Source organism: Pseudomonas sp. FSL R10-0399, assembly GCF_009600165.1.
In the GTDB taxonomy this organism is placed as follows: Bacteria; Pseudomonadota; Gammaproteobacteria; order Pseudomonadales; family Pseudomonadaceae; genus Aquipseudomonas; species Aquipseudomonas helleri.
On record NZ_WIWK01000006.1, the window covers coordinates 57,672 to 110,949 of the forward strand.

Below are 53,278 nucleotides of genomic sequence, written 5' to 3' on the forward strand. Positions count from 1 at the left end.
AGGCGCACTTGCTCAGGCGAGGCACCCTTTTGCGGGCCAAAAATGGCTGACGCGCCATGCTCGCCGCACAGCGGATTGTTGACGTCAGCCGCGATTTCAAAACGCACATCATTCAAACGCGGGTCCAGACCGGTCAGATCAATGCGTGCCACGTTGGCCAAGGCCAGGCCGCCATGGGCCAGAGGTTGGTCCTGGTCATCGTACAAACCCAGACCCAACGCTTGCAGGGCACCGGCACCGGCGTCGTTGGTGGCGCTGCCGCCGATGGCCAGGATGATGCGCTGGGCTCCTGCATCCAGCGCGGCCTTGATCAACTCGCCGGTCCCGAACGTGCTGCTGATGCAGGCGTCGCGCTCATTGCGGGCGACCAACTGCAAACCGCTGGCCTCGGCCATTTCAATGATTGCGGTGCGGCTGTCCGGCAGCCAGCCCCAGTTGGCCTCGACCGCAGCACCCAAAGGCCCTTGCACGCGATTACGGCGCAGTTGCCCGTTACCGGCGGCGACAATCGCATCCACCGTCCCTTCGCCACCATCGGCCATGGGGCACGTGATCAACTGCGCATCCGGCAGCACATCGCTGAATCCGGCAGCAATGGCATCGGCGACTTTTTCAGCGCTCAGGCTGTCTTTGAACGAGTCGGGGGCAATCACGATTTTCATGGGGCGAATCTCCAGTTCTTATGCCTTCCATGCTGCCAGTAATCAGCTGCAAACACGCCGGTCTGGTGCACAAGCAATCACAGGGTTTGTTGTTCATTTTTACAACCGCAGCCGTGCAGGCTAGCTGTGTGGCAGCAATTGCACCCCCAGGTACAGCGCCAGCATGCCGTTGAGGCTTAACGGATCAACCCCGCTCAACTCGGCAATACGCTCCATGCGGTAGCGCAGGCTGTTGCGGTGTATGCCCAGCGCATCGGCACATGGCTGGCTCTGGCCGTCGTGTTCGCACCAACTGCGCAGGGTTGAGATCAGTTGGCCGTTACTGTCTTTGGCCACCACTTTGTGCAGCGGCCCTAACAGTTCTTCGAGAGCATCGTCGTTGCGATGGCGCCACAACATCACCGGCAAGCGATAACGGTTAAGCGTCAAAACCCGGGTCTGTGGCAACACATCCCGACCATAAGCCAGCAAGTCACCGACCCGTCGATAACAGCGGCGCAAGCCCTTCAAGCCATCGGCCTGACCGCCTGCGGCAACGCGCAAGACTTTCCAGCCCAGGCCATCAAGGCGTTCAAGCAAGCGCAGGTCGTCAAGCGCGGTGGTCGAGGGCCGACACCACAACAACGAACCGGTGGCCGGGGTGACACACCAGCTGTCCGGGTAGCGAGCCTGCAACCAGGCACTCAAGGCTTCGGCGCTTTGCCCCGCGCCCAACTCAAACAAGAACGGAATGCGTGATAACTGCGGCTTAAGCCCCAACTGTTGGGCTTCATCAATCAACCGGGGCGAGTCGCCCGCATCACTGAGCAATAAAGCCACCAGGTCATCGCAACGCTGCCGCCGCCATTGTTGCTCTGCCTGCTGGTGACGCTGGCCCACCAGCATTTCAGCGGTCATGCGCACCAACTCGGCATAGGTGCGCAATAACTCGGGCTCGCCGGTCAGCCCGAGCACGCCAATCAGGCGCTGGTCGAGCAATAACGGCAGGTTGATACCCGGCTGCACGCCCTTGAGGTGCTTGGCCGTTTGCGTGTCAATCTCGACTACCCGTCCGTTGGCCAGGACCAGTTGTGCACCTTCGTGCCGTGTATTAATACGCTCTGGCTCGCCGCTGCCTAGAATCAGGCCCTGGCTGTCCATCACGTTTACGTTGTACGGCAAAATGGCCATCGCTCGATCAACGATGTCCTGCGCCAGATCATGATCCAGTTCAAACATGGGGTGACAATCCTTGGAAACATTTGTTCATGGGCACAGGCGGCTGGCCAAAAGGCTGTGCATTGGCACAAAGACAGCAACGCCGAGGTGACCGAGACTCATGCAGCGATCAACGTTAACCTCGGATCGTAAAAAAACATAATAAAGAGAGACAAAAGATGTCACAGAGCGCCAACACGACGCTGATCAGCGATGACGACAAAAACGCCATCTACAAGCGCATCACCCTGCGCTTGATCCCCTTTATCTTCATCTGCTACCTGTTCAACTACCTCGACCGGGTTAACGTTGGATTTGCCAAGCTGCAGATGCTCGATGCACTCAAGTTCAGCGAAACCGTATACGGCCTGGGCGCCGGTATTTTCTTTATCGGCTATGTGTTGTGCGGGGTACCGAGCAACCTGGCGCTGACCCGCTTCGGCCCACGGCGCTGGATTGCGGTGATGATGATCACCTGGGGCCTGCTCTCGACCTGCCTGATGTTCGTCACCACACCGACCCAGTTCTACGGTCTGCGCCTGCTCACCGGTGCCGCAGAAGCAGGCTTCTTCCCCGGCGTGGTGCTGTACCTCTCCCAGTGGTTCCCGACCTTCCGCCGTGGTCGCATCATGGCGTTGTTCATGTCGGCCATTCCGGTGTCCGGCTTGCTCGGCGGGCCTTTTTCCGGATGGATTCTCAGCCATTTCGCGGCCGGTCAGGGTGGCCTGGCAGGCTGGCAGTGGATGTTCCTGCTGCAAGGGATTCCGACCGTGCTGCTGGGTGGCCTGGCGATTTTCCTGTTGAGCGATAGCTTCGCCAATGCCAAATGGCTGAGCGCCCACGAGCGTGCGGTACTGGAAGCAGACCATCAACTGGACGCCGCCAACCGGCCCTCCACGGCAACTGATTCGCTGATGGCGGTGTTCAAGAACCCGGCCATCTGGGCGTTTGGCTTGATTTACTTCTGCATTCAGAGTGGCGTGTACGCGATCAACTTCTGGCTGCCGTCGATCATCAAAAACCTGGGCTTCAATGACGCCCTGGTGATTGGCTGGATTAGCGCGATCCCCTACTTGCTGGCGGCAGTATTCATGCTGTTGGTGGGCCGCTCTGCCGACCTGCGCAAAGAGCGGCGCTGGCACTTGGTGGTGCCGATGCTGATGGGCGCAATCGGCTTGATCATTGCGGTCAACTTCGCGACCCAGCCGGCCATTGCGATTTTGGGCCTGACCATCGCGACCATGGGCGCCCTGACCGGCCTGCCGATGTTCTGGCCGGTGCCGACCGCCCTGCTCAGCGCCGGTGCGGCAGCGGGTGGGCTGGCCTTGATTAACTCAATGGGGCAGATGGCGGGCTTCTTGAGCCCTTATCTGGTCGGGTTTGTCAAAGATGCGACCGGCTCTACGGACGTGGCCTTGTACATGCTTGCTGCCGTAATTGTCGGTGGCAGCCTGCTGGCTTTGCGCATGACCCGGGGCATGACCAACGCTTGATGTTCATACCGTTGCCACGCGATCTTTTGGATTTTTAAGATCAAAAGATCGCGAGGCAAGCTCGCTCCTACGGGTTAGAACTCGATATCCAGCTGTTCAACCACGTTGAACTGCTCGTCCACCAGGCAACCGACGCGCCATTTGTCGAAGGTCAGACACGGATGTGAGGTACCAAAGCTGATGATGTCGCCGATGGTCAACTCAATGCCCGGGGCAACAGTCATAAAGGCATGCTGGTCCATCACAGCAGTGACCCGGCATTCGCTGACATCATCGCCCAACGCAGGCACTACGCCTTCACGGTAACGTTTTAGCGGCATCGGCAAGCCCGCATCGTAGGCCACATCACGTTTGCCCAAAGCAACAACGGCAAAGCCCGGCTCGGGCAGCGATTGCACGTGGGCCCAGACTTCCAGCGCCGGACGCAGACCTTCGTGCAGATCGCTGCGCCGATCCAGCACGCAGCATTGCGCCTCTTTGTAAATACCGTGATCGTGAACCACGTAGCTGCCGGGGCGCAGCACGCTGAGGAATCGCCCGCTGGCCGACTCGGCGGCGAACGCTTCGGCAATCAAGTCATACCAGGCAGAACCCGACGCCGTAATGATCGGTTTATCGAGGGCAAAGGCGCCGTCTTTTTGTAGATGCAGGGCCAAACGCACCAGCGACGCTGCGAAAGCACGAATTTCGCTGATCGCTGCGTCACCACGAATCACCCCTTCGTAGCCTTCGATGCCCGTCAACGACAGCGCTGGCTGGGCGTTGATCGCCGCCGCCAGAGCCAGCACTTGCTCCTCTGTGCGACACCCGCAACGCCCGCCAACCACGCCGTACTCGATCATCACGTTGAGACGCTGGCCGCGCTCGGCAAAGAACGTGCCCAATGCTGCGACGTTGTCCGGGTGATCCACCATGCAGTAGAACTCGAACGCGGGGTCCGTTTGCAGCTCGGCTATCAGTGCCATGTTCGGCTGACCCACCAACTGGTTGGCCATCAGCACGCGGCGCACACCGGCGGCATAGGCCGCACGGGTTTGCACCGCAGTGCCCAAGGTCATGCCCCACGCGCCCTGCTCCAGTTGGCGGCGAAACAAGGCCGGGGCCATGCTGGTTTTGCCGTGCGGGGCCAAGACTGCGCCGCTGCGGGTCACGAAGTCTTGCATCCAGCGAATGTTATGTTCCAGCGCTGCACGGTGGATCACCAGTGCAGGCAAGCTGACGTCACGCACCAGATTGTCGGCACGTTTGCCAGCGCCCTTGGGCACCAGCGCAGTGTTGAGTGGCATCGGTATACCTCGTGTGTCAGACCTTGGCTTTGTAGGCGATGCAATCGATCTCGACCTTGCAATCGACCATCATCATGGCTTGAACGCAGGCGCGGGCCGGGGCATGCTCGCTTTTGAAATACGACGCAAAGACCTTGTTGAAGCTCCAGAAATCACGCGGATCTTGCAGCCAGACGCCGGCACGCACCACATCTTCCAGGCCGTAACCGGCTTCTTCAAGAATCGCGATGAGGTTTTGCATGGTCTTGTGGGTTTGCTCAACAATCCCGCCGTTGATGATTTCACCGTTTTCCATGGCCACCTGACCCGACACGTGCAGCCAGCCATCGGCCTCGACAGCGCGGGCGAATGGCAAGGGTTGACCACCGGCGCCCACAGCGCCAGTACCGTAACGTTTGATGCTCATAAGCAGGGCTCGGTTAGTGAACAGGCAGGCAGTGTGGCATACGCCACGCCATCAGCCCAATTGCCACCAACCGGGCAGCAGTTGTTGCACCTTGGGTTCGGCAAAGCGGTCATCAATCAAGAACAGCGTGCCTTGGTCGCTTTGGGTACGGATCACGCGCCCGGCGGCCTGGACGACTTTTTGCAGGCCTGGATAGAGGTATGTGTAGTCATACCCCGCGCCAAACAGCCCGGCCATGCGCAGCTTGATTTGCTCATTGACCGGGTTCAATTGCGCCAGCCCGAGGGTGGCGACAAATGCACCGATCAGCCGCGCGCCCGGCAAGTCGATGCCCTCGCCAAACGCACCGCCCAGCACCGCGAAACCTACCCCTTGGCTGGCCAGGGTGAATTGATCAAGAAAGGCTTGGCGCGCGGCTTCGTCCATGCGTCGTGATTGCAACCACTGCGGCACCTGCGGATGGCGTTCGGCGAGCAACTCTGCAACCTGTTGCAGGTAATCAAAACTGCTGAAAAACGCCAGATAGTTGCCGGGGCGCTGCGCGAACTGGGCCGCGATCAATTCGACTATGGGCACCAGAGACGCTTCGCGGTGCACATAGCGGGTCGAGATCTGGCTAACCACCTGCACCTTCAGTTGCTGTGCACTGAACGGCGATTCGACGTCGATCCAGACCGTATCGACAGGCAGTCCCAGCAGATTGGCGTAGTAAGGGCGCGGGCTCAGCGTGGCCGAAAACAGAACGTTGCTCTGCGCGCTGGCCAGTCGAGGGCCGATGAATCCGGCCGGGACAATGTTGCGCAGGTTGAGTTGTGAGACACGTCGCCGGCCAGCATCGCGCATGCTGACGTCGAACAAAAAGTGCTGGTCAAACAGCTCGGCCACCCGATTGAACTGCAAGGCTTCGAAATAGAAGGCTTGCAGGTTGCCGCTCAGCCCTTGCGGATGATCGTTGAGGTAATCACCGATTGCCGTTATGCAGCCCGACAACGCGCTGAGCCATTTAGCCGGCAGCTGCGAATGTACTTTATAAGGCCCGGTTTGCTCCTTGTGCAGCGCATTCCATTCACGATTGAGGCGCTTGAACGGCTTGTCGAGCGGCGCCGGGGCGTTCTGTCGCACGCTGTTGAGGGTGTGTTGATCGAGGCTGGCGCTGTACATCTGCCGCGCCCGCTCCACCAGGTTATGGGCCTCGTCGACCAGCGTCGCGACCCGCCATTGATTGGCTTGGGCCAAGCCGTAGAGCAAGGCCGTGAAGTCAAAATAGTAGTTGTAATCGGCTATCACCAGATCAGCCCAGCGGGCCATTTCCTGGCTCAGGTAGTACGGACACACCTGATGGTCCAGGGCGACGCTACGTAATGTCTGCTGGTCCATCGGTGACTGGGCAACGGCCGCCTGACGCGCAGCGGGCAGGCGATCATAAAAGCCCTTGGCCAACGGGCAGGCATCGCCATTGCAGGCGTTTTCGGGGTATTCACAGGCCTTGTCCCGAGCCACCAGTTCCAGCACGCGAAACGGGCTCTGCGAACCTGCCGGGTACAGCACTTGTGCAGCCTCCAGCGCCAATTTGCGGCCGGGCGTCTTGGCGGTCAGGAACATCAACGTGTCGAGCTGTTGCTTGGGCATGGCCTTGATCAAGGGGAACAAGGTGCCAATGGTTTTGCCAATGCCGGTGGGCGCCTGGGCCATCAGGCAACGGCCGCCGCTGGCTGTTTTGTACACGGCCTCGGCCAGGCTGCGTTGCCCGGTACGAAACTGCGCATGAGGGAAGGCCAACTGCTGCGCCGCTTCATCGCGAGCCTGACGGTGGCGCATCTCCTGCTCGGCCCACGTGAGGAACAGCGAACATTGCTGATTAAAGAACTGTTCGAGGTCGGCTGCCTTCCAGGTTTCTTCGACGCGTGTTTCTTTCTCGCTAACGATATCGAAGTACACCAGCGCCAGATTCACCTGGGGCAGTTGCAGGCTTTGACACAGCAACCAGCCATACACCCGGGCCTGAGCCCAGTGTAGTTGCCGGTGGTTGACGGGGATCGAGGCAAAGTCGCTGCGAAAGGTTTTCACCTCTTCCAGTACGTTGCCCTGCGGGTCATAACCGTCGGCACGACCGCGCACGGTCAAGCTCTGGTACTGGCCTTCAAGGCTCACTTCGGTTTGATACCCGGCACTGCGCCGTGAGGCTACTGTACGATGCCCGGCAATGCCCTGCTGCGCCGTCGGCGACGGGGTAAAGCGCAAGTCAAGATCGCCGACCTTGGCCGTGAACTCGCACAAGGCGCGCACTGCCACGCGATAACTCAAGGGCGAGCGTCCTGCCATTGCACGTAACACACCGTGACCGGCATCTGATGTTGCTCGCACAGCGCGAGCCAGCGCAGTTGGTTGTCTTGCAAGCGGTCACCGGGGCCTTTGACTTCGATCATGCGGTAAGCCTTTTGCGCTGGCCAGAACTGAATCAGGTCAGGCATGCCGGCACGATTGGTTTTGATATCTTGCAACAAACGCTTGAACCAGACTTTCAGGTGTTCAGGCGGCAAGCACAGCAAGGCATCGTCCAGCAGGCTTTCGCTCACATAGTCCCAGGCCACAAAAGGTGACTGCACGCCGAATTTGGCGGCGTAGGTGGCGCGTATGGTGTGTTGGTATTGCAGGCTATCCAACTGCGCCAGGCAGGCGTCGAACAACTCTGCACGCCTGGAAAAGAAATCTTGATCGAGCAAATCGGCCGGGCCGCTTTGATAAGGGTGAAAAAACGCACCCGGCAGCGGTGCGAAAATCGCCGGCCAGCACAGCAAGCCGAACAGACCGTTGATCAAAGTATTTTCGACGTAGTAAACCGGAGCTTCAGGCGCTTGCAGGTGGTTAACCACTTTGAACTCAACCGACAGGGGTTCATCACGATCGAGGCTCAGGTCCAGGCGCTCGATCGGTTGCGCCTTGGGTCGCTCCAGCGCCGCCAGGCCCAGCTTGCGGCGCAAACGGGGCAGCATGCGCAGCAATTGCTGTTGCTCAGCGTCGGTAAAAGGCGCATCCGCATTGGGCTTGGTCAACGCCATGGCCTGCTCAAACTCACCCAGCAGCTCAAGCACCCTAACCATGCGCAAACGCACCTCAGGGTGCTGGCTGTCACGGTAGACCCGTAAAGCCTGGGGCAACTCCCCTGCCCGCTCGTGGAACTGGCCGATTTGAAACAACAAACGCGCCCGACGACGTTGCAGCCAGCGGTTATCAGTGTGGTAGTCGAGCACCCTGCCCTGTATGTCCTGCACTTCGCCACCCGCTTCAAACGCCTCACGGCAGGCGTGGAGGTGCAGGTAGCCATCAATATCGGCCCGGCAGCGCAAGGCGCGCGATTCCGGGCTGAACGCCACTGTTTCGTAGTTAAACAGCCCCAGATCAGCCAGGACCAGGTCCGGCCAGCCCTGGCTCAGGTTGCCAAAGAACATCAGCCGCAAACGATCGCTCAAGTCCCGGTGATTAAGGGTATAGAGCTGTTCATCCAGTGCGGGATGCCATTTATTGAAGCTTTGTTGATGAGGAAAATCGGCTGCAAGATCCTCCAGCCACGCGGTCTTTTTACCCTTGGGCTGGGTGATGTGCGCACTGAAACAGCTAAGGATCTCGGGCTTGGTCAAGACCTCAAACACCTCGGCCAGTACCAAGGGCGCCTGATCATTCGCCCAGCCGCCCTCCACCAAAGGCCGCGCAGCAGAGCGGATATCACCTATTTCTGCATAACTGAGCTTGCTCGCGCGAAAATGCGCGCCTTTGCGCATCACCATACGCACCCACAGTGCTTGTGAGGGCGTTGGCAACTGGCCAAAACCGGCGATAAATTGCTGTTCTTCAGGGCTCAGGACATCCTCATACCGGGCTGCAACCCAGGCGAGTACATGCTGAAAGTTTTTGAGGTAGTAAAACGGGTCTTGTAGGGGATCAGAAATCACAGGCACAACAAACCACTGGCTTTGGTTACTGGTTATGCATACAGATAGCAGTTCGCCTACCCGGCTGGCAAACCCTATTGGATGAGCGGCCGGGAAGTTCCCGTGTGGTAGCCGCTGACCCAGGACCAGGCAGCGGCTTCAGATTACGGTTGAACCTCAGAGCTGCTTGTCAGGGTCATACATCCACAGTGCGGCAATCAAGGACTTACCGGCTGAGAAGTCTGTTTTTGACATACCGAACAGCACACGAAGTGCTGACACAGGTAGCCCGCTGACCGATTCAAGCCACTTTACATCAACTTCTGACGCGGCATTTTCCTCCATCAGGGTCTGTCGCATGTCATTGCGTACATGGAGTTTTTCGGGATGACGTTGTTGTAAAAACACTTCGAGGCCGCTTGCCTGATCCACAAACGGTGAATACAGAGCGCAGATCAGATGTTCATCGGTCATGCCATGAAGTTCGGCCAGATAGTGAGTAACGGTTTGTCGTAGTCTTTCTATGCGCTTTGGGGTATTAAAACTGCCACCCAGCTTTTTGATCACCTGCCCTTTGTAGCGTTCGTTAGCTTGATTGTCGGCGCTGGCCTTGCGCAAAAAGTCTTGTACTCCAACATGGTACTCATCCCCGCAGTGACAGACACCACGAATGCCCTGTATGTGCGCCGACAATAAAACAACAGCAGCCTGGGGTTCCTCAACATCCAACACCTTTACATTCCAAGAGCCTTCTACAAACATCAGCACTTGCGAATGCAGCATATCGACTTCATAAGAGAGGCAATCAAACACGTTGATAATATTAATTTCGCTGTCTGCGCTGTGCGCCCCCAACAGATTCAACGGCACAGGAAGACGCAACCAGTGTTTAAAGTCATCATCCAGTTTTGAACATAATTTAACTGCACTTTCAAAGTCTTGGGCATACAGAGCATTAGCCGCATGCCCCTGTTTAAGCGCTACCTGCCGTATCCATTGAGTGTATTCACCCAAGTGTTCAGGCGGGCGGCGATCAATTAACGCATCAACGTGCCCACCCCATTCGCAGGCGCGCCGGTAAAGCTTGGCCCGTGACAGCAGATCGGCATAAAAGAACGTCGCTCGGGGCGCAGCTTCCGAGAGATGCCCTGCCATCAGTATTTGTGTGCGATCCATGACCGACGCCAAGCGCTCAAAGGCTACCGGTATGTGTTTGTCCAACCGCCTGACTTGCGTCTCATCCACCAGCAGCAGTTCCACTGTTGGATCGTCATACACAAACAACTCATTGCATTGTGTCTGTATTCGCGCCATGACATTGGTCGTGACACGAGGCTGACGCAATACGGCAATACGCAAAGTAAATGTTTCGGGGGTACGACCGGCAATACTCAGTTGGGCTGCACGTAAAAAAGCCAAGGTGTAAGCGCATTCTTTGCCGCCTTCATGGACCACCATGACCCGATAACTTCCAATCCGTTCCAGCCCTCCTGCGGCGACTAATATGCGTTGAACCAACAGTTGCAACGCAATGCGTTCGGGACGACTAAAAAACCCCAGCAGCCGGTGTAGAACTTGTTGATAAACAAAATGCATGGCTTGTTCATGAAAGTTGCTCATGGGCTATTCCTCCAGTTCGACCGCTGTATTATCGACAGCCCTCAGCGCCAAGCACACCGTTACCTAATGGGTTCACCTCATAACAGATGCGACCCACATATGCATAGGAATTCACCTACACATAAAACACACACAAAAGAATATTTTTCCAGTTTGGAAAAATCTAAACGAATTGATCCCCGACATTAAAAACTGCCAGCATCACTATTCAATAAACAAAAACAGGCCCATGTTTATTCATGCGCAACAAAAATGCCCTTGAACTCAAGGTTCAAGGGCAGGCTGTTTGCAACTGCAGTCAGTCTGTGGGTTTAAAAATTACCCCAGCTCGAGTGCCACACGTCCACGGCATGGGCAATCGTCCATGTAGCGATGGGCTTCAACGAACTTATCGAAGGGGAACACTTTTACGTCCAGAGGCAGCAATACCCTGTCGGCGGTCAACTGGTTGATTTCACGCAGGGCGCGCTGGATGGCCTCTACGTCCTGGTCAATGCCCAACTCCGGCTTGCCAGTAAAGTTACCGATACAGTGCACAAAAAACTGAATATTCTTCTGAAAACAGGCACAGGCTGGCAGACGCGTCTGGTTGCCGCCTTGCAGACCGTAGAGCACCAGGCTGCCGCGAGGCGCAAGCACGTCACCCAGCACTGACATTTGCGGACCACCCAGACCATCGAAAACGGCGTCCACGCCTCGGCTGTCAGTAATCTTGTTGATCTGCATCAGCAGATCCTGCTCCTCGGTCACGATCACGTGATCGGCACCCAGGCCCAGCAGGTATTGGCGCTCCTCACCTTCTTTGGTCGCGGCGATGACTTTCGCCCCCAACGCTTTGCCCAACTGCACAAATGAAGGGCCAGCGCAGTGGCTGGCATCGGTGATCAATACCGATTGACCCGGCTTGATACGCGCCAGATCGACATAAGCGAAATAAGCAATCAACAGCGGGGTGTAATGGGTGCTGGCCTGTACCGGGGTCAGAATATCCGGATAACGGGTGAGTGCTGAGCGCGGCATCAGGATCAGCTCGCCGTAGGTTGGATACGCGTTGGCGCTCTCGGCCGGGAAGCTCGCCACCTTGTCGCCTACCGCCAAATCATCAACGCCAGCACCCACAGCGGTGACAATGCCAGCCATTTCATGGCCAATGCCCGCCGGCAAATGCGCCGGGCTTGGTGCCAGGTTCTGGCGCCATAGAACGTCATACCAACTGATACCTATCGCCTCGACACGCACCTGCACTTCGCCAGGCGCAGGCGCAGCGACCTCGTGCTCTTCGCACTTGAGCACCTCGGCTGACCCAAACTTGTGAAAACGGATCGTGCGCGACATCACAAACCTCGCCTTATTAATCGCTAATACCACGGGACTTTATCCGGGCTTTGTGCGCAAGACTAACAGACAGCATTAATAGTCGACATGCCTGACATTGATCCGGCGCGTTTTTTTAGCCGTGAAAAGCCGTGAACTGCGCCGCAAAAAATCTTGAAATTGCCGCCTACAAGCCCTGAAACACGCCTTCTCAATCCAAGAAAGGCAATCTACCGAGTGACGATTTATGACCTTTGCCAGTAAGATCCATTACCTGACTTTCCGTTGACCCTTCAGTGAATCCCGCCAGATGAACCGTAACGACTTGCGTCGCGTCGATCTGAACTTGCTGATCGTCTTCGAAACCCTGATGCATGAACGCAGTGTGACCCGTGCCGCCGAAAAACTTTTTCTGGGGCAGCCGGCCATCAATGCGGCTTTGTCACGCCTGCGCAATTTGTTTGACGACCCCTTGTTCGTGCGTACCGGCCGCAGCATGGAGCCCACAGCGCGGGCGATAGAGATTTTCGCGCTGCTGTCACCGGCACTCGACTCCATCTCCACCGCCGTCAGCCGTGCTTCAGAATTCGACCCGGCCACTAGCACCTCGGTGTTTCGTATTGGCTTGTCGGATGACGTTGAATTTGCCCTGCTGCCGATGCTGCTAAAGCGCTTGCGCGCTGAAGCCCCGGGCATCGTCCTCGTGGTGCGGCGAGTCAACTACATCCTCATGCCACCGCTGTTGGCGTCGGGAGAGATATCGGTAGGCGTCAGCTACACCACCGACCTGCCCGCCAATGCCAAGCGCAAAGTCTTGCGCCGCAGCCGGTCCAAACTACTGCGTGCCGACACCATGCCCGGCGCCATGAGCCTGGACGACTTCTGCGCGCGACCCCACGCACTGGTCTCATTCGCCGGCGACTTGAGCGGCTACATCGACACCGAACTCGAAAAAACCGGACGCAAGCGCCATGTGGTACTCGCGGTGCCGCAATTCAATGGTTTAAGCACACTGCTGGCGGGCACCGACATCGTCGCCATGGTCCCCGACTACACCGCCGAAGCCCTAACCGCCGCCGGCGGCGTGCGCGCCGAAGACCCGCCACTTGAAATCGAAAGCTTTGAACTGCACATGGCCTGGCGCGGGGCACAGGACAACGATCCGGGAGAAAGGTGGTTGCGGTCGAGGATTCAGATGTTTTTTGGGGATCCGGAGAGTCTTTAGGCGTTGTCGGGCAGGCTGTTTAGCTGATCATTTCCGCCTTACCACAAACCATGGAGCTCCATTCTCTTCCGGTGGATTGCTACATTGGGGGCATATCTTAGGGCATACACTGCATCAGGGCGCCCCTACGCCATCCCGTAGCACCCACGCCCCTGCAGGGGGCTACGGCAAATTCGCTCAAGCGCTGGAAATAGTTCGCCAATGCCGGCAACCACGGATGCTCGAACGGCGTGTCGAACCAGCGAGTCACCGAAAGTCCCACAGTAATATCCGCCTGGGTATGTGGTCCGTATCTATTAACGGGGGCGGAAGGCTCCGTTAGACTCAAGTCGTTGTCAGACAGGCCTCATTACTGATGTTTGAAATTACTGAGGATGGCTCACGTAAACGCCGCGACGCTCATATGAAATGCCCTAAGCATTAAATCTATAGCTGAAATGGCATCTCCACCCAAGATCGTTCAACTTTCCGATCATCTGCTCAGCCAAGCCATTGGCTCAAGCGTTAGGAATATTGGATACTGCCATAGCGCCAGTACCCATCTTTCAAGGTTGAAATGACACATGGCAAGGAAGAAAGCCAAAAACTCCGGTGGCACCGGCATACTTATCATTTTTGCTCTGGCATTCAGTGCTCTCGCTACTATCCCCAAAAAAGCCTGGATAGCGATCGGTGTCATAGCGGGTATCGGCACCATTATGTGGCTGCTGGCCGAACGCGGAAAACGCCGGCTCAATCAGCTTCAAGCATCAGCTGCAAAGAATGTGCGCCCGCAAAAGCCACAAAGCTTGGGCGTAACGTTTTCCATGCGTGAAGTCTCGACGAGCAATAGGAACAATGAGCAAGGCCCCGAGTTTTATACGGTGCAACTCGGCTCTCCCCCTGCCAATACCTTTAAAATTCCAAGTATCAGCTCACAGAAGGTCGACGCCCGCTGGGTGCCTGCTGGCGAAGTCATCGAAGTTGCCGGCCTCTCACTGCCTAGCGGCATGTTTTATATCGGAAGCACACTTGATAGCAGACATGATGCTCAAGAGCCTTCACTGATCAACCCAAAGCTTCGGATTGCCAAGAACTACGTCGACCTCAACGAGCGACTGATGTCTTATTGGCCGAGTTTCCACTCTATTACACCGCAAGCGCGACGCGGATACCTGCAATGGCTCGCAGGTGGGCGTAGTGATCCGTTGGCGGATACCGGCTATGTATTTTTGTTTTTCTACGGTTTGGAACGTCGAGCCCTCATTGATCCCATTTACGACTCAAAGGTCATTAATGAGGTTCCTTTAATAGTCGACGAGGTCCGGCGCCTACTGAGTATTTATAGAGGAAATGGGTCATTCCGAAGCTATGCAGAAAGCTTCCTTGAATACTTGAGCAACCGCGCCGTTGACGCGAATCTCTACCTTGGCCTGCCGCCCAACATGGCCGAGCACAGCTACGTAATGCCTCTGCCGCTGCGCATTGGTTTAGGTCAGCACGCGTCCAATAAGCAACCGCTGAATGCCGATTGGGCACTTGCATGGGCGTTGGCCGACCCCAACATCAGTAAACGTACGCCAGTCATACGCTGCAAAGATGTGTTTTCACGCTTGTTCAAGCTCAAATACGAAAACGCTTATCCTGCGGGCCTGATACTGGCGCAGAACAAAACCAAGCTCAAGGCCAGCTATCGCCCTGCCTCTGCCGTAATAAAGGCCCCCACCCTTACCCTGGGGGATCTGCCTGACGTCATGGCAACCTCGGGCACACGTAAAATTTTGCAACTGCTGGTCGAGCAATGCACTAGCGAAGTTGAGCCCTACAGCCGTTATTTGGGAAGAAACCCTGAAAGCGCAGAAGCACTTGAGGGGCTCCTGCAGCTTCCTGTCGCGCTCTGGCCGAAGGTAGCCCACGACGAATTGGATGAGTTGCAGTCCAGGATTGGTAACGACCTGGTCGTCATGAGTTTTGGAGAGCTCGCAGGGCGCTTTAAAAGCGCGGGCGCATTGTCTCGGGACAAAGTACTCGCTCTGGCCCGCGCATTGGAGTCGCTGCATATTGGAATGGAACCCGACGTACTGGGTGGTAGCAAGACGCCAAAAGCCGAGGACAGAATCGCGTTGTTTGTAACCCAGCCTGAAGATGGATCACTCCGTGCGTCTGCTGCATACAACGCTGCATCGGTAACCCTTGATTTGGCCAGTGCGGTGGCTTCGGCAGACGGTGATACCTCCAACGAAGAAATCACACTGCTTGCTCAGCATATCGATTCATGGAGTCACTTGAGCGGTGCCCATCGCAAACGCCTCAAAGCACATCTGCAAATCCAACTCCAACAACCGCCCACGCTTGCCAGCCTTAAGAAAAAGCTCGACCCCTTGGCTGTCGATGCAAAACGCACCATTGCCGGCTTCCTCGCTCATCTGGCGCAGGCTGATGGCATCGTCAGCCCTGCGGAGGTGAAGTTGCTGGAGCGTGTGTATAAGGCACTGCAATTGGATAGCCAATTGCTTTACAGCGACCTCCATGGGGCGGCAGCCGGTGTGGGTATTGCCGTGACGCCTGCCACCACTTACCCATCCGCCGAACCCGGCGCGCAGCCTGCCTCATCTTCGAAACAAGGTTTCGTCCTTGATCATGATCGGATTGCACAACTCCAGCGGGAGACGGCGGAGGTCACCGCCCTCCTCGCCAAGGTGTTCACTGAGGATCAGGTTGAGGAGGCGGACCGGCCGACTGAAAGCGCTGAACCGAATTCGGAGTCGAGCGCGGACGTACCTGGGCTTGACCAGGAACACTCGGCCTTCCTCCGCCTGTTGATCTCTCGCCCGGAATGGAGCCGCGCAGAACTGGAAACCGCTGCCAGCGACATGGAGCTGATGCTCGATGGCGCTCTGGAACAAATCAACGACATGGCTTTTGAAAGATTCGACATGCCCTTCACAGAAGGCGACGACCCGGTCGAGATAAACACAGACATCTTGGAAGAATTAGCCCTATGAGCATTATCAGAGCCAAGGATCGCGACGCGGTCATTCAATCGTTACGCGCGGGCGTAGTGCCACGTGTTGGTCAGCACCTGATTCAGGTTGGCCGTGTAGGCGAGCTTGATGCTTTGATCAAGGATGTCGAACGTCTGGTGGAGAGCGGATCAGCGTTTCGGGTGGTGATAGGCGAGTACGGCGCAGGTAAAACGTTCTTTCTGAACCTGGTTCGTGCTATCGCCATGGAACGAAAACTCGTGACCATGCATGCCGACTTGAACCCTGACCGCCGGTTGCACGCCACTGGGGGGCAAGCTCGCTCGCTTTACTCCGAACTAGCCAAGAACATGTCGACGCGCACAAAGCCGGACGGTGGTGCCATGCAAGGCATTGTGGAGAAATTTATCTCCCAGGCCAAAACAGAAGCCAAGGCAGCGGGTACCGATAGCGAGACAGTTATTCGTAAGCACTTGGCCGAGTTGACCGAGATGGTCAATGGGTACGACTTTGCCGAGGTGATCGCTGCCTATTGCCGCGGTTTTGAGGAAGGCAATGAGCAACTGAAGGTCGACGCGATTCGTTGGCTGCGCGGAGAATTCACCACCAAAACCGATGCCCGCGCTGCCTTGGGCGTGCGGACCATCATTGACGACGCCTCCGTCTACGACCAGCTCAAATTGCTTTCCAGATTCGTCAGGCTCGCAGGGTTCGGTGGCCTGATGATCTGCCTCGACGAACTGGTTAACCTCTACAAACTGGCGAATACGCAGGCTCGTAATGCCAACTACGAACAGATCCTCCGCATCCTCAACGACTCATTGCAAGGGTCATCCGAAGGGTTGGGGTTCTTGCTGGGCGGCACGCCCGAGTTTTTGATGGATACTCGTCGAGGGTTATTCAGCTACCCTGCCCTGCAGTCGCGATTGGCTGAGAACTCGTTTGCCAAAACCGGACTGGTGGATCTCTCAGGGCCGGTCATTCGCCTTACCAGTCTCACCCCTGAAGACTTCTACGTACTGCTTCAAAAACTCCGGCACGTATATGCCGGCGGCGATGCTGAAAAGTATTTGCTGCCTGACGAGGCGCTTCCTCTGTTTATGGCTCACTGCAACCAACGCCTAGGGGAAGCCTACTTCCGCACACCGCGTACCACGATCACAGCGTTCATCAATCTACTGGCCATCCTTGAGCAAAACCCAGGGGCCGATTGGCGAACACTGCTAGGGGCGGTCGAGGTCGCCAAGGATTCCGGCGGTGAAGATGATATGAAGGTCGATGCAGACGATGAACTTGCCACCTTCACACTCTGATTCATCAGGCTTCGAACAGCTAGAGCCCCGAATCCAGCGCTGGATTTGGGCTGAAGGTTGGACCTCCCTTCGCGATGCCCAGGAATGGGCCGTGCCTGTTCTGGTACACGCCGATCAGGACGTCATCATCGCCGCAGCAACAGCCGCTGGCAAAACCGAAGCCGCCTTCTTGCCCATCCTGACGAATCTGCTCAATAACGATGATCCGCCTGGTGCGGTGCTGTATATCAGTCCGCTTAAGGCCTTGATTAACGATCAATGGGACAGGTTAAGCCGACTCTGTGAACAGCTTGAGATCCCTGTTGTCGCTTGGCACGGAGATGTTTCATCCAGCAAAAAGCACCGTTTTCTCAAATCATCTGAGGGCGTGCTGCTAATCACTCCCGAATCTCTTGAAGCATTTTTTGTCAACCGTGGTTCAAGTCTCGGCGGCGTATTCCAACACCTGCGCTATATCGTCGTGGACGAGCTACACGCTTTCATCGGTAGTGAGCGAGGCAAACAACTTCAGTCATTGATGCACAGGGTTGAACTTGCTGCGGGAAGGCGCCTTCCCAGGGTTGGGCTTTCAGCCACCCTCGGCGATATGAAGATAGCGTCAGCGTTTTTGCGACCGGCCAATGCCGATAACGTTACCGTTATTGAATCGAAAAGCGCTAACCAGACACTTCAGGTGCAAGTTCGCGGCTACATTCAGCCGCCAATGAGCGAGCTTAAAAAGGAACCTGGTCAACCCAATGAGCAGGAGAGGAATGAAGACGAAACGGAAAATGAGGCAAGCCCTGACTTCGCGATTGCTGAGCATCTCTACCAGGTACTACGCGGCAGCAATAACCTGATATTTCCGAATAGTCGGTCTCAGGTTGAATGGTACGCAGACCAACTGCGCCGACGATGCGAGAAAGACGGCGTGCCCAACGAGTTCTGGCCTCATCACGGCAGTCTCTCGAAAGACCTGCGGGAGCAGGCTGAACATGCATTGAAAGCTGGCGACCGGCCAGCATCTGCGATTTGCACTACAACACTTGAACTCGGAATAGACATCGGCAGTATCAAAACGGTAGTACAAATTGGTGCTCCACCTTCCGTGGCAAGTCTGCGTCAACGTTTAGGGCGTTCCGGCAGACGCCCAGGAGAGAAAGCAACGCTACGCGTTTACTGTAAAGAATCACCGCTCACGGATAAATCTGGCTTATCTGATCAATTACGCCAAGTGTTGGTACAAACCATTGCTATGGTTCGACTGCTGACCAGAGGTTGGTTTGAACCTCCCAGAGCGCAGGGCATTCATGGCTCCACCTTGGTGCAGCAATGCCTTTCCATCATTGCTCAATGCGGCGGCGCTTCGGCTGCTGACCTATGGAAAAACTTGATTGCTGAAGGCGCATTTCAAGGTATTGAAAAGCCAGACTTTGTGAAACTACTCAAATCTCTGGGTGAGCACGAATTGATTGTCCAGGACAGCTCAGGGTTGCTGCTACCTGGAACAGTTGGCGAGCGAATGATCAATCACCATGAGTTCTACAGCGCATTCACCAGCGATGAAGAATTCCGTCTGGTATGCGACGGTAAAGCCTTGGGCTCGGTCCCCGTTAGCCGTCCGCTGACCAAAGACCAACGTATTATCTTCGGTGGCCGTCGATGGCAGGTACGTGATGTTGACCTGCAGGCCAAGGTCATCATCGTGTCAGCCGCACGAGGGGGGGCGCCTCCTCAGTTCGATGGCTTGGGCGCAATGGTGCATGACGCCGTACGTGAGGAGATGCGCGCAGTCTTGGCGGACTCCAGCCCCTGCCCTTTTATCGATCAAGGTGCCAAAGCTTTACTCGACGAGGCCCGAAAAACTTTTGCCTTATTGGGGCTTGGCGAGCGGTATCTTATCGAGTCTGGAGGGAAATGTTATTTGATTAGTTGGTTGGGGGATTACGCTAATGATGCTCTGCGTCTGCTGCTCAATCATGTGGGCCTATCCTGTGATAATTCGGGCTTGGCTATAGAGATCTATGCAAACATCGATCAGGCAAGAGAGGCACTCAAGACTGTGGGCACGTTGGACCCTAGCGATATCAATTCGCTTTTGGAGGAGGTGCAAAATATGTTGCGCGAAAAGTGGGATTGGGCGTTGCCGGAGTCGTTACTCGTGAAGTCTTTTACCTCGATATCGCTCGACATTTCCACCGCTATTTCCTTTGCCCAGATACAGTGGGCAAGCTGAATCTGAACAAGGTCAAGGTAAAAGTTATACGTGAAACGCATGCGAACATACCCAATCACAAAAGTTGTCCTTTACCGTGGAATGTAAATCAGCAGACCACTCTGATCGATCTCAGTTGAAATCAACTCTTGCTGCACTTGAATATCGTTGTCGTTCATAAATGCCAGCTGCAACGCGTTACCTTTGAGGATCTGATGTGTTTGCACAGCCTGCTGGCCAAACAACGTCAACGCATCTCCTCCCTCGTAATTGCCTGGGGCAAAACGGTGCAGTGGAGCAGCTAGGAGGCTGGCGACTTCTTTACCGAAGTCGGCGTGCTCCGACTGAAGGCGTACTGCCGCATCAACCGCCGCGACTGACTCTCCCAATTGATAGAGCGATTGCACCTTGCCCTGCGCGGCGATGATCCAGGAACGGTAATTCATCGCAAACTCGATATTCCGGGCGTAGTGCTTACGCTCGCTCATTAGCTCTTGAGTGACCCGCTTGAAGTAATATTCCGCTGTGTCAAACTGGCGCTCGGCGTGCATCAGTTTGTTCTGAGCAAAATCGGCAGACTTGTATGAACACAGTGACGACAGCGCGCCTGTCGCACTCATCACAGGCGCCAGATGGCTGATAAATGCCTTCCTGTCCTGCCATTTCTGGCCGTCCTGAAGCTGCTCGACACCAGACTGAATACCCTCCAATTTACGTTCGATGCCCTGAAGCTTGCGATAAATCATCGCAAAGCCGATTGTGCTTACAGCTAGGTTGGCCATTTGCAACCCCATCAACACTTGGCCCTGCATCATCAGTTGCGAGAGCTGCCCGTTAAGCACTTCTGATGGCGGTTCAGTGCTTATGGTGTCGCCTTCCTTCAGCCAGGCAACGACCTTTTTAGTGACTTTATCCCGAATGACCCCACCCACTCGCTCAAGCTCGCCAGATTCCAAACCGGCGGCCAGCCACTCAGGCACCTTAAACACCACACTCAAATCAATCATTGAAAGCTTCCTTCATACCCGCTGTTGCGTGTGCGCAAATCACGCGTTGCCTCAGCATGGCAATGTGCAGAACACAAGGAACAGTCACGCGAAAGGCCGGGCCCGCGAGGTCAATCGCAGTCCATACGCCGGTGATGGCCCAGCCAATTGGCCCCGCCAATGCTGCTATTCCCCTGCCTAATACAGCGCTGCCTGCGACTCTGGCACCCACTCCGAGTAACTGTTTGGCCACCGCTCCGGCAATTATGCTGGACAACTCGTAGGTCAGATAACTCGCTGCCTTGGCGCCCAGTAGGGTGACCAATGAGGATCCCGATAGCAGCGCGCTCAGGTCCGCCCGACCTAAGCCGGCCTCCTTGAGGATTGCTTCCATATCTTCACGCGCCTGGCCATCGGCTTTTTTCAAAGCATCGCGAAGTATCTTTTGAATCAGCTCTTCTTCCAGAGCCGTAACGGAAGTGAATTTGCTGGCCTTGAGTACACCGAATTTACTCGCGACATCTTGCACGACTTCAAGGTACTCAGGACCTTCCTTGCGAAACAGATTAACGAAGGAATTACCCCCGAACAGGCGTATCTCCTGGAGTATCTGCGCTGCATATTGGTGATGATCCGGCGCGTGCGATTTGTACAGTTCGTTACTGGAAAGACTTTCTGTACTGGCCTCCAGGATGTACTTGACCAACGGCGCAAGATCCTCATTTGAGCATTGCGCCAATAGATCTGCTGTCGAAACGTCCATCAATACCTTTCTCCCTTAGCTAAACAGCTACAGATGCCGCAACCTAACCCAATCACCTTGCTTAACTGCAAAATGAGCGGGATTAATTCGTGTGGAGCCAGCGCCGGCCCGACGACAGCCAAAAATATGTAATAGCCACGCAAAGGCGCTACCGCCTGACTTCTACCTTGTAGAACAAATTCTCAACCATTAGCCGCCGTCGATCAGACGTCACGGCATCCTGAATCAGACTCGCCAAGCGCACGTAGTACTTGCACTCTTTCTGCGTACCCAAATCCGATACCGGTTTAGCCGCTTGAATAAAGCTCTCATAGGTACGAGTGGTATTAGCCATCAGCTCGCCAATACCTGGCAGCGCCATTGCATCCTCCTGGCGCGCGGGCGGCCAGGCAGGTTCGAACGTGAGATTATTCTCACTGAGTTTGACGGTGAGGAACATCTCCGGCTTGCCCGTAACCTCATTCACCCAACACGGTGGAAGGTCGCCGCCGCGCCCCTTGTTTAAGCGGTTTTGCAGGAACTGAACTTGGCCCCGTAAGTCTTTATTCGCTTTCTGCAACTCAACCGGATTTACGCCGCTTTTTTCTGCCTGAACCAAGGCCACAGCATGCTTGATCGTTTGCTGGAGTTGATCATTTGTTGTCCCGAAAGCTGCCTCGAGCATGTCTTCTTGGGCCTTTAACGCCGCGACACGCTTCACCACATCGGTAGGCTGCGCGTCGCTTTCTTCATCAGGATCGACAACCAGCTTTTTCAACTGCTCAAACGACATCATGGTTTCTAGTATCAGTTGCTTGGCGTCATCGCCTTTCTTCTGGCCGGCCACTTCCATCAACGCTTTTTCGATGGCCGCAAGAGCAGTCAGCTCTTGATCTTTTTGGGTCAAGAGCACTTTCAAGCGATCCAGCTCTGCATTGGCTTTCGAGGCATCTATCAATTTGCTGATGATCTCATCAGGCTTACGCACACCTAATGCGGTCATACGTGCCTTCAACGCCTCGGCTACTGTACTGATCGCCTTTTCACGCATATCCAAATCCTGGAAGGCGGCCACTTTCTCGTTCAGCGCCTGATTTTTATGGGTTAACTTAAAAATCTGGTACCCCATTAACAACAACAAAATAAAGCAGACGATGATAAAGATTTCGGTAAGCGAGAGCTGAAAAACCTGATCGTTCTTTCCGCTCATTAGGCGGTTCTCGCATCAGCCGGGCGGGCAGGCTCGGCATGTTGATTGGCCGCCTCCCCAATCGATACATCGCCGATCTTAGTGATCAGAGCATCCATCTGGCTGTGAGTGGTTTCGATCGCACGATTGTGCTGCTCCATGCGTGCGGCGATCCCCTGATGCTTTTCATTACTATCAACCAGTGCCTGAATCAGCGGCGCCAAGCTGAACTCAAGACGCTCAGCCATAACGTCTCGGTTGGTCTGAGTGACCTCACGTACACCTTTCAGGGCATCGGTGACTTCAGTGCTCAGTCGCTCTACCGTATCGGCGTTTTCGATTCGAATGCTCAGGGCCTCCAGCTTGTCTGCAATGCGTTCAACCGATTGCTGGCGAGTCTTGATTTCGTTGAGGTACTCCTCTTGTTGGTCGTCCAACGAATCCAGATACTCTTTCTGCACACGCTCAACGCTGTCCATGACTTCTTTGCTCTGCTGTTTCATCGCATCCACCAAACGCTCCTGGCTCGTCACAATGGCACCGACCGCGACTAGGTTTTCATCCAGAGTCTGAGTTTTGGCGTTCAGGTTGCGTATGGCCGTGGTGACTTGGCGGGTGGCAGTTTTGACATCTTCGGCGAGGGATGAAACACCTTCACTGACGCTGTCCGTTGTGCTTGCCAAGGTATCGATTGAACCACCTAACTTGCGGGTGAACAGGTCATCTGGAAAGATCATTTGCTCTACACGATCACGCGCCATCGTGCCGAAATCCAACGCGTTATCTTCCATCTGGCGCAACGTGATGGCACTCTTTTCGGCCAGTTCATTAATAGTGATCAACAATTGGTCACTGGCTAGCCGAGTGTTTTCCAGGATGAGCGAAAAGGCTTCATTGCTCTGCTGCGTAGCATTGGCAAAGTAAGCATCGGTGACGTTGATGTTGTGCTCATACAGCGCCTTGACCTGCTCCTTCACACTCTGCACAGCCTCTCGGGAAGCGACATCAACTTTATCCCGGAACACTTCGAGCTGCTGGAAGCTATTGTCAAAGGAGATAGCGAGGTTTTCGGCTGCATGAATCGCCCGTTCTTCGACACTTCTGACCGCGTCGTTGGCATCGATACGAAATCCGGTATGAATAACTCGCGCTAACATACCCAGCGCGGTACTGACCATTGCGGCGCCAAACCGAGTAGCCATTCCATTCAGGTTATCGCCTAGGCTCTCAATATCCAGCAGGCAGATGATGATGCTGGCGACAGTGAACAGAAAACCCAGGTAGTAAACGGAGTCGGCAAACTTTGCCAGGGTGAGTTGCTTATCCCATTTTTGTCGAACCGTATAGCCAATGGTCCAATAGCCCACCATCACCGAAAGAGGAAAAACAAACCCTAACCACTTAGGGTCTTTTAGCAACAGGCTGGCAATCGACAGGCTAATTTTCAGTACTACGGCGATCGCAAAGTAGGTGCTGACGCGCCTGATCCATTTATTGACGTCCATTTACAGCCCCTCAACCCGGGAAAACCCCTCCACGGATACGCCGTTATCTTGAAAATATTGCTCCCAGAACACTGCCAACTTGTTGCTCTGCAGCACTTTTTGATCAGCCGCCAACAAATTGATCGCCACACTGCTACCGTTCAGCCCCGGCGCTGCAGCATTTTGTCCATAAGCAGTTTTGCGAAACTCCGCATAATGCGGCAGGGAGGCCTTATACATGCTGAACTCTGGCATGTTTGCCAGCATGTCCGAGTAAATCACCAGCCTGCGTTCACCTGACACATGGGCTCGCTCAAATCCATTGATGCCTACCAGCTGCAGCATCTGGAAAATTGGCGAGTTTTTGCTGCGCTCTTCCAGCGAGATCTTGTGCACGATGTCATCGAACGGTTTTACGAATTTTTGGTTAAAGTCGCGATCAACAAACTTTTTGTTACTGGTCTGTTGGTTTCTATCCTTCCACTGCCCGGGATTGCAGCGCTCAAATAGCGGTTTTTCATTGCTTTTGAAGTCTTCACCGAGTAGAAACACCGAGAGTAGGTAGCCTTTAGGCAGCTCCTCAGTAACCATCGTTTTCAGCCGTTGGCCCAAGGCAACTTTCTGAGTAAACGGGAACGGCGACGTGTTGTCGATCAACACTACGTATTGCCCTTTAGGCCCCGTAGACGGGCAAAGAGTCTCCTTATCGAAGGTTTCACGGGTGAAGTTGATATAAATCATAGCGCTGGCCGCAATCAGGGCGACACCACCGAACATTACTCCGACAGCTTTACCGGAAAGCCCTTTTTTTTGGGCATAAATTGCCATCCTGACCTCCTTAAAATAGCTGCTGCAGCGGCTGTACTTGATCGTATTTCTGGTTAAAGGACGACTGGATTCGCGCTCTGATCGTCTCGAGACTGGAGATCATTTCGTGCATCAAGCGTTCTTGTTCCGCCAGTTTTAGCTCGTCCTTTTCGGTGCAAAAATTGGGCATCTCGGCCTCAACAAAAGTCACCGGCTCGTCGAAATAGGCCGGCGGCGGATTATCGCGAGGTCGGGCCATTTCGTTTTCAATTCGGTATGTGCGAACCAGACTGGTCAGTGTTTCGTCGGCCAGCACCATACGCTCATCCACAACTTTCTTGATGACCGCTTTTTGGCTCATGCTTCGCTTGAAGTTTTGGATGGCTGATGAGGCACGATCAACGTTCTGGTCGATCAGCAGCAATGATTCGACCTTGCGCTGTTCAAGCACTTGTCGTAAGGCCTCAATTGCAAAAACATACCTGCGTTGCGAGTCTTCGTAAGCTAGGTAAGCCCTCGCGTACCCTGGATAACGATCTGTCCAGGTATAACCTTTATAAACAGCTATCAGCCCGAAAATAACCGTCAGGGCAAATAGCGCGCAAGAGCTGATGTCCTGGAATGGAAGGACCGACGTGTGGATATAGCCGAGAATCAGAGCAATCGATGATTGCGATTCATCTTCCAGTTGAGGCAGCACAAAACGGAAATACGCAGTTCCTAGACCAACAATGACCATGCTTAGCAAGGAGGCAGCGAACGCGAAATATCCTGCAAAAGCCAGAGAGGGTTTTACATGGTGTTTATAAGTACCGGCCCTGCCGAGAAAAAAGCATACAAGCACGTTGAATGCCGAAAGCATCAGTGCAGTGACAAATCCGCCCACATATCCGCTGGCCATGCCCTCTGAAAACAAAAAGGCGTTTCCCGCCCCCTCAATGACAATCATCGCGATCAGCAGGCCACCATTCCTCCATTTCGCATCGCCATCAGATGCCTCTGCAAGCCGACCTTGCAACTTGTGCTGCTCGCGAAACGCCTCCAGCGAACGAGCCTTGTCCTCAGCTATCTGCTGAAGCTCCGATAGCTCGCCGTCCATTTTTGAAATGTCTTGATCAGCGTTTCGCTCAAACTCATCACCTAATGCAATCGTGCGCTTGATATCCCGGGTCACGTCAATCGAGTCCAAGCGATCATCCAGAATTTTGAGCGACCGCTCGCCGTACTTGAGTATCTGCTCGCGCATTCTGCCGAGCACCCCTCGAATACTGTGCTCAACATCTGACAACTGGGTGGCTGTGCTGGACGGCACACCCGCTGCTCCACGCAGCTTTGCCAACTCAACGACCCGTAGTTCCCGTTGGATTTTCTCAGGATCAATTTTTGGCAGTACATCGCTATCCGGCTCATCCTTCCGACTGAATAGCTGGACGATGAAAGCCAGGAGCTTTCGAAAAAAACTCATTTATAGAACCACAAAAAATCAGAAATGGAGGGGATGCAGAGATAGGAGAGCACTAGGCTTACGTCCAATAGGACGCATAGAAACACGCGAGTGTCGCGGCCATCCCTGCGCCAGTGTCGAGTAGTGGCTAAATAATGCCAAGCGCTACAGATAAGGGCAACAAATCAGTACAAAAATATTTGATTCTGGACAAATGATCAGTGCTGTTCTGGGAATACCAGCCGCCCTGTTCTAGCGAGCCTCATTTAACAGGCGATCCGCTGGATATTTCCGCATTAACCCCATACTGTCCGCCGCAGGAGCCTTCAGCCAAAGTCCAGACAGCCCTTTAGGCAGGACCACGACTATGCGTGTCCCATCCTCGGGCCGATGAAAACTGCGCATCAGCGCGTTTGCGTATGCCTTTCTGAAGGACGTCCTCACTCGCCTGCCGATGCAGCGGGCGAGTGCGCAAGAAGTTGATTTATAAACAAGACGGGATGCTCGTCTGCTTACAAGGTGCCTAGAGAATCCGAGGCGATTCAATCTGGTGCCCGGCACCTACTGGCTTTTAATCGGGTTTAAAGACCTTCAGAATGGCGTTTTCTGATCGGCGGGCAATGGAATGAGTGACCGGTTCTTGCTGTATATCGACATCCTCGGTTTTTCAAACATGGTGCGAGACGAGCCGAGGAAGGTGGTTCGTGTTTACGAGATCCTCGATACCTTGAATGTTCATACCCGATCCGACTTCAAGGTGATCGTTTTCTCTGACACCATCCTTATCTATAACAGTCAACCAGCATCTGCCACCACTGAAAGCAAGTTTTGCGTGCAAACACTGGTAGATTGCGCTGAAGATCTCCATCACCGCCTAGTGGGCCAGGATATTTTTTTTCGAGGAGTCATCGTTAAAGGTGACTTTGAGCATTACAAGCGTAGCCACGTCGAACGTTTTTTTGGCGGGGCACTTATAACTGCATACCATGCAGAAAAGGACATTCCCTCTTTGGGTCTGTTCATCACCGACGAATGTAAAGCGTTTGGTCTGTTTCAGCCCACAGTGGCTTTTTCCCCAGACTTGTCGTTCGTGTTTTTGTGCCATGGGCTGCAGTCCTTGAGCACGCTCGCAACGAGAGCATGGCCTATCAATCTTGGAGGTAGTCCTGGAGAGGACTTTGGGTTTCACGTCCCCTGGGATGTCCGCTTTTTGAAAGACATCTACTCACAGATGCGGGCGCATTCATCACCTGCGGTCCGAACAAAGTTTCTAACTGCGTGGGACCTCTATTTGCAACGGTATCCAAGGGCTCTAGCGGCCTTGGTGCAACACGACTTCAGTGTCAGGGCACTTGCGACCAGCGACTGGGACCAAGCGACCAAGGCGCTGGAGGACAAAATTAAGTACTTTAAACGCATAGGAAGCGGAACAGATCTATCGAAATCAATTCAGGAAACCTCCAAGAGTCTTCAAGGAAAACGAATCTGGAGATCAAAACGTCCCGCTCCGAAGGGACCATCAATGTGAGTGGTTGCTAGAGTTCCAACGACAACCGGGCAGTATGTCAGCGGAGACGATGAATGAAGTACCCAGGCGACCCCACTGATGACACTTCGCCTTCGTGGTACCACGACCGGATGCAGTCCTACATCGAGCAGGAGTTCCAGAACGCGACTGAGGATCTCGCGAGTGCCATCGAGAGCGAACCCTACTCGACGATGGTTCGCGAGTTTCTACAGGGCTTTGAGGCGCGCCTGGTTACCGCTCCCTAGGCTGGATCAACACATTTTCAACACCTGGGCAATCTCGATCGCCAGTGAATCACATGTGAGTGGGGGCAAACCAAAACTTTCTTGGCCTGAAAATACCGTGCTAGCGCCATGTCAAAATGTTTTTTGGGGACCCGGAGAGTCTGTAAAGAATGACAACAACTGCGGTGAATATGCAGGAGTGAGATTACCTCGCGATCGTTTGACCCTCCCCCCAACCAAAATCTGGCGGCCCCTGCCGCCAGACCTTTTCCCCTACTAGCTCAAAAATCCACTGAAGCCGAAAGCTCAACCGTCCGTGGCGCGCCCAGCCCCAGGCTGGACAGTAGTGGCGTCCCCCAATAGGCCTTATTGGTGACGTTGGTCACGCTGCCGCGCAAGGTGATCGGGCGGCTGGCCAGGTGGGTGGTGTAGCGGGTGCCAACGTCAAAGATGGTGTAGCCAGGGATCGATTGCGAGTTGTCAGCATTGATGTATTGCTTGGACACTGAGGTTGCGTTGGCGGTGAGGGTCAGGCCGTCGATCACCGGGGTGTCCCACTCCACGCCCAGCTTGCCTTGTAATTTAGGCAAGCCGGTGGCTGTTTTGCCCTGATTGATGCCGCCAGCAGTCTTGGTGAGTTTGGGATCAACATGGGCCACGCCGCCCATGAGCCGCACGTCGTTCAGCGGCGCGCCGAAGAAGCCCCATTCAATCCCGCGGTTGCGTTGTTCGCCGCCAAAGGAGAAGACGTTGGTGTCCGGGTCGGTATAGCTGCTGGGCCGCTTGATTTCATAGAGGCTCAGGGTATGGGTGAAGTCGCCTAAGTCCAGTTTGAGGCCGACTTCTTTTTGCTTGGACTTGTAGGGCGCGAACACATCCCCGGCATTCGCGGCTGTCATCGGCGCGGTGGCGCCTTTGCTCAGGCCTTCTATGTAGTTGGCATACACGGACACATTGTCGGTGAGCTTGACCAATAATGCCGCTGCGGGTGTGGTAGCGGCTTCGTCATAGCGGCCGGTTCGTGCGCCGGTGCTCACGCTGAAGGTATCGGTCAGGACTTGCTGACGACGTACCCCCAGGGTTAATTGCACCTGGTCTTCAAGCACCGATAAGGTGTCTGCCACGCCGTAACTGGTCAGGCGGGTTTCGCTGTGAGCAATGTACGGGAAGCTTTTATCCGCTGCCGGGCCCCACACCGGGTTGTAGATGTTGGTTATCCAGTCCGCTCCGGGTACCTGTCTGCGGCCGTAGTCCTTCTGGGTGTCGCCGTAGTGCGTGGCGTTGATCGACCATTGGTGCTTGATCGCCGCTGTCTGGAAGTTGCCCTTCAAGCCCGCTTCGCCTGAGGTTTTTTCGAGCTCCATTTTCAGTTGGCCCATGCTGGTCTTGAAGTCGCCCGCCTCGTTAAAGACCGTGGCCAACATGGTGCCGCTGTAAACGTAGCGGGTTTCGCTGGTGCCAAACGCCGCATAAGCCATCAGATCGTCAGTCAGGTCGTACTCGGCGCGCACGATGGCACCGTGATCCTTGGTCTGCACATAGGCCCAGTCAGGGTTGAGCAAGGTATCGGACTTGGGTAGCTTGGGCACCGACACTCCGGAGGCCAGGTTGATACCGCGGTTTTGCCCGCGAACACGGTCTTCACTCTCATACAGGTCGGCCGACAGACGCGCGCGCTCGCCTCGCCAGTCCAGACCGAGCGAGGTCAATTCGGCTTTGAGCTTTTGATGATCCACTGCACCGTCGCCATCCCGGTACACCCCGTTAAAGCGCACGCCGAACTGCTGGTCTTCGCCAAAGCGCCGACCCACGTCCAGGTGACCGCCAAACTGCGCATCGGACATATAAGTGCCGGTGAAGCGCGTCAACGGCTCGTTCCCTGCACGCTTGGGCACCAGGTTGACGGCACCTCCGACCGAACCTCCCGGCGGCATGCCGTTGAGCAGCGCAGACGGGCCTTTGAGCACCTCGATGCGCTCGTACATTTCCGGCGAAATCCGGTAGTAAGGGGCGACGCCATACAACCCGCCGATGGTCACGTCGCTGATGTTGCTGGCAAAACCGCGAATGGAGTAATTCTCGCTGAAGGTGCCGGTCAACCCGTTGCTGAACACCGCCGGATCTGTGGCGGCGATCACTTGGGTGATGTTTTGCGCCTGGCGGTCGGCAATGTATTTTTCGGTGTAACTGACGGTGCTGAATGGCGTTTCCATAAAGTCTTTATTGCCCAGCAGGCCAACCCGGCTGCCATAGGCAACCTGCCCTCCCGCGTAGCTGGGGGGCAATTCAGAAGGCAAGTCCATTTCACCCTCCACCCTCGTTTCAGGCAGTGTCGAGACGGCCTTTTCTTCGGTGTTCAAGGTGTCGGCATAGGCTGGCAAGCCGGCCACGGCCAAGGTCATGCCCAGCAGCACACGCTGTACGGCAATGGCGGTGCGGTTCAAGGCAAAGTCTGCGCGAGGTGGCGCAATGCGGGTTGAAAAGTGTTTTTTACGCACGCTAAGGCTCCATTCAACTGGGAAGTTGCTGGTTGTTGTTTATCTAAATAAAAAGGGTGTTTTTAATGAGAATCGTTAGATAGCCAATAAATGACTGGCCAGACTTGGCGCGGCTTAGCGCTGATAGCCTTTTTCAACGTCCTCAATCATCAATTTCAGCGAGGTCGGACTCGCGCCGGTCACGTACCAGGCCTGAGCATCGGCAAAAATCACCTTGCCGTTCTTCCAAGCTTTGGTCTGCTGCAGCAACGGGTTGCCCATGCTTTGGGCGTCCATCACCGGGCGACGCTCCATCACCGCCGTGCGGTCCACCACATAAATGATGTCGGGGTTGGCCTGCTGAATGAATTCGCTGGAAATCGGCTGACCATGCAGACCCGCTTCGGCGGTCGCGCTAGCGGGTTTCACCCCCAGCGCATTGAAGATAAAGCCATAGCGCGACTGCACGCCGAATGAACTGAAAGCGCCATTGTTGTGAAGCACCACCAGGGCTTTTTCGGGCCTTCCTTCTGTGAGATGCCTGACCTCTTCGACTTTGGCATCCAGCTCATCAACCTTCTGGCGGGCCAGCGCCTGCTTATCGAAAATCTGCCCCAAGGTCAGCAAGTGATCTTTGATGACGTCGATATGCCGCGCTTCGCTGTCGCGGTAGTCGACATCGAAATGGACGGTCGGGGCCATTTCGCTCAGCTCTTGATAGTGATTGGCCTGCAACGAGGTGATGAGGATCAGGTCCGGCCTGGCCGCATACACGCGCTCAAGATTGGGCTGCACAATGGCGCCGACGTCCCCGACACTCGCGGCATCCTTGTAGCGGGCGAGAAAATGCGGGACAAAATCCTTTGGCATCCCCACCACCGGCACGCCGAGCTGGTCAAGAAAATCGACCTCATTCATGTCCAGGGCCACCACCCGTTGCGGGGCGTGCTCGATCACCGTTGTGCCCAATTGATGCTGCACGCTGACCGGTGCGTGAGCGCCCTGCCCCGCTTGCGCGGCAGGGCTGGCCTTGGTCGGTGTTGCCGGTTTGTCGTTGCAGCCCTGCACCGCAAAAGCTGCGGCTATCAGCAGGGCCAACGGCCACAAACGCTGGGTGTGATGCGCCATGTTCAAGGTTCTCTCTAGGGGTTGAAGTAGTTGCACAGAAGCCCGCGCGGGCCCTGGCTGATGTCGAAATCCAGCCCGTACAGCTCGCTGAGCCGGGTTTGAGTAATCACCTGCTCAACGCGCCCGGCGCACTGCACCGCACCCGCCTTCATCGCCACGATGTGATCGGAATAGCTGGCGGCAAAGTTGATGTCATGCACCACCAGAATCACCGTGCGGCCGAACTCGTCGCAGAGTCGGCGCAGCGCGCGCATGATCTGCACGGCGTGCTTGATATCGAGGTTGTTGAGCGGTTCATCGAGCAACAGGTAGTCAGTTTGCTGAGCAATCGTCATCGCCAAAAAGGCCATTTGCCGCTGCCCGCCGCTGAGCTCGTCGAGGTAGGCATGGCGCAGCGGTTGCAGAGACAGAAAATCGATTGCCTCGCCGATCAGCCGCCGGTCTTCGGCGGTCAACGCCCCGCGGCTGAACGGAAAGCGCCCAAACGCGATCAACTCCTCCACCGTCAAGCGCAAATTGAAGTCTGGCGACTGGCGCAACGTCGCCACCCGCTTGGCGTACTCATTGATTGGCAAGCCCGTGACCGGGCGGCCTTCGAGGCGTACTTCGCCACGCCCCGGCGCCATCAGCCGCGCGATCATCATCAGCAACGTGGTCTTGCCAGCCCCATTTGGGCCGATCAGCGAGGTCAGCCCGCCTCTTGGGAAACACGCATTAACATTGTTCAGTACGGTCTTGGCGCCATAGGCCTTATGAATGTCATGGACAGTAATCATGGGGCTCCTCGGGTACGCACCATCAACACCAGGAAGTACCCGCCGCACACCAGATTGACGAGGATGCCGACAGTGGTCTTGTAGTTGAAAACATGCTCGACCAAGAGTTGGGCGGCGATAAACATACCAACGGCAATCGCGCTGCCCAGCGCCAGGGTGACCCGGTGCCTGAAGGTACGGGCCAGGGCATACGTGATGTTTGCGACAAATACGCCCATAAAGGCTGTGGGCCCGAGCAAGCTGGTGGAAATCGCCACCAGCGCCGCAATCAAGCCCAGATGCAGGCGCACGTTGCGCTGGTAATCAACCCCTAGCGAAATGGCCTGATCGCGCCCAATGGCGAGTACATCCAGGGTGGGTAAGGCCTTCAGACCCACCAGGCAAACCGCCGCCACCAGCGCCCCGCAGAAGAGCAACTGCGCAGGCTGTGCCCGATTAAAAGAAGCCTGGCTAAAGCCCTGCAACACAGAGAACTCACCGGGGCTGACCTTGAGCTGGACGAACTGGGTAAAGGTACTGATCACCATGGTCAGTACCAGGCCGACCAACAGCAGGAAATACACGTTGTTCTTGCCGACTCGGAACAACCCGCGATGGATGCACCACGAATAGGCAAGCATCAGCAGCACGGACAGCAAAAAGTTACCGGACACACCCAGCAGAACCGCGCTGTAAGTGCCGAGAAACAACACCAGCAAGGCCTGCAAGAGCAGATACACCGCCTCATAGCCCATGATTGCTGGGGTCAATATGCGGTTGCCGGTAATGGTCTGAAAGGTAATCGACGACCAGGCAATCGCCACCCCGCCGATCACCATGGCTGCGAGCCGGGCGAGCCGCTTGGGAATCACATAGTCAACGTCCAGGCCCGAGCGCAGGAACACAAACACCAGCGCCAACACAACGACCACGCCCCACACGGCATATCGGGGCAGCACGCGGTTCATCGGTGCCTCCAGAGGATCAGCGCGAGGAACAACACCCCGCCTACGCTGCCCGCAGTCAGACCGATGGGCACTTCGAACGGATAAATAATCAGGCGCCCAAGAATGTCGCAGACCAACAGCAAGCACGCGCCACCCAGTGCCACGATGGGCAGCGTGCGCGCCAGGTTGTCGCCATAACGCAGCGCGACCAGATTGGGGATGACCAGGCCGACAAAGGGGATCGCGCCGACCGTAATCACCGTGGCGGATACCGTCACCGCCACCAGCAGCAAGCCCAGCACCACGGTTGCCGGGTAGTTGAGACCCAGGCTGGTGGCCATGCCTTCGCCCATGCCCACCACAGTGAAACGGTGGGCATACAGGTAGGTCAGAACAACAATCGGCAGAATCAAATAGATGATTTCGTAGCTGCCCTGCACCACCCGGGAAAAGTCCCCCAGCAGCCAGCCCTGCATGCTTTGCATGATGTTATTGCGATAGGCATAAAACTCGGCAAAGGCGCTCAGTACGCCGCCATACATCAGGCCGATAACCGGGACCAATACCGTGCTTTTGAACTGGATGCGGCGGATCAGCAAGACAAAGATCAGGCCGGCAGCGAAACAAAACACCAAGGCGAACAGCATTCGCGCAGGCGCTCCGGCAGCGGGCGCCAGCGCCAATGACACGAGGATGCCGAGCTTGGCCGCATCCAGCCCGCCCGTGGTGCCCGGCTCGACGAATTTGTTGCGCACAATATGCTGCAGAATCACCCCGCACACCGCCAGGCCAACCCCGGTCAGCACCAACGCGGCAAGACGCGGCAGGCGACTGGCTGTGATCGTCAGCCAGGCATCGCCCGACGCAGAGAACAACTGCGACCACTGCAACTGCCGCGCCCCGACCAACAGCGACGCCAGGCAGAGCAAGGCAAACAGCACAGTCCATCGTGCACGCATCAGGCTTGCTCGCCGTTCGTGGGCACAGCAATACGCCAGCCCTTGGCCGCCCGGCGTTGCGCCAGGAACTGCGCATAACGGCCGTTGCTGGCGCGCAATGCTGCCGGGGAGCCTTGCTCAACCAATTGGCCCTTATCGAGCACCAGAATCTGGTCCGCCATGGCCACCGTAGACAACTGGTGCGCGATCACCACCAGGGTGTGCCGACCGCGCAGCCTGGCGAGTGTCTGGGCGATCACCTGTTGGTTCTCGGCATCCAGGGCGGCGGTGGCTTCATCGACCAGCAGGATGGGGGCGTTTTTGATCAGCGCCCGGGCAATCGCGATGCGTTGACGCTCACCGCCGGACAATTGCGCACCACCCTCACCCACCGGCGTATCGATGCCCTGAGGCAAACGTTCGATCAGTTCGCTGACCCCTGCCTGCTGCGCCGCATCGAGAATCTCGGCCAGGTTGGCGGCAGGTCTGCCGATACGAATGTTGTCGGCAATGCTGCCCTGAAACAGATAAGTGTCCTGAAAAATCTGACTGATCTGGCTGGTCAGTTGCGCGCTGGACATTTGCCGCACGTCCACCCCACCAATCAGCACGCTGCCCTGGCTGGCATCGAAAAACCGCGCGAGCAAGCACACCAGCGTGGTCTTGCCGGAGCCGGAAGCACCAATCAGTGCCGTCATGCTGCCCGGCGCAATGCGCAGGCTGACGCCGTGCAACACTTCCGGCTGGTCGGGCGCATAGCGCATGCTGACCCCGCGCAACTCGATCGAAGCATCTGCCGGGGTCTGTGGCTGAGCGGGTTCAGGCAATGGCGCAACGGCAAAAATGCTTTGCACTTGCTCAAGCTGACCGTAGGCACCACGCACAGTTTCGGCGTAGCTGGCCACGTCGAGTAGCGGGTCGATGTAGCGGCTGGCCAATACCAGCGCGACCACAACAGCAATCACCGAGCCGGTGTCCTGGGCGATGCCCACTTGAGCGTTGAGCCAGCCCACAGCCGCTATCAGCAATAGCGCAAAGATGGCCTGCACCACCCAGGCGTTGAGCACCACCGAGAGCGTGGACTGCAAGATCAGGCGCATGCCGGAGCGGCGCTGCCGGTCGATGGCGTGCTCCAGCAACTGCGTTCCGCCGCCTTCGCCGTTAAAGGCGCGCAGCACCGACTGTGCCTGGGCGAACTCAACCATGCGCTGGCTGGCATCGGCAAAGTGTTGCTGGTAAGCCCGGCCGGAGTGTCGCCCGAGCCGCCCTGTTAAACGCATCGCGAGCACCAGCAGCGGCAGCCCCAGCAGTGCAATCAGGCCCAGCGGCCAGTGCAGCGCAAACAGCGCAGCGACCATCACCAGCGGCGTGACGGCGCCGGTGATAAGCGGCGTAAAGACATGCGCCGGTAATTGCGCAACCGCCATCACGCCGTGGGTAATCACATGCCCAAGGCGACTGGTATTTTGCGCGGTGAACCAGCCCAGCGGCAGGCTCGCGACATGATCACCGATACGTTGCCGGGCGCCCTGCAAGATCGCCACACCCACCGCCACGCCTGCCTTGTCTACCTGGCGTCGCCAGGCCCAGCACACCACCACGCCCGCCAGCGTCAGGCCCAGCCATAACCCGGCGCCCCGCACATCGTTGGCCAATAAATGCTGTAACACGGGGACCAGGGTGATAAGGGTCAGCCCGCTGAGCAGGCCATAGGCTACGGCCATGCACAGGTAGCGACGCAAGACGGGCGTGTCATCGCCCAATAATTGAGCAAGAGGTTTTAGCATGAGGGCACCGCCTGTTGTTCTGAATGCGTGTAACCACCCTGCGCCCACAAGCGCGCATAGAGCCCCTTGCGTGCCAGCAGTTGCTGATGCGAGCCCTGTTCAAGCACCGTGCCGTTGTCGAGCACGATGATCTGGTCGGCATGCATCACCGTGTCGAGGCGATGGGCAATCACCAGCAGCGTGCGGCCTACGGCAAAACGTGACAGCGCTTCCTGGATCGCCACTTCGCTTTCGGCGTCGGCGGCGGCCGTGGCTTCGTCGAGCACCAACACGGGCGGATCAAGCAACACGGCCCGGGCGATGCTCAAACGCTGCTGCTCGCCGCCAGAGAGCTGTGCGTCTTCGCCGATCACGGCGTCATAGCCACGTGGCAACGCGAGGATTCGTTCGTGGATATTCGCGGTTCGCGCTGCCTCCTCGACCTCTTGCCGGGTGGCCGACGGCCTGCCCAGGGCAATGTTGTCGCGCACGCTGGCGTGGATCAGGCGCACCTCCTGCAAGACAAAACCGATGTGCCGGTACAGGCTGGAGGACTCGATGTGGCGAATGTCCACACCGCCCAGCGTGATGCGCCCCTCGGTGGGGTCAAAGAAGCGCAGCAGCAGTCGCGCCAGCGTCGATTTGCCCGCACCGGAGTAACCGACGATGGCCGTGGTGGAGCCCGGTTTCAGCGTCAAGTTGACGTCTGCAAGCACACGGCGCTCAGCGTCATAGGCGTAACCCACACGCTCAAAGCGGATCTCGTTGCCGTTGGGCGATGCCTGTTCGCTTGGGTTTGGCTGCTCCAGCACCGGTGTATCCAGCAAGGTCTGCACACGCCGGGCGGCGCCAGTCGCGTGATTCAGGTCATGGGTGATGTAGTGCAACAACAGCAAGGGGCCGCAAAGCCCCGGGGCCACCAGGGCAAACGGCAGTACATCGAGAGGTTCCATCCAGCCCAGGCCAACGAATACGGTGCCAAACACCAGCACCATGCCCAGTACCGTGACCGGCGCAATCAGCGCATTGGCATTGGCCATCGGCGCCACCAGTGGCCGGGTGAAACCGACAAAAGCCTCGGCGAAGGCATCCACCGCATCGCGGTAGCTGCGGGGGGCCCTGGCGCTGCCACTAAACGACTTGACCACGGCAATACCGTTGACGAATTCCACGACCGCGTTGTCGATACGCCCCATGCCGGCCGCGAACGCCTGCATGTTCGCTTCACTGGCTTTCATGGCCTTGGCGAAGAACAAAAAGAACCCCCCAAGTGGCAGAAGCGAGACAATTGCCAGCCGCCAATCCAGCGCAAACAGGTAGCTCAGCGCGATCAGAATGGCCCCGCCTGCACGGCCCAGTGTCGTGTAGAAATGCGCCGTCAGGCTGTGCAGCGTATTGATGTCGTCCTGCATCGCCTGCTTGACCTCGCCCGAGGCCCGACTGGTGAACCAGCCCAACGGTACCCGGCTCAGGCGTTGCGCAATCGCCACTCGCAAATGATGGGTGAGGCGGTTGTCAGCCAAATGCGCGAGCAGCTCAGAGGCGGCGATCAACAACAAACCTGCACACAGGCTCGCCAGCCCGACCGTCACGGCCCACCCCACCTGGTTTTGCGCCATGTCGGCCCCGCTCAGGGCAAGCCGGGCGATGTGCGCAATCACCGCCAGTGGCACCAGCGTCAACATCGCACCTAAAGCCGCAAGCATGGCGGCAAGGATCAATCGCCCGCGAACTGGCTTCAGTAGCTGGCTGATCGGGCCACGCACCTTTGGTTTGGCCGAGGCCGGGTCAGGAGTTTCCATGGAATTCAAACGTCCGGAATTTCAGGAGAGCTGGAAAGCTCGCGCTTTCCTTCGCAGGGATACAAGCGTCGTCAGGGCATTAGAAACGCCACTGTAAACGCCAATCTTAATTAGTTGCATGACTATAAACTAATTTGCGAAATCCTGACAAGACGGCTACAAGACTGTCACCCACGTTCAAGGATTTGTTATGACACCGCCACAATCGCCCGCAACCCGAGGGCGCCCTCGTACCATCACCCGGGAACGCATCGTCGAAGCAGGCATCAAGATGGGCTTGCCGAGCATTACCTTTGTCGGCGTAGCTGCGGCGCTGGGCGTCAGCCATATGGCGCTTTATAAGCACGTGGCGAATCTGGAAGCCCTCAAGAGCATGGTCGCCGAAGAGATCTTCACCCGTTGGCAGATACCCCAGGCCGAGGCTGATCAATACAGCGGGCTGAAGGACTACATGATGGTGTTTGCCACCTCGGTGCGGGTGTTCGTCAAGGCGCATCCCGGGCTGACGCCTTACGTCATCCGCAGGCTGGCGGCGACCCAGCCGATGCTCGCCAAAATCGACGACCATCAGAGCCATATCGCCCAGGCCTATGGCCTTTCAAAAGAGCGCGCGCGCTGGCTGCTGGCGACCGTCGCGTTTCACGGTATCGCCGTGGCCGACACGGTGTATTCGGTGACCGGTCGGGAACCGGTGCTGGAGGCGGAAAGCGCGGCAGAAGAAGCCGAGATGGAAGCCGAGCTTGAACAAGGCATGCATGCGCTGATCGTCGGTGCACTGGTGCTGCTGGAGCAAGACGCTGAAAAAGAGGATGTGGCTAAACCTGCAATGCCCTAAACCCGACGGGCAAGCAGGTTGTGAGGCAACAGCGACTCGCCGCGTTTGACATCGATCAAATTGATCCAGATGTCTTCCTTTCTCAGCCCGGCGTTCCAGGTGAATTGGCTCATTCCATAACCGCCTGCTACCGTTTAAATTCAAGCGGCTTCTACAACTGAGTCCGTGGCTGATACGTTGAGAATTGCTTATGCCAAGCTCCCTGCATCAGCACACGCCTTTGCTGACTGTCACCGATCCACGTGGTTTGGTTGTACGCAGCATTGCTCACCATCGACAGGAAGTTGAGGAGCCCATTGCTGAGCGGGTCCAGCGTCAGGTATTCAATGCCAACGGGCACCTGTGCCAGCAATGGGACCCGCGTTTATTTGTGCTGAGCGATCTTGCAAACCAGTCCACGCGCTATAGCCTCAGCGGCCAAGTGCTGCTGACCACGAGCGTGGATGCCGGCTGGCGGCTTGCCTGTCATGACGCTGCCGGGCAGTTGCGTGATAGCTGGGACGGACGCGACACCCATCGGCGCTTTACCTACGATGAACTGATGCGGCCAGTGAATGTGTTCGAACACGAGCCGCCGCTGTGCGTGGAGCGTTTTACCTACGCGGGTGCCGACGAAGAAGACGCCCACCACAACCGCTGCGGGCAATTGCTCCGCCACGATGATCAGGCGGGCAGTCTGTGGCATGACGCATTTGCCCTCACCGGGCAGCCGCTGAGCGAAGCGCGGCAATTCTGCACCGCACTGACGCAGCCCCAGTGGCCCGCATCTGAAGCCGATCTTGAAGACGCGGTTTACACCACACGCTGGCGACACGATGCGCTGGGTGCTGTTATCGAGCAGACCGACGCGCTTGGGCATGTGCAGCGTTTTGAATTTGATGTGGCCGGGCAACCTTTTGCGTCCTGGCTGAACAACGTTGCCTTGCTCAAAATCACGACCTACAACGCCTTGGGCCAGGTAGAAATTGAGCAGGCAGGCAACGATGTGACGACCACGGCCTATTACTCGGCGCGGGACGGCCTGCTGTCCAGTCTGAAGGCCAAAAGGTCAGACGGTAAAACGCTACAGGACCTGCACTACCAATACGATCCGGTAGGCAACATCACCCGTATCGAAGACCTTGCCCAGCCGGTGCAATGGTTTGCCAGACAGCGAATTCAGGCAGTCAGTACCTTCACCTATGACACGCTCTATCAATTGATCAGCGCTACCGGTCGCGAAAACGCCAGCCAAACCATCGGCCCGAGCCTGCCGCGGCTGGAGATCTTCGGACCGGTAGATGACAGCCGTTGGCGCACTTACAGCCAGACCTACAGCTACGACAGCGGCGGCAACCTGACCCGGCTCAAGCACGCTGCCGGGGCTGGCAACAGCTATACCCGCGAAATGGTCGTCGACGCACTCAGCAACCGCAGCCTGTTCAAGGACGGTTCGCCGATAGATTTTGCCAAGGCGTTTGATGCCAACGGCAATCAACAGGCCCTGGCACCGGGCCAGGTCATGCAGTGGGACAGCCGCAATCAGTTGCAGCTCGTAACGCAGGTGCAGCGCGAAGATCCAGATGGCCAGGACGACGACACAGAAACCTACGTCTATGACGGCGGCGGCCAGCGCGTGCGTAAAGTGCGCCGCGCCAAAACCCGGGGTGGCGAGCATATCAGCGAAGTGCGCTACTTGCCGGGGCTGGAGATTCGCAGCCGAACGACAGGCGAGCAATTGCACGTGGTGCTTGCCCAAGCGGGGCGTAATGCCGTGCGTTTGTTGAACCGGGAAAATGGCCAGCATCAACACCGTTACAGCGTGAACGACCACTTGGGCAGCAGCACGCTGGAGCTGGATCAAAGCGGAGAAGTCTTAAGCCAGGAAAGTTACTACCCCTACGGCGGGACGGCCTGGTGGGGGGCTAAAAGTGCACTGGAAGCCCGCTACAAAGTGATTCGTTATTCGGGTAAAGAACGGGATGCAACCGGGTTGTATTACTACGGCTTCCGTTATTACGCACCGTGGTTACAGCGCTGGATAAATCCGGACCCGGCGGGGGATGTGGATGGGTTGAACCTGTTTCGAATGGTCAGGAATAACCCAGTGCGCTTTTACGATGGCGATGGCAGACAGCCTTAAGAGAATGATGATAACTACTCAGACAATTCCCCCAGCGCACACTTTCCGGGCGATCAACAAGATCTGAAAACATTCTGGCGTCGGGACGTGACTGAACAAGAGTCGGCGGCTCGCCGAACGGCTGTTGAGACTGACCTGACTCATAAGGCATCTGGCATAAATACGATTAGATCGACCTACTCGGACTCTTCCATATCCGAAAGTTACCGTTTCAAAAACGAGTATTTACCGGGGCGTTGGAAAATGATCGAAAACTTCCGTGCACCCGGCGATGGACCGTACGCAACTGATGTGACGTGGCATCAATATGAACTGGTTTCAAAGCAGAACAATTTCTACGGTGTATTACCGAAAGTCATTGTGCGCTGGGAAGTCATCAATAAAGAGGCGTTAAGCGCTACCGATAAGAACGAAGGAATGCTTGTGAATTTCCTCAACAGTGCAGGTAATGGCCGCTCTACCCAAAGAATCATGGATGCATTCGGTCTGCTGCCAACGGCGATCGACAGGCAAGTAGTTCGTGATGCCTTCAAAGGGGTGGATATCGACGTCATTGCTATACATGTCAAACCTGATCCCGCAATACAGAAAAGATTGCGCATAGCGAAGGAATTCGAGTGGACCGTAAAGCAGGGCATGCGTAATCCTGTTTCGCGTGCAGCGCACAGTGCCTGGCGAATAGTCAAACGGGGCATGCTGCCGAACGCTTCCCGACGTGCATTACGCTAATCCGTGGCAGAGGCCAGTATTGGCCTTTGCCACGGGGTGTTTGCCAGCCTGCCTTTCGTACCAGGCCTAACGCCTGATTTGCTGGTGCTTAACTGCCCACGCGATAAACAGCGCTGGCAGTAACAACCCCAGCACCAGCCACGGTATGACTTGCGGCCCCTTCCTTATCGAGCGTTTCAGTCGGGCAACCCATGATTTGTTGCTCGATACCAAGGATGCAGCGCACTAAATAGCGGGTTATTCACTCTCCTGCCATCCCTGTGAACACACTGGGCCCGGTACTGGCAGATTGCATCCCTCCAGCGCCCACGCTAAAGTTGAGAATACTTATCAATCACTAACTGATTTTCATCATCATGACCAACCACCGCAGTTTCGAACAGGATGTCGAGCACCTCTACCTGCAACACAGTGGTTGGCTGAAGAACTGGTTGCGCAAACGCTTGCAGGAAAACGCCGATGCCGATGACCTGACGCAGGATACGTTTGTACGCATCATGCGGTCGCGGCGCCCGGTCGATGACTTGCGCCAGCCCTTGGCCTATCTGGCGACAATTGCCAATAGCCTGCTGATCAATCGCTGGCGCCGTCAGGCGGTGGAGCGCGCTTACCTGCAAGCGTTGGCCGAGCAGCCACAAGCACTGCAAATGTCCCCGGAAGACAAATCCCTGCTGATTGAAACCCTGGTAGAGATCGATGAATTGCTCAACGGCATGTCGCCGTCCATGCGAGAAATTTTCTTGCTCTCGCAACTCGACGGCCTGACCTACAAACAGATCGGCAGCCAACTGGGGATGAGTGTCGATAAAGTCCAAAAGTCCATGAGCAAAGCGTTCGCCATGTGCTACGCCAGCCAGTTCGAGTGAGTCGCGTGTCAGTGTCCGAAAACCCGTCCACGCCTCTGCCCGAAGCCATCCGTGACCAGGCCCTGGCATGGTTTACCCTGGCGCAATCGGGCGAAATGAATTCGGCGCAAGCCTTGGCGCTCCAACAATGGCGCAACGCACATGTGCAACACGAGCAGGCATGGCAACGCTTCAACAGCATTCGCCAACAGTTGCAGCGTCGTTCCAGCCAACTGGCCAATCCCTTGGCCCGGCAGACCTTAAAGAACACCCCTGCACAGGAACGCGATCGTCGCCAAGTGCTCAAGATTCTGCTCGGTGCCGGGCTTCTGGGCGGCACTGCCTGGCAAGCCAGCGACAGCTTCTGGCTGCAAAGCACGCTTGCCGATTATCACACCGGCACCGGCGAACGCAGCCACTACACCTTGGCAGACGGTACGCAGATCTGGCTTAACACGCGCACCCTGCTGGATGTGCACTACGACGCTCAGGTACGGCGTCTGACCTTGCGTCAGGGTGAAATAGATGTGCTTACCGCCACCGACCCTGGCGGGCGACCTCTGCTGGTCTATACCGCCGAGGCGCGCTTGCAACCGCTGGGTACGCGTTTTAGCGTGCGCCGCGAGGAGGATGGGCGCGGCACCCTGCTGGCGGTCAGTAGCGGCAAAGTGGCTGCCAGCCTGAAGAGCGGTGGCGACTCACGGGTGGTGCAAGCCCACACCCAAGCCTGGATAAGCAGTCGCCAGGTGTACTCTGCACAACCCGCCAATCTCGCCGATACAGCCTGGATCGACGGATTTATTGTCGCCGAGCGCATGCGCCTGGGGGACTTCATACAGGAACTGTCGCGCCATGTGCCCGGCCTGTTGCGCTGCGATCCCGCTGTCGCGGACCTGCGGCTGACAGGGTCGTACCCGTTGCAAGACCCCGAACAGATTTTCTCGATGTTGGAGCAAAGTTTGCCGGTGACAGTGCAGCGTCGCACCCGTTATTGGACAACCCTCACCTCGCGCTGAACACGTCTTCAAAATAAATCAGAAAAATCGGCAGGTTTTTGATTCTCATTTGGCTTATGGGCAAATCCCGCTGATTGCGATAGCGGCCCCCCCCTCTCCTGACGTCGGAAACCCGCCATGAAAGACCGCTCTATCCCTCGACCGCCTCTACGTAAACGCAGCTGTGTATCAGCCGTCAGCATGCTGCTGCTCGGCGGGCTGGTCGTTACCGAAGGCTTGCTGATACCCCAGGTTCAGGCACAGGCAGCGGATCGGCAGATTCAGTTTTCAGTCAATCCCGGCCCTCTGGATCAAGCGCTCAGCCAGTTTGGCCGCCAAGCCGCCATTGCCCTGTCGACCAATGCCAGCCTGACCGCAGGCAAAACCAGCCAGGGCCTTAAGGGTCAGTACAGCGTGGCCGAAGGGCTGGCACACATTCTGGCAGGCAGCGGTTACTCCGCCGTGCAGCAGGCCAATGGCGCCTATTTGCTGGTGCCGCAGGTCGCCGGTGCGCTGGAGCTTGGCGCCACCAGTATCAACGCTTCGGCATTGGGCAGCACCACAGAGAACACCGGATCCTACGCCACCGGTGCCATGCAGACAGCGACCAAACTGTCGATGAGCCAGCGCGAGACCCCGCAAGCGGTCACCGTCATCACCCGCCAGCGCATGGACGACCAAGACATGCGCAATCTGGATGACGTGGTGCAAGCCACTCCGGGCTTGCGCATGGCGGCTGCACGTCCCGCCAACAGCGAATATTTTTCCCGGGGCTTTCCCATAACCAACCTGATGTTCGATGGCTTGCCCACCACCTACAACGCCGACTGGGTAGCCGCTGCAGACATGGCGCCGTACGACCGCGTAGAAATCGTGCGTGGCGCCACCGGCTTGATGCAAGGCGCCGGCAACCCGTCTGCCGCCATCAACATGGTGCGCAAACGCCCAACCCTTGACTTTCAAGGCAGCATTAGCGCAGGGGCCGGAAGCTGGGACAACTACCGTTCCGAACTGGACGTATCGGGCCCATTGAACGACTCGGGCAGCCTGCGCGGACGCTTTGTCGGTGCCTACCAGGACAAGGACGGTTTCCAGGACTATGCCGGACGTGAGCGCGGGGTGTTTTACGGCATCAGCGAGTTCGATCTGAACGACTCCACCACCCTGACCGTCGGGGCCTCGGATCAAAACGATAACAACAACATCAACTGGGGCGGCTTGCCGGTCAACCCGGACGGCAGCCACGTCAACTTCTCCCGCTCCAAGACCTTCGGTTACACCTGGAGCCACCAGGACATTGACAACAAGACCGTGTTTGCCGAGCTGGACCATCGCTTCGCCAATGACTGGCGCGGCCATGTCTCGGCCTCTAAAAACTGGTCGGACTTCAAGCTGACCGGCGCTGTGCTGGAGCATTACGCCACCTACCAACAGCGGGTCTTCAACCAGAAGCGCAACTACGACCAGTCCACCTACGACGCCTATGTCAGCGGGCCTTTCAACCTGTTTGACCGCCAGCACGAACTGGTAATCGGTGCCAGCAAGCGCCAGCTGAAGACCTCCGGCAAGGGCGGAAATATGTTTATTCCGGTGGCCGACATCATCAACTTCGACCCCCACAGCGTGCCCAAACCCTATGTGCCTGACAGTTACAACCTGAGCGAAAACATCGACCAGGAAGGCCTCTACGTGACCACCCGCTGGAGTATCAGCGACCCGTTAAAAGTGATCCTCGGCGCTCGTCTGGACTGGTACGACACCACGTCGATCTACGATCAGTTGAACGACGATTACTACACCAACAGCAATTACAAGGTCACGCGCAACCTGACCCGCTATGCCGGAGTGATCTATGAACTGGACGCCAACCATTCGGTCTACGCCAGCTACACCGACATCTTCATGCCGCAAAGCGAAGTGGCCAATGACAACTCTGTCATCAAGCCTATCGTTGGCAAGAACTACGAAATCGGGATCAAGGGCGAATACTTCGATGGTGCTCTGAACGTCAGCGCGGCCTTCTTCCAGATTGATCAGGAGAACCGGGCGGCCTTGCTCGACAACCAGTCCCAATGCGCCCGCAGCGATGACGGCGTGTATTGCTACGAAGCCGCAGGCAAAGTCCGCAGCCAGGGCATTGACCTGGAGTTGATCGGCGCCTTGACCCCGGACTGGCAAATCGGCGCAGGCTACACCTTTGCCCAGGCCAAGTACCGCAAGGATGCTGATCACAACAAGGAAGGCCGACTGTTCGATACCGACGTGCCGCGCCACCTGTTCAAGCTCAATACGGTTTACACCCTGCCGGGTGAGCTCAACCAATGGCGCGTCGGGGCCAACCTGTATAGCCAGAGCAGCATTTTCAACAAAGGCAGCAACTCAACGTTCGGCCAATATCACATCGAGCAAAGAACCTATGCATTGGTTGGGCTGATGGCGGGCTACAAGGTGAACCAGCACCTGGATACCCGCTTGAACATCAACAACCTGTTCGACAAAAAGTACTACCAGGGTATCGCCAGCAACAGCACCTGGAGCCCCTACGACGTTTACGGCGACCCGCGTAACTTCAGCATCACGGCAAAGTACAGCTTCTAAATACCGTGGGAATTGTTCCTTGGATCAACAGCCACAGGGTTGCCTGGTTCTTGTAGCAGTTGACGAGTCTTGCGAGGCTACGTCCGGCTGCGCGGCAGCCGTAGAGCCTGGCGGCAAAGATCAAAAGATCGCGAGCAAGCTCGCTCCTACAGGACCTTTTAATCAATCACTTATTTTGTGTTTGATAGGAGTTGCCGCCCCGTCTACGACGCCGCGCTGTCGCGCAGCAAACAGGACACTGTAGTCGCTGACGAGGTACGAAGGCTGCGATCGGCTGCGTGCAGCCGTGAAACCATCCACCTCGGTATTCTTGGGTACATATCCATTGCTGCGGCTTAGCAACTGCGCAACACCTGCGATCGGCCAGCGTGGTTTAACGGGGCCTCTTAGATCAAGGTCACAAGCCAGATCAAGTTCAAAAGATCGCGAGCAAACTCGCTCCTACAGGGCCTTAGGAATCAATCATTTATTTTATGTTTGAAAAGATGGAGCCCGGGTTTCGTATCAATCCCACCAACCACAGTGATTTGGCTTGAAGCAATCGGGCCAATGTGGAATATACCGAAGTGTCGACACCAATAGCCTCCAACGAGAAGGGCCTGGAATGATACGCATAATGGGTAGGGCATCATCGATCAATGTACGCAAAGTACTCTGGGCCTGCGCCGAGATGGAAATACCCTTTGAACGGGAGGATTGGGGCGCTGGCTTCAAATCGACGCGCACCCCTGAGTTTTTGGCACTGAACCCCAATGCCATGGTGCCGGTCATTCAGGATGACGATTTCATTCTGTGGGAATCAAACTCGATCATTCGCTACCTGGCTGCCCGCTACAACGCCAGCAACCTTTACCCGCACGAAGCGAGAGCCCGAGCCTGCGTGGACCAATGGATCGATTGGCAAGCGTCGGATCTCAACAAATCGTGGAGTTATGCCTTTATGTCGCTGGTCCGGCATTCGCCAGAGCATCAGGACAGCCTGGCGCTGGCTGCCGCGTGCAATGACTGGTCCAGGCACATGGAGATTCTCAACAGGCAGCTTGAATCAACCGGGGCCTACGTTGCAGGCAACGAATTTTCCCTTGCAGACATCCCCATCGGCCTGTCGGTTAATCGTTGGTTCGAAACGCCGCTTGCACACCCGGACCTCCCGGCCGTCAGCGACTATTACGAACGTTTGAGTCAGCGACCGAGCTACCTCCTGCACGGAAGAAATGGCACGCCATGAACCAGCAAGGCATGAATAGCATCAGTTCCTGTCCATGTATCAAGTGGCACCTTGATGTGGGAGCGGGATTGCTCGCGATGCGGACAAGCCCGCTCCCATGGGGTTTAAGCCAAGTGCTTAGTTGCCCCAGCCCACCACGCCCTTGATTTCAAGGAAGTCGTGGATGCCCCAGCCCGCATATTCGCGGCCATTACCCGACTGTTTGTAGCCACCAAACGGCGCAAAGGTGTCCCAGTCCGGGTAGTTCAGGTACACCGAACCTGCACGCATGCGCCCGGCCACGGCGCGGGCGTGTTCGAGATGGGTGGATTGCACATAGGCAGCCAGGCCGTAAACGGTATCGTTGGCGATTTCGATGGCTTGCTCTTCGCTGTCGTAAGGCAGAATCGACAGCACCGGCCCGAATATCTCTTCGCGGGCAATGGTCATGCTCGGCTGTACGTTACCGAACACCGTGGGACGCACGTAATAGCCCTTGTCCAACCCTTCCGGACGGCCCAGGCCACCCGTCACCAGGGTGGCGCCCTCCTCGATCCCGGCCTGGATCAAACCCTGAATCTTGTCGAACTGCGCCGCGCTGATCACCGGGCCCAGGTTGGTGTTGGCATCACGCGGGCTGCCGGTGACCAGTTGCTGCGCTGTACGTTTGGCAATTTCCAGCGCCCGGGCATGCTGCGCCGCCGGGACCAGCATGCGCGTCGGCGCGTCGCATGATTGCCCCGAGTTGGAGAAACAGCCCTGCACGCCCTTGGCAACAGCGACCTCAAAGTCAGCGTCTTCCAGCAGGATATTCGCCGACTTGCCGCCCAGTTCCTGAGCCACACGCTTGACCGTATCGGCTGCCGACTTGGCGACCATGATGCCTGCACGCGTAGAGCCGGTGAACGAAACCATGTCGACCTGCGGATGGCTGCTCATGGGTTGGCCGACGTCCGGCCCGGTGCCATTGACCAGGTTGAAGACCCCGGCCGGCACGCCCGCTTCATGCAAAATTTCGGCAAAGATGATGCCGGTCAATGGTGCGATTTCACTCGGCTTGAGCACCACGGTGCAACCCGCGGCAATGGCCGGCGCGACTTTGCAGACGATTTGGTTGAGCGGCCAGTTCCACGGCGTGATCAACGCACACACGCCGATGGCTTCACGCACCACACGGGTGGTGCCGTGCTGTTCGCTGAACGTGAACGACTTCAGCGCGCTGATGGTCGATTCAAGGTGCGCACGACCGCTCCAGACCTGCGCGTCGCGGGCAAAATGCAGCGGCGCGCCCATTTCCTGGCTGACGGCCTGGACCAGGTCGTCATAGCGCAGGTTGTAGACCCGCAAAATCTCTTCCAGCAGTGCCAGACGCTCACCCACGCTGGTCACCGAAAACGCCGGGAAAGCCCTGCGGGCCGCTGCCACAGCTTTGTTCACATCCTCGGCATTGCCCACGGCGATCTTGATAAAGGCCTGTTCGGTTGAGGGATCAACCACCTCAAGCGTCTCTCCAGACTCGGCCTCAAGCCATTGACCCTCGATATAAAACTTCAGTGCATTGTTCATTGTGTTCACTCGGCTCAATGGTTACTGGGGAAGGCAAACTGCGCCGCTTCGTGGCTGGCACGGCGCGGCCAACGTTGGGTAATGGCTTTTTTCCGGGTATAGAAACGCACCCCGTCCGGGCCATAGGCGTGCAGATCGCCAAACAGTGAGCGCTTCCAGCCGCCAAAGCTGTGGTAGCTCACAGGCACGGGCAGCGGGACGTTAACTCCGACCATGCCCACTTCGATTTCATCGCAGAACAACCGGGCCGCTTCACCGTCGCGGGTGAAGATGCACGTGCCGTTACCGTATTCGTGTTCATTGATCAATTGCATGGCCGCTTCGAGGCTGCCCACGCGAACGATACACAATACCGGGCCGAAGATTTCATCGGTATAGATGCTCATCTGCGCGGTTACCCGGTCGAACAGCGTACCGCCGACAAAGAAGCCGTTTTCGTGCCCTTGCACCTGCAAGTCACGGCCATCCACCACCAGCTCAGCACCTTGGGCAACGCCCGCATCAATGTAGCCCTTGACCTTGTCCCGCGCCGCAGCGGTGACCAACGGCCCCATGTCGAGGCCGCTGGAAGTGCCCGCACCAATTTTCAGTCCACGGATCTGAGGCAGCAGTTTTGCTACCAGCGCATCGGCAACCGCGTCGCCCACACACACCGCCACCGACAGGGCCATGCAGCGTTCACCGCAAGAGCCATAGGCTGCGCCCATCAAGGCGCCGACGGTATTGTCCAGATCCGCGTCGGGCATCACCACGCAATGGTTTTTTGCCCCGCCCAATGCCTGGACGCGTTTGCCGCGCTGGGTACCCTCGCTGTAGATGTATTGCGCAATCGGCGTGGACCCGACAAAACTCAGGGCTTTGACATGCACAGACTCGATCAGGCCATCTACTGCTTCCTTGTCGCCATGCACCACGCTCAGCACGCCGTTGGGCAAACCCGCCTGAATCAGCAATTCAGCGATATACAAGGTCGAACTCGGATCGCGCTCCGAGGGTTTGAGGATGAAGCAGTTCCCGCAGACGATCGCCAGCGGGTACATCCACAACGGCACCATGGCCGGGAAGTTGAACGGCGTAATACCCGCCACCACCCCTAGCGGTTGCAAGTCGCTCCAGGCATCGATGCCAGGGCCAACGTTGCGGCTGTAATCGCCCTTTAGCAGTTGCGGCGCGCCACAGGCGAATTCGACGTTTTCAATCCCGCGTTTGAGTTCACCCGCCGCGTCTTCGAGGGTTTTGCCGTGCTCTTCGCTGATCATCAGGGCAATCGCCGCTTCGTGTTCCTCAAGCAACTGCTTGAAGCGGTACATCACCTGCGCGCGTTTGGCCGGTGGCGTGTTGCGCCAGGCCGGAAACGCCGCCTTGGCGGCCTCGATGGCCTGCTGCAAGGTTGCCGCGTCGGCCAGGGCCACTTGCTTGCTCACCGCGCCCGTGGACGGGTTGTAAACGTCGGCGGTGCGGCCAGTGCCCTGAACCCGCACACCGTTGATCAAATGAGGAACGATACTGCCCATTACGACTCTCCCATGCCGGGCAAGCAGCCCTTGCCCGGCCGTATTAAATGGCTCAGGCCTTGACGGCTGCCTGCAAGGCGATTTCAACCAAAATGTTGTCGGCAGCCATATTGGCCTCGACTGTGGCGCGTGCCGGCAATGCATCCTGCGGAATCCACTCACGCCAGACGGCATTCATGGCAGCAAAATCCTGAACCGCATGCTTGAGCCAGATCTGTGCGAACAGAATGTGTGACTTGTCCGAGCCTGCTTCGGCGAGCAAGGCGTCGATCCGCGCCAGAACTTGCGCGGTCTGCCCGGCGACGTCTTGCGTGCGGTCGGCCGGGACCTGGCCGGTGATGTAGACAATGCCGTTGTGTACCAGCGCATGGCTGAGCAGGCCCGGATTGGGTTGCAGGCGAGTAATGGTCATGGGTGCTAACTCCTGTTGAGGATTAAAGGTTCAGGTCAGGCGATTTTCAGGACCGTGCGCCCGACCAGTTGGCCCCGGCGCATGCGTTCAAAGATGTCGTTGATGTCTTCCAGGCGCTCAAGGCTGATCTGTGCCTTGACCTGGCCACGGGCGGCAAACGCCACCGCCTCGTTAAGGTCCTGGCGGGTGCCGATATTGGAGCCGGTGATCGACAGCTCCCAGCCGCTGATGCTGGAAATGGAAGCGCGAACCGTGTCGGCATCGCCGCCTGGCAAGCCAATAAACACCGCTGTACCACCGGGGCGCAGCATCTTGATCGACTGCTCAAAAGCGGCATTGGCCGTGGCGGTCACCAATACCGCGTGCACGCCACCGGGGATCTGTTGCTTAAGTGTTGCCACCGGGTTGTCGAGGGCATTGATCAGGCACTCGGCGCCATAACTGCGGGCCAGTTCGAGCTTGTCGGCCGACACATCAATGGCCGCCACACGCAAGCCCATGGCGATGGCGTACTGCACAGCAACGTGGCCCAGGCCACCGATGCCCATGACAGCCACCCATTGCCCCGGCCGGGCCCGCGAGCGCATCAGGCCGCGATAAGTGGTGACACCCGCGCACAGAATCGGCGCCAGGGCGTACAGGTCGGCACCGGAGGGGATGCTGGCGACGAATGCCGCCGGGGCAATCATGTATTCGGCATATCCGCCCTGCTTGCTGTAGCCCGTGGATTCCCGCTGCTCACAGATGGTTTCCATGCCGCCCAGGCAAAACTCGCAGGTACCGCAGGCGCTGTACATCCAGGGCATGCCGACCGCTGTGCCGATGGCGGGCTCAGTCACGCCGGCGCCGTGGGCGGCGACATGGCCGGTGATTTCATGGCCCGGGATCAGCGGCAAGGTGGGCAAATCCGACCAGTCACCGTCCATGGCATGCAGGTCGCTGTGGCAGACGCCACAGGCAACGATGCGAATCAGGATTTCACCGGGCCCCGGGGTCGGGATTGTCACCTGTTCGATCCGCAGTGGCTCACCCACGGCGTGCAGTACGGCAGCCTTCATGGTTTGACTCATCGCTGTCTCCTTGTAGTTGGGCCCTAAAGCCGGGCAAAGCGGCACCTATACCGCGGGCCAGGCCCGCAGCAGTGCGTGTCAGGTAAAAGGATTGCCCTGGGGGTTAGCCCGCCGGGCGCAAACTGCGTGTCGCGCTGGCGATGGACCGGGCGGTGTTGATCACTTTGGGGGCCAGTTGTTTTCGGGCGTCGTCCAGGTTCCAGCGGCTGAACGGCACCGAAATGTTCACGGCCCCCAGCGGGTAACCATCGGCATTGACCACCGCCGCGGCCACGCTGATATCCCCGGCGTAATACTCTTCGAGGGCGTAGGCGTAGCCGTCGTGACGGGCCTCGGCGACGATGGCGCGCAGTTGATCAAGGTCGGTGACAGTGTTGGGGGTGTAGCCCTTGCGTTCGGAGGCGACCAGGATCGCGTCAGCCTCATGCTCCGGCAGCGCCGCCAGATAAGCCCGGCCTGCCGAGGTGCAGTACATGGGCAGGTGGCGACCCAGCGGGATGTGAATGGCAATCTGTTTGTGGCTGGGAAAACGCGCCACATAGAGCATGTCCAGGCCGCAGGGTTCGAGCAGGTTGCAGCTCTCTTCGACATACCGGTTGAGCTCATGCAGGTACGGGTTGGCGCGTTCGATCAGCTCACTGGTTTGCAGGTAGCCGGTGCCCAGGTCAAGGGATTTGGGGGCCAGGCGAAAGCGCTTGGTGACCGGGTCCTTGTACAGATAGCCCAGCGCCTCAAGGGTGAACGCCGAACGCTGCACGGCGCTTTTGTTCAGCCCGGTCGCTTCTGCCAGTTCAATCAGGCTCATGCTGGGGCGCCCGGCGCGAAAGGCCGTCAGCAAAGACAGACCTTTGGACAAGGCGGTAATGAAGAGTGGCGAGTCTTCCAGAGAACTCATGGTTGTTTCCTTGTGTGCCGCGAGGCATGTCGATCACGGTGCGTAAATTCGAGAGCCGGCTTGGGGCTCAAGCACGGTTGGTTATTCAAAATGACTCAATACAATACCGGGCTCTACCACGGCTTGGTTACGCTCAAAACGGTCGACGGCAAACGGGCGCATACGCTCATCCACCACGCCCTTGACGATGGCCTTGGCCAGAAATTCACCGGCGGCCGGTGCGCCGGCGTGACCGTAGCACCAGCCAGCGCTGATAAACAAACCCGGCAAGGCATTGTGCGCGCCCAGTAGCGGGCCAAAATCTTTGGATATATGCACCAGCCCGGCCCATTGCCGCAAGATACGGGCATGCCCCAGTTGAGGAAACATCTCCAGATACGCTTTGGCAGTCGCGGCCATCACCGGCACGTCGGCATTCAAGGTGTTTTGCGGGCGTTCGGCAACTTCTGCGCCGCCCACCACTTCGCCGCGTGCGGTCTGGTGCATGTAACAAAGCCGGTCCAGCAATGCCACGGCAGGGCCTATCAAGGGCCGCATCGGCTCCAGCGCCATGGCTTCCAGGCGCATCGGGTAGCCGTCCAGCGGCACCCCGGCCAATTGCGCCAACCGGTTGCTTTCGGCACCGCCAGCCAGCACCAGGGTGTCGGTGGCAATGCGCTGTTCACCCACAC

41 protein-coding genes (1 of these 41 running past the window's edge) are annotated in these 53,278 nt (G+C 57.1%); 14 read left to right on the forward strand and 27 right to left on the reverse strand.

All coding sequences use genetic code 11. The annotated features are described in order from the left end of the window. A protein-coding gene (locus GHO41_RS03120) for a glycerate kinase (protein ID WP_153432931.1) crosses the window boundary here: on the reverse strand, positions 1 to 662 show its 5' portion. It extends 475 nt beyond the left edge of the window; only the first 662 of its 1,137 coding nucleotides appear in the window; it begins with the start codon at positions 660 to 662; its stop codon lies off the left edge, out of view. 120 nt (positions 663 to 782) lie between these two features. Further along, on the reverse strand, positions 783 to 1,880 hold the full coding sequence (locus GHO41_RS03125; RefSeq protein WP_153428463.1) for a sugar diacid recognition domain-containing protein: 1,098 nt from the start codon (positions 1,878 to 1,880) through the stop codon (positions 783 to 785). Between the two features lie 158 nt (positions 1,881 to 2,038). On the opposite strand from GHO41_RS03125, the gene GHO41_RS03130 reads away from it, so the two are divergent. Further along, positions 2,039 to 3,352: an MFS transporter gene (locus GHO41_RS03130; protein ID WP_153432932.1), complete on the forward strand. Its 1,314-nt coding sequence runs from the start codon at positions 2,039 to 2,041 to the stop codon at positions 3,350 to 3,352. Between the two features lie 74 nt (positions 3,353 to 3,426). Here the strand turns inward: GHO41_RS03130 and GHO41_RS03135 are convergent, their stop codons facing one another. The 6 genes from GHO41_RS03135 to GHO41_RS03160 form a co-directional block, all read right to left on the reverse strand. Next, entirely contained in the window at positions 3,427 to 4,638 is a 1,212-nt protein-coding gene (locus GHO41_RS03135) for an amino acid deaminase (RefSeq protein WP_153432933.1), read from the reverse strand. A 16-nt stretch (positions 4,639 to 4,654) separates the two neighbouring features. Then, complete coding sequence (locus GHO41_RS03140) at positions 4,655 to 5,044, reverse strand: RidA family protein (RefSeq protein WP_048372043.1); 390 nt, start codon at positions 5,042 to 5,044, stop codon at positions 4,655 to 4,657. 51 nt (positions 5,045 to 5,095) lie between these two features. Continuing rightward, the gene (locus GHO41_RS03145) at positions 5,096 to 7,348 is read right to left on the reverse strand and encodes an ATP-dependent DNA helicase (RefSeq protein ID WP_153432934.1); all 2,253 of its coding nucleotides are present in this window, start codon (positions 7,346 to 7,348) and stop codon (positions 5,096 to 5,098) included. Then, positions 7,345 to 8,994, reverse strand: a complete 1,650-nt coding sequence (locus GHO41_RS03150) for a VRR-NUC domain-containing protein (protein WP_371928826.1) — start codon at positions 8,992 to 8,994, stop codon at positions 7,345 to 7,347. Before GHO41_RS03150 ends, GHO41_RS03145 begins: the two co-directional genes overlap by 4 nt. 156 nt (positions 8,995 to 9,150) lie before the next feature. Further along, positions 9,151 to 10,593, reverse strand: a complete 1,443-nt coding sequence (locus GHO41_RS03155) for a hypothetical protein (protein ID WP_153432936.1) — start codon at positions 10,591 to 10,593, stop codon at positions 9,151 to 9,153. A gap of 318 nt (positions 10,594 to 10,911) precedes the next feature. Further along, positions 10,912 to 11,928: a zinc-dependent alcohol dehydrogenase family protein gene (locus GHO41_RS03160; RefSeq protein WP_153432937.1), complete on the reverse strand. Its 1,017-nt coding sequence runs from the start codon at positions 11,926 to 11,928 to the stop codon at positions 10,912 to 10,914. A 289-nt stretch (positions 11,929 to 12,217) separates the two neighbouring features. On the opposite strand from GHO41_RS03160, the gene GHO41_RS03165 reads away from it, so the two are divergent. The 4 genes from GHO41_RS03165 (at position 12,218) to GHO41_RS03180 (ending at position 19,623) form a co-directional block, all read left to right on the forward strand. Continuing rightward, a complete protein-coding gene (locus tag GHO41_RS03165) occupies positions 12,218 to 13,132 on the forward strand; it encodes a LysR family transcriptional regulator (protein ID WP_153432938.1) in 915 nt (304 codons plus the stop codon). A gap of 563 nt (positions 13,133 to 13,695) precedes the next feature. Then, on the forward strand, positions 13,696 to 16,116 hold the full coding sequence (locus tag GHO41_RS03170; RefSeq protein ID WP_153432939.1) for a TerB N-terminal domain-containing protein: 2,421 nt from the start codon (positions 13,696 to 13,698) through the stop codon (positions 16,114 to 16,116). Then, positions 16,113 to 17,408 carry an ATP-binding protein gene (locus GHO41_RS03175; protein WP_153432940.1) on the forward strand — a complete coding sequence of 432 codons (1,296 nt, stop codon included), beginning with the start codon at positions 16,113 to 16,115 and terminating at the stop codon, positions 17,406 to 17,408. Before GHO41_RS03170 ends, GHO41_RS03175 begins: the two co-directional genes overlap by 4 nt. A gap of 43 nt (positions 17,409 to 17,451) precedes the next feature. Continuing rightward, on the forward strand, positions 17,452 to 19,623 hold the full coding sequence (locus GHO41_RS03180; RefSeq protein ID WP_371928827.1) for a DEAD/DEAH box helicase: 2,172 nt from the start codon (positions 17,452 to 17,454) through the stop codon (positions 19,621 to 19,623). A gap of 71 nt (positions 19,624 to 19,694) precedes the next feature. On the opposite strand, the gene GHO41_RS03185 is transcribed toward GHO41_RS03180, so the two are convergent. The 6 genes from GHO41_RS03185 to GHO41_RS03210 form a co-directional block, all read right to left on the reverse strand. Then, positions 19,695 to 20,609 carry a hypothetical protein gene (locus tag GHO41_RS03185; protein WP_153432941.1) on the reverse strand — a complete coding sequence of 305 codons (915 nt, stop codon included), beginning with the start codon at positions 20,607 to 20,609 and terminating at the stop codon, positions 19,695 to 19,697. Next, positions 20,602 to 21,351: a YaaW family protein gene (locus GHO41_RS03190; RefSeq protein ID WP_178126462.1), complete on the reverse strand. Its 750-nt coding sequence runs from the start codon at positions 21,349 to 21,351 to the stop codon at positions 20,602 to 20,604. The genes GHO41_RS03185 and GHO41_RS03190 overlap by 8 nt, the downstream gene beginning before the upstream one ends. 148 nt (positions 21,352 to 21,499) lie before the next feature. Beyond that, positions 21,500 to 22,540 carry a hypothetical protein gene (locus tag GHO41_RS03195; protein WP_153432943.1) on the reverse strand — a complete coding sequence of 347 codons (1,041 nt, stop codon included), beginning with the start codon at positions 22,538 to 22,540 and terminating at the stop codon, positions 21,500 to 21,502. After that, entirely contained in the window at positions 22,540 to 24,024 is a 1,485-nt protein-coding gene (locus GHO41_RS03200; protein ID WP_153432944.1) for a hypothetical protein, read from the reverse strand. The genes GHO41_RS03195 and GHO41_RS03200 overlap by 1 nt, the downstream gene beginning before the upstream one ends. Next, on the reverse strand, positions 24,025 to 24,831 hold the full coding sequence (locus GHO41_RS03205) for a hypothetical protein (RefSeq protein ID WP_153432945.1): 807 nt from the start codon (positions 24,829 to 24,831) through the stop codon (positions 24,025 to 24,027). Between the two features lie 10 nt (positions 24,832 to 24,841). Beyond that, positions 24,842 to 26,275 carry a hypothetical protein gene (locus GHO41_RS03210; RefSeq protein WP_153432946.1) on the reverse strand — a complete coding sequence of 478 codons (1,434 nt, stop codon included), beginning with the start codon at positions 26,273 to 26,275 and terminating at the stop codon, positions 24,842 to 24,844. A 604-nt stretch (positions 26,276 to 26,879) separates the two neighbouring features. Between GHO41_RS03210 and GHO41_RS03215 the strand changes: the two genes are divergently transcribed. Beyond that, positions 26,880 to 27,782: a hypothetical protein gene (locus tag GHO41_RS03215; protein ID WP_153432947.1), complete on the forward strand. Its 903-nt coding sequence runs from the start codon at positions 26,880 to 26,882 to the stop codon at positions 27,780 to 27,782. Between the two features lie 53 nt (positions 27,783 to 27,835). Further along, on the forward strand, positions 27,836 to 28,027 hold the full coding sequence (locus tag GHO41_RS03220) for a hypothetical protein (RefSeq protein WP_153432948.1): 192 nt from the start codon (positions 27,836 to 27,838) through the stop codon (positions 28,025 to 28,027). A gap of 260 nt (positions 28,028 to 28,287) precedes the next feature. Here the strand turns inward: GHO41_RS03220 and GHO41_RS03225 are convergent, their stop codons facing one another. From GHO41_RS03225 to GHO41_RS03255, 7 genes are all read right to left on the reverse strand, one after another. Then, on the reverse strand, positions 28,288 to 30,504 hold the full coding sequence (locus tag GHO41_RS03225; protein ID WP_371928824.1) for a TonB-dependent receptor: 2,217 nt from the start codon (positions 30,502 to 30,504) through the stop codon (positions 28,288 to 28,290). Positions 30,505 to 30,618: 114 nt separating this feature from the next. Further along, the gene (locus GHO41_RS03230; protein ID WP_153432949.1) at positions 30,619 to 31,611 is read right to left on the reverse strand and encodes a siderophore ABC transporter substrate-binding protein; all 993 of its coding nucleotides are present in this window, start codon (positions 31,609 to 31,611) and stop codon (positions 30,619 to 30,621) included. A 14-nt stretch (positions 31,612 to 31,625) separates the two neighbouring features. Then, positions 31,626 to 32,387: an ABC transporter ATP-binding protein gene (locus GHO41_RS03235; protein WP_153432950.1), complete on the reverse strand. Its 762-nt coding sequence runs from the start codon at positions 32,385 to 32,387 to the stop codon at positions 31,626 to 31,628. After that, entirely contained in the window at positions 32,384 to 33,334 is a 951-nt protein-coding gene (locus GHO41_RS03240) for an iron chelate uptake ABC transporter family permease subunit (RefSeq protein WP_153432951.1), read from the reverse strand. Before GHO41_RS03240 ends, GHO41_RS03235 begins: the two co-directional genes overlap by 4 nt. Next, a complete protein-coding gene (locus tag GHO41_RS03245) occupies positions 33,331 to 34,272 on the reverse strand; it encodes an ABC transporter permease (protein ID WP_153432952.1) in 942 nt (313 codons plus the stop codon). Before GHO41_RS03245 ends, GHO41_RS03240 begins: the two co-directional genes overlap by 4 nt. Further along, entirely contained in the window at positions 34,272 to 36,038 is a 1,767-nt protein-coding gene (locus tag GHO41_RS03250; RefSeq protein ID WP_153432953.1) for an ABC transporter ATP-binding protein, read from the reverse strand. Before GHO41_RS03250 ends, GHO41_RS03245 begins: the two co-directional genes overlap by 1 nt. Further along, positions 36,032 to 37,819: an ABC transporter ATP-binding protein gene (locus GHO41_RS03255; protein WP_153432954.1), complete on the reverse strand. Its 1,788-nt coding sequence runs from the start codon at positions 37,817 to 37,819 to the stop codon at positions 36,032 to 36,034. The genes GHO41_RS03250 and GHO41_RS03255 overlap by 7 nt, the downstream gene beginning before the upstream one ends. Positions 37,820 to 38,009: 190 nt before the next feature. Between GHO41_RS03255 and GHO41_RS03260 the strand changes: the two genes are divergently transcribed. The 7 genes from GHO41_RS03260 (at position 38,010) to GHO41_RS03290 (ending at position 47,171) form a co-directional block, all read left to right on the forward strand. Beyond that, a complete protein-coding gene (locus GHO41_RS03260) occupies positions 38,010 to 38,654 on the forward strand; it encodes a TetR/AcrR family transcriptional regulator (RefSeq protein WP_153432955.1) in 645 nt (214 codons plus the stop codon). A 190-nt stretch (positions 38,655 to 38,844) separates the two neighbouring features. Then, positions 38,845 to 40,776: an RHS repeat-associated core domain-containing protein gene (locus GHO41_RS03265; RefSeq protein ID WP_153432956.1), complete on the forward strand. Its 1,932-nt coding sequence runs from the start codon at positions 38,845 to 38,847 to the stop codon at positions 40,774 to 40,776. An 87-nt stretch (positions 40,777 to 40,863) separates the two neighbouring features. Next, complete coding sequence (locus GHO41_RS29740) at positions 40,864 to 41,505, forward strand: hypothetical protein (protein ID WP_178126463.1); 642 nt, start codon at positions 40,864 to 40,866, stop codon at positions 41,503 to 41,505. Between the two features lie 356 nt (positions 41,506 to 41,861). Further along, positions 41,862 to 42,371: a sigma-70 family RNA polymerase sigma factor gene (locus GHO41_RS03275; protein WP_048372005.1), complete on the forward strand. Its 510-nt coding sequence runs from the start codon at positions 41,862 to 41,864 to the stop codon at positions 42,369 to 42,371. A gap of 5 nt (positions 42,372 to 42,376) precedes the next feature. Continuing rightward, entirely contained in the window at positions 42,377 to 43,366 is a 990-nt protein-coding gene (locus GHO41_RS03280) for a FecR domain-containing protein (RefSeq protein WP_241486422.1), read from the forward strand. A gap of 180 nt (positions 43,367 to 43,546) precedes the next feature. Further along, positions 43,547 to 45,943 (forward strand): TonB-dependent siderophore receptor, encoded by a 2,397-nt coding sequence (locus tag GHO41_RS03285; protein ID WP_371928828.1) that lies wholly within the window; start codon positions 43,547 to 43,549, stop codon positions 45,941 to 45,943. Positions 45,944 to 46,547: 604 nt separating this feature from the next. Continuing rightward, complete coding sequence (locus GHO41_RS03290; protein ID WP_153326271.1) at positions 46,548 to 47,171, forward strand: glutathione S-transferase family protein; 624 nt, start codon at positions 46,548 to 46,550, stop codon at positions 47,169 to 47,171. A 117-nt stretch (positions 47,172 to 47,288) separates the two neighbouring features. Here the strand turns inward: GHO41_RS03290 and GHO41_RS03295 are convergent, their stop codons facing one another. The 6 genes from GHO41_RS03295 to GHO41_RS03320 all read right to left on the reverse strand — a co-directional run. Beyond that, on the reverse strand, positions 47,289 to 48,716 hold the full coding sequence (locus GHO41_RS03295; protein WP_153432958.1) for an aldehyde dehydrogenase family protein: 1,428 nt from the start codon (positions 48,714 to 48,716) through the stop codon (positions 47,289 to 47,291). Between the two features lie 14 nt (positions 48,717 to 48,730). Then, on the reverse strand, positions 48,731 to 50,230 hold the full coding sequence (locus GHO41_RS03300) for a CoA-acylating methylmalonate-semialdehyde dehydrogenase (protein ID WP_123749276.1): 1,500 nt from the start codon (positions 50,228 to 50,230) through the stop codon (positions 48,731 to 48,733). Positions 50,231 to 50,282: 52 nt separating this feature from the next. Continuing rightward, positions 50,283 to 50,642, reverse strand: a complete 360-nt coding sequence (locus tag GHO41_RS03305) for a RidA family protein (protein ID WP_048371995.1) — start codon at positions 50,640 to 50,642, stop codon at positions 50,283 to 50,285. Between the two features lie 35 nt (positions 50,643 to 50,677). Continuing rightward, entirely contained in the window at positions 50,678 to 51,712 is a 1,035-nt protein-coding gene (locus GHO41_RS03310; protein ID WP_153432959.1) for a zinc-dependent alcohol dehydrogenase, read from the reverse strand. A 103-nt stretch (positions 51,713 to 51,815) separates the two neighbouring features. After that, positions 51,816 to 52,607, reverse strand: a complete 792-nt coding sequence (locus tag GHO41_RS03315; RefSeq protein WP_153432960.1) for an IclR family transcriptional regulator — start codon at positions 52,605 to 52,607, stop codon at positions 51,816 to 51,818. Between the two features lie 81 nt (positions 52,608 to 52,688). Continuing rightward, positions 52,689 to 53,278 (reverse strand): FAD-dependent oxidoreductase (locus GHO41_RS03320; protein ID WP_153432961.1); only part of this gene is annotated, 590 nt, incomplete at its 5' end.

Coding starts and splice junctions, on each gene's coding strand:
- GHO41_RS03195 (WP_153432943.1), bottom strand. CDS start 22,540: ATGAGCGGAAAGAACGATCAGGTTTTTCAGCTCTCGCTTACCGAAATC.
- GHO41_RS03160 (WP_153432937.1), bottom strand. CDS start 11,928: ATGTCGCGCACGATCCGTTTTCACAAGTTTGGGTCAGCCGAGGTGCTC.
- GHO41_RS03155 (WP_153432936.1), bottom strand. CDS start 10,593: ATGAGCAACTTTCATGAACAAGCCATGCATTTTGTTTATCAACAAGTT.
- GHO41_RS03315 (WP_153432960.1), bottom strand. CDS start 52,607: ATGAGTTCTCTGGAAGACTCGCCACTCTTCATTACCGCCTTGTCCAAA.
- GHO41_RS03170 (WP_153432939.1), top strand. CDS start 13,696: ATGGCAAGGAAGAAAGCCAAAAACTCCGGTGGCACCGGCATACTTATC.
- GHO41_RS03220 (WP_153432948.1), top strand. CDS start 27,836: ATGAAGTACCCAGGCGACCCCACTGATGACACTTCGCCTTCGTGGTAC.
- GHO41_RS03190 (WP_178126462.1), bottom strand. CDS start 21,351: ATGGACGTTTCGACAGCAGATCTATTGGCGCAATGCTCAAATGAGGAT.
- GHO41_RS03285 (WP_371928828.1), top strand. CDS start 43,547: ATGCTGCTGCTCGGCGGGCTGGTCGTTACCGAAGGCTTGCTGATACCC.
- GHO41_RS03275 (WP_048372005.1), top strand. CDS start 41,862: ATGACCAACCACCGCAGTTTCGAACAGGATGTCGAGCACCTCTACCTG.
- GHO41_RS03230 (WP_153432949.1), bottom strand. CDS start 31,611: ATGGCGCATCACACCCAGCGTTTGTGGCCGTTGGCCCTGCTGATAGCC.
- GHO41_RS03130 (WP_153432932.1), top strand. CDS start 2,039: ATGTCACAGAGCGCCAACACGACGCTGATCAGCGATGACGACAAAAAC.
- GHO41_RS03260 (WP_153432955.1), top strand. CDS start 38,010: ATGACACCGCCACAATCGCCCGCAACCCGAGGGCGCCCTCGTACCATC.
- GHO41_RS03305 (WP_048371995.1), bottom strand. CDS start 50,642: ATGACCATTACTCGCCTGCAACCCAATCCGGGCCTGCTCAGCCATGCG.
- GHO41_RS03205 (WP_153432945.1), bottom strand. CDS start 24,831: ATGGCAATTTATGCCCAAAAAAAAGGGCTTTCCGGTAAAGCTGTCGGA.
- GHO41_RS03175 (WP_153432940.1), top strand. CDS start 16,113: ATGAGCATTATCAGAGCCAAGGATCGCGACGCGGTCATTCAATCGTTA.
- GHO41_RS03300 (WP_123749276.1), bottom strand. CDS start 50,230: ATGGGCAGTATCGTTCCTCATTTGATCAACGGTGTGCGGGTTCAGGGC.
- GHO41_RS03165 (WP_153432938.1), top strand. CDS start 12,218: ATGAACCGTAACGACTTGCGTCGCGTCGATCTGAACTTGCTGATCGTC.
- GHO41_RS03290 (WP_153326271.1), top strand. CDS start 46,548: ATGATACGCATAATGGGTAGGGCATCATCGATCAATGTACGCAAAGTA.
- GHO41_RS03310 (WP_153432959.1), bottom strand. CDS start 51,712: ATGAGTCAAACCATGAAGGCTGCCGTACTGCACGCCGTGGGTGAGCCA.
- GHO41_RS03140 (WP_048372043.1), bottom strand. CDS start 5,044: ATGAGCATCAAACGTTACGGTACTGGCGCTGTGGGCGCCGGTGGTCAA.
- GHO41_RS03245 (WP_153432952.1), bottom strand. CDS start 34,272: ATGCGTGCACGATGGACTGTGCTGTTTGCCTTGCTCTGCCTGGCGTCG.
- GHO41_RS03125 (WP_153428463.1), bottom strand. CDS start 1,880: ATGTTTGAACTGGATCATGATCTGGCGCAGGACATCGTTGATCGAGCG.
- GHO41_RS03185 (WP_153432941.1), bottom strand. CDS start 20,609: ATGATTGATTTGAGTGTGGTGTTTAAGGTGCCTGAGTGGCTGGCCGCC.
- GHO41_RS03295 (WP_153432958.1), bottom strand. CDS start 48,716: ATGAACAATGCACTGAAGTTTTATATCGAGGGTCAATGGCTTGAGGCC.
- GHO41_RS03200 (WP_153432944.1), bottom strand. CDS start 24,024: ATGGACGTCAATAAATGGATCAGGCGCGTCAGCACCTACTTTGCGATC.
- GHO41_RS03135 (WP_153432933.1), bottom strand. CDS start 4,638: ATGCCACTCAACACTGCGCTGGTGCCCAAGGGCGCTGGCAAACGTGCC.
- GHO41_RS03250 (WP_153432953.1), bottom strand. CDS start 36,038: ATGCTAAAACCTCTTGCTCAATTATTGGGCGATGACACGCCCGTCTTG.
- GHO41_RS03255 (WP_153432954.1), bottom strand. CDS start 37,819: ATGGAAACTCCTGACCCGGCCTCGGCCAAACCAAAGGTGCGTGGCCCG.
- GHO41_RS03235 (WP_153432950.1), bottom strand. CDS start 32,387: ATGATTACTGTCCATGACATTCATAAGGCCTATGGCGCCAAGACCGTA.
- GHO41_RS03265 (WP_153432956.1), top strand. CDS start 38,845: ATGCCAAGCTCCCTGCATCAGCACACGCCTTTGCTGACTGTCACCGAT.
- GHO41_RS03210 (WP_153432946.1), bottom strand. CDS start 26,275: ATGAGTTTTTTTCGAAAGCTCCTGGCTTTCATCGTCCAGCTATTCAGT.
- GHO41_RS03240 (WP_153432951.1), bottom strand. CDS start 33,334: ATGAACCGCGTGCTGCCCCGATATGCCGTGTGGGGCGTGGTCGTTGTG.
- GHO41_RS03215 (WP_153432947.1), top strand. CDS start 26,880: ATGAGTGACCGGTTCTTGCTGTATATCGACATCCTCGGTTTTTCAAAC.